Source organism: Hyphomicrobiales bacterium (genome assembly GCA_016125495.1).
Lineage (GTDB): Bacteria > Pseudomonadota > Alphaproteobacteria > Rhizobiales > RI-29 > RI-29.
The window spans coordinates 173,014-228,864 of the sequence record WGLQ01000008.1; the positions used below are offsets into that span (position 1 = coordinate 173,014).

The 55,851-nt window shown below is 66.7% G+C and carries 57 protein-coding genes (2 of these 57 cut by a window edge); 17 read left to right on the plus strand and 40 right to left on the minus strand.

All coding sequences use genetic code 11. The features are described from left to right. From GC150_08440 to GC150_08460, 5 genes are all read right to left on the minus strand, one after another. Window positions 1-630: the 5' portion of a PhzF family phenazine biosynthesis isomerase gene (locus GC150_08440; protein ID MBI1384921.1), read on the minus strand. It extends 285 nt beyond the left edge of the window; only the first 630 of its 915 coding nucleotides appear in the window; the start codon lies at window positions 628-630; the stop codon falls past the left edge of the window. Between the two features lie 652 nt (window positions 631-1,282). Beyond that, window positions 1,283-1,954 (minus strand): N-acetylmuramoyl-L-alanine amidase, encoded by a 672-nt coding sequence (locus tag GC150_08445; protein MBI1384922.1) that lies wholly within the window; start codon window positions 1,952-1,954, stop codon window positions 1,283-1,285. Between the two features lie 61 nt (window positions 1,955-2,015). Next, window positions 2,016-3,365, minus strand: a complete 1,350-nt coding sequence (locus GC150_08450; GenBank protein ID MBI1384923.1) for a hypothetical protein — start codon at window positions 3,363-3,365, stop codon at window positions 2,016-2,018. 126 nt (window positions 3,366-3,491) lie between these two features. Further along, window positions 3,492-3,797 carry a membrane protein insertion efficiency factor YidD gene (gene yidD / locus GC150_08455; GenBank protein ID MBI1384924.1) on the minus strand — a complete coding sequence of 102 codons (306 nt, stop codon included), beginning with the start codon at window positions 3,795-3,797 and terminating at the stop codon, window positions 3,492-3,494. A gap of 10 nt (window positions 3,798-3,807) precedes the next feature. Next, complete coding sequence (locus GC150_08460; GenBank protein ID MBI1384925.1) at window positions 3,808-4,470, minus strand: MBL fold metallo-hydrolase; 663 nt, start codon at window positions 4,468-4,470, stop codon at window positions 3,808-3,810. A gap of 277 nt (window positions 4,471-4,747) precedes the next feature. Between GC150_08460 and GC150_08465 the strand changes: the two genes are divergently transcribed. The 6 genes from GC150_08465 to GC150_08490 all read left to right on the plus strand — a co-directional run bounded on the left by GC150_08465 (window position 4,748) and on the right by GC150_08490 (window position 7,787). Beyond that, window positions 4,748-5,023 (plus strand): hypothetical protein, encoded by a 276-nt coding sequence (locus GC150_08465; GenBank protein ID MBI1384926.1) that lies wholly within the window; start codon window positions 4,748-4,750, stop codon window positions 5,021-5,023. A gap of 2 nt (window positions 5,024-5,025) precedes the next feature. After that, window positions 5,026-5,271 carry a hypothetical protein gene (locus GC150_08470; GenBank protein MBI1384927.1) on the plus strand — a complete coding sequence of 82 codons (246 nt, stop codon included), beginning with the start codon at window positions 5,026-5,028 and terminating at the stop codon, window positions 5,269-5,271. Window positions 5,272-5,620: 349 nt separating this feature from the next. Further along, complete coding sequence (locus GC150_08475) at window positions 5,621-5,836, plus strand: cold-shock protein (GenBank protein MBI1384928.1); 216 nt, start codon at window positions 5,621-5,623, stop codon at window positions 5,834-5,836. 276 nt (window positions 5,837-6,112) lie between these two features. After that, complete coding sequence (gene cysE / locus GC150_08480) at window positions 6,113-6,946, plus strand: serine O-acetyltransferase (protein ID MBI1384929.1); 834 nt, start codon at window positions 6,113-6,115, stop codon at window positions 6,944-6,946. Between the two features lie 247 nt (window positions 6,947-7,193). Beyond that, window positions 7,194-7,415: a DUF3126 family protein gene (locus tag GC150_08485; protein MBI1384930.1), complete on the plus strand. Its 222-nt coding sequence runs from the start codon at window positions 7,194-7,196 to the stop codon at window positions 7,413-7,415. A gap of 84 nt (window positions 7,416-7,499) precedes the next feature. Further along, entirely contained in the window at window positions 7,500-7,787 is a 288-nt protein-coding gene (locus tag GC150_08490) for a hypothetical protein (protein MBI1384931.1), read from the plus strand. Window positions 7,788-7,960: 173 nt separating this feature from the next. Here GC150_08490 and GC150_08495 read toward each other — a convergent pair whose 3' ends face one another. Together GC150_08495 and GC150_08500 are read right to left on the minus strand one after the other, a co-directional pair. Beyond that, window positions 7,961-8,572, minus strand: a complete 612-nt coding sequence (locus GC150_08495; protein ID MBI1384932.1) for a transglutaminase — start codon at window positions 8,570-8,572, stop codon at window positions 7,961-7,963. 148 nt (window positions 8,573-8,720) lie between these two features. Next, on the minus strand, window positions 8,721-10,064 hold the full coding sequence (locus tag GC150_08500) for a M24 family metallopeptidase (GenBank protein ID MBI1384933.1): 1,344 nt from the start codon (window positions 10,062-10,064) through the stop codon (window positions 8,721-8,723). Window positions 10,065-10,221: 157 nt separating this feature from the next. Between GC150_08500 and GC150_08505 the strand changes: the two genes are divergently transcribed. From GC150_08505 to GC150_08525, 5 genes are all read left to right on the plus strand, one after another. Next, window positions 10,222-10,680 carry a sensory protein TspO gene (locus GC150_08505; GenBank protein ID MBI1384934.1) on the plus strand — a complete coding sequence of 153 codons (459 nt, stop codon included), beginning with the start codon at window positions 10,222-10,224 and terminating at the stop codon, window positions 10,678-10,680. A gap of 195 nt (window positions 10,681-10,875) precedes the next feature. Next, window positions 10,876-11,598 carry a hypothetical protein gene (locus GC150_08510; protein MBI1384935.1) on the plus strand — a complete coding sequence of 241 codons (723 nt, stop codon included), beginning with the start codon at window positions 10,876-10,878 and terminating at the stop codon, window positions 11,596-11,598. A 239-nt stretch (window positions 11,599-11,837) separates the two neighbouring features. Continuing rightward, window positions 11,838-12,293, plus strand: a complete 456-nt coding sequence (locus tag GC150_08515) for a hypothetical protein (protein MBI1384936.1) — start codon at window positions 11,838-11,840, stop codon at window positions 12,291-12,293. 741 nt (window positions 12,294-13,034) lie between these two features. Beyond that, window positions 13,035-15,038, plus strand: a complete 2,004-nt coding sequence (thrS, locus tag GC150_08520) for a threonine--tRNA ligase (GenBank protein MBI1384937.1) — start codon at window positions 13,035-13,037, stop codon at window positions 15,036-15,038. Between the two features lie 76 nt (window positions 15,039-15,114). Further along, the gene (locus GC150_08525; GenBank protein MBI1384938.1) at window positions 15,115-15,750 is read left to right on the plus strand and encodes a hypothetical protein; all 636 of its coding nucleotides are present in this window, start codon (window positions 15,115-15,117) and stop codon (window positions 15,748-15,750) included. On the opposite strand, the gene GC150_08530 is transcribed toward GC150_08525, so the two are convergent. The 12 genes from GC150_08530 to GC150_08585 form a co-directional block, all read right to left on the minus strand. Then, window positions 15,747-16,169: a hypothetical protein gene (locus GC150_08530; GenBank protein ID MBI1384939.1), complete on the minus strand. Its 423-nt coding sequence runs from the start codon at window positions 16,167-16,169 to the stop codon at window positions 15,747-15,749. The genes GC150_08525 and GC150_08530 overlap by 4 nt on opposite strands. 39 nt (window positions 16,170-16,208) lie before the next feature. Next, on the minus strand, window positions 16,209-16,631 hold the full coding sequence (locus tag GC150_08535; GenBank protein ID MBI1384940.1) for a GNAT family N-acetyltransferase: 423 nt from the start codon (window positions 16,629-16,631) through the stop codon (window positions 16,209-16,211). 87 nt (window positions 16,632-16,718) lie between these two features. Then, entirely contained in the window at window positions 16,719-17,120 is a 402-nt protein-coding gene (locus GC150_08540; protein ID MBI1384941.1) for an iron-sulfur cluster assembly accessory protein, read from the minus strand. Between the two features lie 117 nt (window positions 17,121-17,237). After that, complete coding sequence (locus tag GC150_08545; protein ID MBI1384942.1) at window positions 17,238-17,678, minus strand: SUF system Fe-S cluster assembly protein; 441 nt, start codon at window positions 17,676-17,678, stop codon at window positions 17,238-17,240. Between the two features lie 80 nt (window positions 17,679-17,758). Continuing rightward, window positions 17,759-18,994, minus strand: a complete 1,236-nt coding sequence (sufS, locus tag GC150_08550) for a SufS family cysteine desulfurase (GenBank protein MBI1384943.1) — start codon at window positions 18,992-18,994, stop codon at window positions 17,759-17,761. A 70-nt stretch (window positions 18,995-19,064) separates the two neighbouring features. After that, window positions 19,065-20,408, minus strand: a complete 1,344-nt coding sequence (gene sufD, locus GC150_08555) for a Fe-S cluster assembly protein SufD (GenBank protein MBI1384944.1) — start codon at window positions 20,406-20,408, stop codon at window positions 19,065-19,067. 19 nt (window positions 20,409-20,427) lie between these two features. After that, window positions 20,428-21,183, minus strand: coding sequence for a Fe-S cluster assembly ATPase SufC (sufC, locus tag GC150_08560; protein ID MBI1384945.1), 756 nt, complete (start codon window positions 21,181-21,183; stop codon window positions 20,428-20,430). A 136-nt stretch (window positions 21,184-21,319) separates the two neighbouring features. After that, on the minus strand, window positions 21,320-21,559 hold the full coding sequence (locus tag GC150_08565; GenBank protein MBI1384946.1) for a hypothetical protein: 240 nt from the start codon (window positions 21,557-21,559) through the stop codon (window positions 21,320-21,322). 5 nt (window positions 21,560-21,564) lie between these two features. Then, the gene (locus GC150_08570; GenBank protein ID MBI1384947.1) at window positions 21,565-21,843 is read right to left on the minus strand and encodes a hypothetical protein; all 279 of its coding nucleotides are present in this window, start codon (window positions 21,841-21,843) and stop codon (window positions 21,565-21,567) included. Next, window positions 21,840-23,309 carry a Fe-S cluster assembly protein SufB gene (gene sufB / locus GC150_08575; protein MBI1384948.1) on the minus strand — a complete coding sequence of 490 codons (1,470 nt, stop codon included), beginning with the start codon at window positions 23,307-23,309 and terminating at the stop codon, window positions 21,840-21,842. Before sufB ends, GC150_08570 begins: the two co-directional genes overlap by 4 nt. 57 nt (window positions 23,310-23,366) lie before the next feature. Next, window positions 23,367-24,539, minus strand: a complete 1,173-nt coding sequence (locus GC150_08580) for an aminotransferase class V-fold PLP-dependent enzyme (protein MBI1384949.1) — start codon at window positions 24,537-24,539, stop codon at window positions 23,367-23,369. After that, window positions 24,536-25,048: an Rrf2 family transcriptional regulator gene (locus tag GC150_08585; GenBank protein ID MBI1384950.1), complete on the minus strand. Its 513-nt coding sequence runs from the start codon at window positions 25,046-25,048 to the stop codon at window positions 24,536-24,538. The genes GC150_08580 and GC150_08585 overlap by 4 nt, the downstream gene beginning before the upstream one ends. Before the next feature lie 382 nt (window positions 25,049-25,430). On the opposite strand from GC150_08585, the gene GC150_08590 reads away from it, so the two are divergent. Continuing rightward, window positions 25,431-26,162 (plus strand): alpha/beta hydrolase, encoded by a 732-nt coding sequence (locus GC150_08590; protein ID MBI1384951.1) that lies wholly within the window; start codon window positions 25,431-25,433, stop codon window positions 26,160-26,162. On the opposite strand, the gene GC150_08595 is transcribed toward GC150_08590, so the two are convergent. Beyond that, window positions 26,137-27,330, minus strand: a complete 1,194-nt coding sequence (locus GC150_08595) for an anhydro-N-acetylmuramic acid kinase (GenBank protein ID MBI1384952.1) — start codon at window positions 27,328-27,330, stop codon at window positions 26,137-26,139. The two genes, GC150_08590 and GC150_08595, sit on opposite strands and share 26 nt — an antisense overlap. 119 nt (window positions 27,331-27,449) lie before the next feature. Here GC150_08595 and GC150_08600 point away from each other — a divergent pair, with 119 nt between their 5' ends. Beyond that, window positions 27,450-28,706 (plus strand): tyrosine--tRNA ligase, encoded by a 1,257-nt coding sequence (locus GC150_08600; protein ID MBI1384953.1) that lies wholly within the window; start codon window positions 27,450-27,452, stop codon window positions 28,704-28,706. A 70-nt stretch (window positions 28,707-28,776) separates the two neighbouring features. On the opposite strand, the gene lpdA is transcribed toward GC150_08600, so the two are convergent. The 7 genes from lpdA to GC150_08635 all read right to left on the minus strand — a co-directional run bounded on the left by lpdA (window position 28,777) and on the right by GC150_08635 (window position 38,429). Then, window positions 28,777-30,222, minus strand: a complete 1,446-nt coding sequence (lpdA, locus tag GC150_08605) for a dihydrolipoyl dehydrogenase (protein ID MBI1384954.1) — start codon at window positions 30,220-30,222, stop codon at window positions 28,777-28,779. Window positions 30,223-30,276: 54 nt separating this feature from the next. After that, window positions 30,277-31,665, minus strand: coding sequence for a pyruvate dehydrogenase complex dihydrolipoamide acetyltransferase (locus GC150_08610; protein MBI1384955.1), 1,389 nt, complete (start codon window positions 31,663-31,665; stop codon window positions 30,277-30,279). A gap of 195 nt (window positions 31,666-31,860) precedes the next feature. Beyond that, window positions 31,861-33,294 (minus strand): pyruvate dehydrogenase complex E1 component subunit beta, encoded by a 1,434-nt coding sequence (locus tag GC150_08615; protein MBI1384956.1) that lies wholly within the window; start codon window positions 33,292-33,294, stop codon window positions 31,861-31,863. Window positions 33,295-33,360: 66 nt separating this feature from the next. After that, entirely contained in the window at window positions 33,361-34,419 is a 1,059-nt protein-coding gene (pdhA, locus tag GC150_08620) for a pyruvate dehydrogenase (acetyl-transferring) E1 component subunit alpha (GenBank protein ID MBI1384957.1), read from the minus strand. Window positions 34,420-34,496: 77 nt separating this feature from the next. Next, window positions 34,497-34,841 (minus strand): septum formation initiator family protein, encoded by a 345-nt coding sequence (locus tag GC150_08625; protein MBI1384958.1) that lies wholly within the window; start codon window positions 34,839-34,841, stop codon window positions 34,497-34,499. 182 nt (window positions 34,842-35,023) lie between these two features. Continuing rightward, a complete protein-coding gene (locus GC150_08630) occupies window positions 35,024-36,349 on the minus strand; it encodes an aminotransferase class I/II-fold pyridoxal phosphate-dependent enzyme (protein ID MBI1384959.1) in 1,326 nt (441 codons plus the stop codon). A gap of 244 nt (window positions 36,350-36,593) precedes the next feature. After that, a complete protein-coding gene (locus GC150_08635) occupies window positions 36,594-38,429 on the minus strand; it encodes an SLC13 family permease (protein MBI1384960.1) in 1,836 nt (611 codons plus the stop codon). Window positions 38,430-38,644: 215 nt separating this feature from the next. Between GC150_08635 and GC150_08640 the strand changes: the two genes are divergently transcribed. Next, entirely contained in the window at window positions 38,645-39,277 is a 633-nt protein-coding gene (locus GC150_08640; GenBank protein MBI1384961.1) for a copper chaperone PCu(A)C, read from the plus strand. Between the two features lie 74 nt (window positions 39,278-39,351). On the opposite strand, the gene GC150_08645 is transcribed toward GC150_08640, so the two are convergent. After that, window positions 39,352-40,632, minus strand: a complete 1,281-nt coding sequence (locus GC150_08645; protein MBI1384962.1) for a phosphopyruvate hydratase — start codon at window positions 40,630-40,632, stop codon at window positions 39,352-39,354. A gap of 182 nt (window positions 40,633-40,814) precedes the next feature. On the opposite strand from GC150_08645, the gene eutB reads away from it, so the two are divergent. Then, the gene (eutB, locus tag GC150_08650; GenBank protein ID MBI1384963.1) at window positions 40,815-41,840 is read left to right on the plus strand and encodes a hydroxyectoine utilization dehydratase EutB; all 1,026 of its coding nucleotides are present in this window, start codon (window positions 40,815-40,817) and stop codon (window positions 41,838-41,840) included. A 21-nt stretch (window positions 41,841-41,861) separates the two neighbouring features. On the opposite strand, the gene GC150_08655 is transcribed toward eutB, so the two are convergent. From GC150_08655 to GC150_08665, 3 genes are all read right to left on the minus strand, one after another. Then, window positions 41,862-42,566, minus strand: coding sequence for a queuosine precursor transporter (locus GC150_08655; GenBank protein MBI1384964.1), 705 nt, complete (start codon window positions 42,564-42,566; stop codon window positions 41,862-41,864). After that, window positions 42,563-43,138, minus strand: a complete 576-nt coding sequence (locus GC150_08660; protein ID MBI1384965.1) for an isochorismatase family protein — start codon at window positions 43,136-43,138, stop codon at window positions 42,563-42,565. Before GC150_08660 ends, GC150_08655 begins: the two co-directional genes overlap by 4 nt. A 101-nt stretch (window positions 43,139-43,239) precedes the next feature. Continuing rightward, a complete protein-coding gene (locus tag GC150_08665; protein ID MBI1384966.1) occupies window positions 43,240-44,841 on the minus strand; it encodes a hypothetical protein in 1,602 nt (533 codons plus the stop codon). Between the two features lie 156 nt (window positions 44,842-44,997). Here GC150_08665 and GC150_08670 point away from each other — a divergent pair, with 156 nt between their 5' ends. After that, window positions 44,998-45,591 carry a hypothetical protein gene (locus GC150_08670; GenBank protein MBI1384967.1) on the plus strand — a complete coding sequence of 198 codons (594 nt, stop codon included), beginning with the start codon at window positions 44,998-45,000 and terminating at the stop codon, window positions 45,589-45,591. Between the two features lie 13 nt (window positions 45,592-45,604). Here the strand turns inward: GC150_08670 and GC150_08675 are convergent, their stop codons facing one another. The 9 genes from GC150_08675 to GC150_08715 all read right to left on the minus strand — a co-directional run bounded on the left by GC150_08675 (window position 45,605) and on the right by GC150_08715 (window position 55,669). Further along, complete coding sequence (locus GC150_08675; GenBank protein MBI1384968.1) at window positions 45,605-46,414, minus strand: MBL fold metallo-hydrolase; 810 nt, start codon at window positions 46,412-46,414, stop codon at window positions 45,605-45,607. Continuing rightward, a complete protein-coding gene (locus tag GC150_08680) occupies window positions 46,411-47,214 on the minus strand; it encodes a YchF/TatD family DNA exonuclease (protein ID MBI1384969.1) in 804 nt (267 codons plus the stop codon). Before GC150_08680 ends, GC150_08675 begins: the two co-directional genes overlap by 4 nt. Window positions 47,215-47,219: 5 nt before the next feature. Next, entirely contained in the window at window positions 47,220-48,785 is a 1,566-nt protein-coding gene (locus tag GC150_08685; protein ID MBI1384970.1) for a methionine--tRNA ligase, read from the minus strand. Window positions 48,786-48,852: 67 nt separating this feature from the next. After that, on the minus strand, window positions 48,853-50,022 hold the full coding sequence (locus tag GC150_08690; GenBank protein MBI1384971.1) for a DNA polymerase III subunit delta': 1,170 nt from the start codon (window positions 50,020-50,022) through the stop codon (window positions 48,853-48,855). Continuing rightward, entirely contained in the window at window positions 50,019-50,699 is a 681-nt protein-coding gene (locus GC150_08695) for a dTMP kinase (GenBank protein ID MBI1384972.1), read from the minus strand. The genes GC150_08690 and GC150_08695 overlap by 4 nt, the downstream gene beginning before the upstream one ends. Window positions 50,700-50,791: 92 nt before the next feature. Beyond that, on the minus strand, window positions 50,792-51,955 hold the full coding sequence (locus tag GC150_08700; protein MBI1384973.1) for a D-alanyl-D-alanine carboxypeptidase: 1,164 nt from the start codon (window positions 51,953-51,955) through the stop codon (window positions 50,792-50,794). 135 nt (window positions 51,956-52,090) lie between these two features. Next, the gene (locus tag GC150_08705; protein ID MBI1384974.1) at window positions 52,091-52,477 is read right to left on the minus strand and encodes a hypothetical protein; all 387 of its coding nucleotides are present in this window, start codon (window positions 52,475-52,477) and stop codon (window positions 52,091-52,093) included. A 769-nt stretch (window positions 52,478-53,246) separates the two neighbouring features. Continuing rightward, entirely contained in the window at window positions 53,247-53,639 is a 393-nt protein-coding gene (locus GC150_08710; GenBank protein ID MBI1384975.1) for an H-NS histone family protein, read from the minus strand. 593 nt (window positions 53,640-54,232) lie between these two features. After that, complete coding sequence (locus GC150_08715; protein ID MBI1384976.1) at window positions 54,233-55,669, minus strand: thiol oxidoreductase; 1,437 nt, start codon at window positions 55,667-55,669, stop codon at window positions 54,233-54,235. On the opposite strand from GC150_08715, the gene GC150_08720 reads away from it, so the two are divergent. After that, window positions 55,668-55,851 carry the 5' portion of a hypothetical protein gene (locus tag GC150_08720; GenBank protein MBI1384977.1) on the plus strand. 8 nt of this gene lie beyond the right edge of the window, so 184 of the gene's 192 nt are visible here — the first part of the coding sequence; its start codon is at window positions 55,668-55,670; the stop codon falls past the right edge of the window. The genes GC150_08715 and GC150_08720 overlap by 2 nt on opposite strands.

Sequence of the window (55,851 nt, forward strand, 5' to 3'; positions counted from 1 at the left end):
CAGGCAAAAGAGGTAGGCTCCGATCGGACGGTCCGTGCCGACGAGTTCCGGCAACGCTCCAGGCGCGAGACGCGCCTCGCGCAGGGCCTGGCGCCCGGCCAGCGGCACGAAGAGAAAAGGCACACCCGCGCTCCAGGCCGCAACCCGATGCCCGGCATAACCGATCGCATCGGGCGGCAGCCCCAGCGCCGCCGCCAGCCGGTTGGTCGAAACGTCGAGGTCGAGCCGCTCCGGCAGTCTTGGTGCGTCGAACTCGGCGAAAAGGGCGCCCTCTTCCTCGCGCCGCACCGCCGCGCGCACCGGCCCGATCGTCTCCTCCAACGTCACGATCGATACACCCGACCCACCGGGCGCGCTCTCCTCCGCAAGGGCCGCCAGATGGCAGGCCGTGCCAATCGTCGGGTGCCCGGCGAATGGCAGTTCGACCTTCGGAGTGAAGATTCGCACGCGCGCGGTGTGCCTCGGATCGACAGGCTTTTGGAGAAAAACGGTCTCCGAGAGATTGAACTCGCGCGCGAGGGCCTGCATCCGGCTCTGGTCGAGATCGTCGGCATCGCTGACCACGGCGAGCGGATTGCCGGCGTAGCGAATGCTCGTGAAGACGTCGTAGGTATGGAATCGCAGGCGCAAGGCGCTCCTCCTCGGTGGTCGGCCAGCCGGCTTGTTCGCGATCGGATCGCGCGGTCGGGCTCTGCGACCCGCGATGGGCCGGGCCGTCTCTGGTCGGAGCATGCCACCACCGTGCCGAAAGTGCCACGGGCGTCGCATTGAAGTTGCATATGCGCCTCACTCAAGCGGCATCGCTAATCTCACTTGAAGTTTATTTCGGTTCGTTTGTTTAATGTGATGTCTTCGCCACATTCACCGACACGTAGCCCCATTCAGACCCACTTGATGCCGCGGTTCGACGGCTAAATCTCCTCCAACAGCGCAGCACACCTGGGGAGGTGAACAAGCGCTGGTCGACTGGGTGGGGTCATTCGTTGGGGGACATTGCGATGCGCGTAGCGCTTCCGAGCGGCATGAGGGCCATGGTTGCACAGCCAAGCCCGATTTCGTGCGGGAGCGCTGCGGGCATTGCCGCTGTTTCAGAGAAATCGCCACTCACGGGTCCATCCGGGACCCGCCTCGTGCCGGCAAACGCCGGCAGCGAGTGGCACGCTGCGGCCCGATCGTCCCGGGCCGAGGCGAACGGGATAGGGAGAGAGTAAACGCAGCCGGCTCTTTCCCTTGAGGAGCGGCGGGGTTTCCCCGCTTCCCCGCCGCTCCGCTCTCCTTCTCGTCAGTGCTTGGGGGCTTGGCCCGTCACGGCCGCGACCGCCGCACGCAGTTGCCCGAACGCCTGCTTCAAGTGCTTGCCCGGACAGTCCGTCGGCGCATGGTCGTTGTGCCCCGAGATCGCGCTGGCCGGTATCGCGTGCTCGACCGCGAGCCACTGCAGGAGGGCGATCAGCGACGTCACCTGGCCGGGCGAAGGAACCTCGCTGTCGAAATGCCCTTCGAGCACGATCTGGATGCGTTCGCGCACATCGTAGCGCGTGTTGGTGTCCCCAGCGAAGGCGGTGCTGCGCCCCTCGCCAATCCTGCCGGAGACGGCGATGTAATAGTGGTAAGGGACATCGCCCCAGGCCGGCTTGTTGGTGCTCCCGACCTTGCCGGGGCGCATCGAAAAGCTCTGGAGCCCGCGCAATTTCTTCTCAAGCGAGAGATTGGGCTGCTGGCGTATGCCGGTGTGGTGGATGATGATCTCGCGCGGCGTCTGGCGTTTCATCAGCGCCTCGTTCGCCGCCACCCCGCCCCAGTCGGACCGCTCGACCATGGCCGGGCGGGCTGGCGGCTCACCGGCGGTCGCACCGCCCGAGCAGAAGGCAGCGCTCAATACGCCGGCGAGCGTTGCCATGACCGATCGAGCACAGGCCCGAGGGCGCGGACCGCGAGCGCGTTCGTGCATCATGCGTCCTTTCGCGTTTCGGATGGGACGACGGGTCCGACCGCTTGCGACCCGGTCGACCCGCTCAGCAATTCTTCTTCACGTAGGCCGTCGGCGCGGCGCCCCGTTTGGCGTTGACCCGCGCCTGGGCGCTCGACTTGTTCCTGAACGGGCCTTCGGCGACGCAATACCAACCATTTCGGAAGTTGGGGTGTTCATTGGTGTTCACGACGATGCCGCCGAGGCGGCGTTGTGAGCCGGCCGCTTCGCCAGGGCCCGCGTGACACGTGAAGATCGCGAACCAGCCGCAGCCGATCACGCTCGATGCCGTCGAGCCGCCACCGCCCGAACCGCCACCGCCCGAGCCGCCCGAGCCGCCGGACGAAGACTGGTCGCGCGCTGCCTGCTCTGCCGCAAGGCGCGCGGCCGCGTCACGCGCCGCCGCTTCCGCCTCGGCACGCATCGCCGCGATCCTTCGCGCTTCGTCCTCCAGTCGTCGGGCCTCTGCCTCGAGCGCGGAGCGCTCGGCCAACTCGCGCGCGGCAGCCTCGCGCGCCGTCTTGTCCGCCGCCTCGCGCTCGGCGGCTTCCTGCTCCTGGCTGCGCAAGGCATTGGCGAGGATTTCCGCGGCGCGCGCCTCGTTGCAATGCGCGTTCTCGCGGGCGAAGCGCTCGAACTCGCTCGCCTTGTTGACGGCGGCGACCCGGCCCCACGTCTCCGAACACGCCCGCTCGCGCACCCTGGCGAGCCGTTGGCGCGCCCGGGGCGCCTGCGGGCAGTGCTCGAAGAAGCGCAGGAACGCCTCCCAGTCGGCCTGACTGTCGCTCTGGTCCGCGCGCTCGAAACCGCGACCGCAAGCTGGATCGCTCGCCTGCTCGAAGGGCACCGTGAGGGCAAGCTGCTTCGAGCACGTGATACGCCCCTCGCGGGCTTTGTCGGTGGTCCAGACCAGAAGCTCGAAATTGCCGTTGGCGCCCTCGAGCGCGATCGGGCGAATGACGACCGTGACGTCGGCGACATCTCCCGAGCGCAGCAATTCCTGCAGACGCTCCACATTGTCGGTGCTGATCGATGTCGAGTGCGCGATCGACTGGAAGGCCGAGGCCGAAGTCAGGCGCGCCTGTGGTAGCTTGCCGAGGGTCTCGTTGATCTTGCCGATCACGAACGATCGCTGGTCATCGCTGAGGCTCGTGGCCTCGGTCTGCACGCCGAGGATGTGGACATGACGCACGATGCCGGGCGTCGAGAGACACGCGGCGTCGAACTGCACCCCGATCACGGTCTCGAAGAGCTTCTGCTGCCAGACCGTCTGAGCCGCCGCCCCGCCCGCGACGAAATGGCTGGCGACCAGCAACAGCAAGCCACCGACGAGCCCGCCCCTCTGCAACCGCCGATGAACCGCGCGACGCCACGACCACCCCTGCATGCTCAGCATACTCCGCCTTCCCGCTCGATCACCGCGCCCCTCGATCCGCCCGTGCCCGCGCCGAAATGGGTCGCCTCACCAGACTAACGCAACTGCCGCGAACCGCCAGATGCCGTGCCGCTCAAGACGTCGCTTCTAATGATCTTTCTCGCCCTTGTCCGGCCCCCGCCAATCGCCATAGCGCCAGGGGGTGAACCTATGACGTCCTGGCTCGAGTCCCACCACCGGATCGTGACCCGACGAGCCCCATGGATGGCAGCGAGAGAGCCGCGCCAGGAGCTGCCAGCCACCGCGCCAGGCGCCGTTGCGCTCGATCGCCTCGAGGCCGTACTCCGAGCAGGTCGGAAGATACCGGCACTGGTGGCCGACGAACGGCTTCAGCGTCCAGCGATAGAGCCGGATCGGCGCCTTCGCGATGCTGCGTGCCACGGCGGACAGCATCGATGCACCGTCAGCGCCCGGGCGGGCGGGCGCCGTCGCCGACGTAGGGATTGCTCTGGCGCTCCCGACCGAAACTCGAGGTCGGACCGTGTCCGCAGATGAAGACGATGTCGTCGCCGAGCGGCCAGAGCTTCTCGCGGATCGAGCCGATGAGCGCGGAGGTATCGCCATAGGGGAAATCGGTGCGCCCGATCGAGCCCTGGAACAACACATCGCCGACCAAGGCGAAGCGAGCCGACTTCTCGACGAAGACGACGTGGCCGGGCGTATGGCCTGGACAGTGCAAGACATCGAACGTCATGCCGGCCGTCTCGATGCTCTCGCCCTCGACGAGGAAGCGATCCGGAACGACGTTGCGCGCGCCCGCGATCCCATAGCCGGCGGCCGTTCCGGCAAGCCCTTCGAGCAGGAAGCGATCGCGCTCGTCGGGTCCGAGGATCGGGGCGCCGGTGCGCTCGCGCAGCTCGTCCGCGCCGCTCGCATGATCGACGTGGCCATGGGTCAACAAAATGTGATCGATGGTCATCCCCGCCTCCTTCACGGCCTCGAGGATGCGATCGACGTCTCCGCCAGGATCCACCACTATGCCTCGCCCGCTCGTGCCGTCCCAGATGAGGCTGCAGTTCTGCTGGAACGGTGTCACCGGGACGATGGCGGCCTTGAAAGTCGACATGGCAGATCTCCTGGCGGACCGGGCAAACCTCGATCCCGGTGGGTGACGCGCCGGAGGTCGGCGCATGTGGGCTCGGTAACCTGTGCGCTCGCGCGCTGCAACGCCGGTTCGCTCGCGCGCGCCTTGGCGCGGGCCATACTTGCGCCACGCTGGCGCGTTCTCCTCCTGTGGAGCCTGCGGCGCCGGCATTCTCCTCGATGCAGCGGAACCGGCCGCCGGCACCGATCCGCCCGGGCCGTGACACTCATCACGCCGGCATGAGGAAAGCCCGACAGGGATGCGAAACATAATCGCTCTTTTCGCCGCGCTCATCACCTTTACGGCCGCGGTCGCGGTGACGAATGCGCAAGGCGCACAGCCGGATAGCGCATTCAATTTCGACATCCGCGACGCCGTCGAAAACCTCGCTGCGATGCTGGCTCCCGCGATCGGCGATTCCCTCTCGGCGACCGGTTTTTCGATTCCCTATGCCGGCATCATGGCGATCGCGGGCATCGCTCTGAGCCTTCCATCCCTTTTCGTGTTCGTCCTTCTGGCGAGATCGGGAAGATAGCCATGGCAAAGCGTTTCGGTCAGATCAAGACATTGGATCTGGTTCTCGGCTACGCCACCATCGAGCCCGCCGACCACACCGACGACCTCCTCGTCGCGATCGGCGAACTGCGCCCGCCGGTCGGCGCGCCCTTGCCCGTCGGCACGCACGTTTGCTTTCGCGAGCGCTTCCATGTCCGCCATCGGCTCGCCTGGTCGGTCGAGGCCCGTCCCGCCAGATCGAGTGATCCGGCACTGCTGCGCAACTGACACCGTGCATGCCGGCTGGCGCACTCTACCAGCACCGGTGTCGGCTGATCTTGGCAAACCAGTAGTGTGCAGGCCATCGAACGGGCTTGTTGCAGTCGAAACGTCCGTAAAACTTCACTTGACCTTCGTCTGATCATTGACTGACAATGCGCACCGGTCGGGCGGGAATGCTGTGTGCCCGGCGGTTGAAAACAGGCTAAGGCGCCTTGCGCACAAATCGGTTGTTCCCCGCTTCGCCAATCCTCCGACCACCTTTGGGCAGCCCGGAAGGAGCTGCACGGCCTGCCCGTTCGCCAGCCAGGCACAGATCGCCAGACAGGCAGTGAGTGCACTTGAAAGGGACTACCGCATGCGCCAGCAAGGCACCGTCAAGTTCTTCAACACCCAGAAGGGCTTCGGCTTCATTACTCCGGACGAGGGCGGCAAGGATGTGTTCGTTCACATCTCCGCCGTTGAAAGATCGGGCATTCCTGTTCTCGACGAAGGCATGAGGCTCGCCTTCGACACCGAGCCGGATCGACGCGGCAAGGGCCCCAAGGCCATCAATCTCGAATTGCTCGGCTGACCGACGCGCTCCGCCGCGTCTCCCGCCGAAGGCCGGTCCTGGACCGTCGGTAGCGCTTCTACCTGCGGTCAATTTTGTTTTGATCGGCGACGGGTCGCACCGGAACCCGTGCATGCGTCGGGCATACGACAACCGCTGACCACGTACCGAACGCGGCACGGAGTCGGTTCCGATTTGCGCGCATTCGCTATCGCCCCTATCTAGGAGAAGTCGCGCGCTCGCGCAGAGCATCTTTTGCCGAGCGAGCCCGCGCCGGAGCAGGAAAGGGAAACCGTCATGCCCTTCTCGAAGTCGTTTGCGACCGGCCCCGAACTCGCCCGGGTCGACCCGGTCTGGGATCAGGTGCGGCGAGAAGCCGAAGCGATCGTCGCCAGCGAACCCTCGATGGCGACCTTCGTCTTTTCGACGGTCCTCAACCAGCAGTCGCTCGAGCTGGCGGTCGCAGGGCGCGTCGCCCAGCGCCTCGGAAGCGGCGAAATGCCCAAAGACCTCTTGATGGATACCTTCGCACAGCTCGCCCAGAGCATCGAAGGCTATGCCGAAATGCTGCGTGCCGACCTGGTCGCCGTTTACGATCGCGATCCGGCCTGTCACCGACTGATCGAGCCCATCCTCTATTTCAAGGGCTTCCATGCCATCCAGGCACACCGCTTCGCGCACGCGCTCTACGTCGATGGCCGGCGCGACCTCGCGTTCCTGCTCCAGAGCCAGGTGTCGTGCGCCTATTCGATCGACATCCATCCTGCGGTGCGCATGGGCAAGGGTCTCTTCTTCGACCATGCCAACGGCCTCGTCATCGGCGAGACGGCGGTGCTGGGCGACGACGTCTCGATCCTCCAGGGCGTGACGCTCGGGGGCACCGGCAAGGAATCCGGTGACCGCCATCCCAAGATCGACAGCGGCGTGCTCATAGGGGCAGGCGCCAAGGTGCTGGGTAACATCCGCATCGGACACTGCTCGCGGATCGCGGCCGGCAGTGTCGTCCTCAAGGACGTGCCACCCAAGACAACGGTGGCCGGCGTGCCGGCGCGCGTCGTGGGCGAGGCCGGTTGTGCCGAGCCCTCACGCGCGATGGACCAAATCCTCGCCGATCCCGGGCCGGGCAATTAGCGGCACAGAATAGTTCGACCGGTCGGCGGCGGCATAGTGCGCCGGGCGGCCATGCCGAGCTTGGTGGTTCCCTTGCCGGGGGACAGCTGCTAGGCCAGGGTTGCAGATGCCGCCCCGCCATGCGAGGCCACGCCCCCGGGGCCGGCTCGCCGAGTGCGCCGGCCACGTTCGAACCGGCGCCGTACGCGCCGCAGGACCATGACCATCATCCAGACGTCGCGAGACGCCACCGACCCGGAGTACGGCCTTGAAGCGTGAGGAAACCGCCCGACTGCAGCGCTATCTGCAGAAAACGTTCCGCCTCGACACGATCGAGCTGCGGCCGATGATGCGCAAGGACGACATGCTGGAGGTCTTCATTGCAGGCGAGTCGGCGGGCCTGATCTATCGGGACGTCGACGAGGATGATGGAGAGGTCTCCTACAGCTTCCGAATGGTTATGCTGGAGATCGATCTCGCCGACGTCTGAATTGCCCTCGAGGGGTGAGGACGCCCCGCGTGCGCGGCACGCTCCTTGCTGAGAACCTGCATCCCGACCCCCATGCGAGGCGCGATGCAGGACCTGCTTCTATTCGCTTACGCCGGCCTGACGGGCTTCACGCTCGCCGGCCTGACGGTAACGCTTTTCGAGATCGTCTCGGGGCGGTCGCTGGTGTTCGCTTTGCGCCCCGATGTCGAGGCCTTCGTCATGCCGGTTTCGTTCCTGGTGCGTCTGCTCGGCGGCCCGCTGCTGCTTGCGCGCATGACATTGCGTGAGGACGTGGGGCCCGGTCAGCGCATGGCACTCGGCTGTGGCGCGATCGTCTGGAGCCTGTGCACCGGTATCACGGTGCTCGCCTGAGACCAACGGCTGGTCGAAAAAAAATGGCCGGCCCCCAGGGAGGGAGCCGACCAGTCTGGAGCCCGGCGTCACAGTCAGGGAGTGCAGGGTGAGGACGACCGGGCCCGGTCCGACGCACTCCGTCGCGCTCGTTCGAAGGCCGTCCCTGCGACGTGCCGTCCGGCGCTTGTCGATTATTCCGGTTGCAGCGCCACCCACTCGCGCGGATTGCGGTACGACTGGCGCTTGATGAACTGGTAGACCGTTTGGCTCCACGGAAGGATCGCGGCGTTGCGGTTGTCGAGAACGAAATCCCCCTCCGCGCCACGCGCCACCAGAACGGCATGCCCCTCGCCCGCTTCGTCGATGACCACGGCGATGAGCAAAGCGCTCGCCGGCCAGCCGCGGTCCATCAGCAACCGCCGCTTGAGCAACACATAGTCCTCGCAGTCGCCGAACGTGCGCGGCAGAGCCCAACGCTCGCGGATCCCGTAGACCGCCCTGTCGGATGCCGGCCAGACGGTGCGGTTGACGACGTCATTGACCTCCTCGAGATCCTTCCAGCGGGCGTTGTCGAGCGAAAAGCGCCGATGGCTGACCGCCGCGCCGATGCATTCGCCCGGTTGCTCGCGGCAGAAGGCGACGAAGCCGAACGGCGCCGTTGTCGGCCCGAAGCTGCGCTGGAACGCCTCGGCCGCGGGCACGTTCCGCAAGCCATGCGGCTCGCTGGCAAGCCCTTCGGCGAACGCCGCCGAAAGCGCGAGCCAGAGCACGCACGCGCCCGCCATTTGCCACTGGAACTTCATCGCCCCCCGCACAACGCCCTTTGCTTTGCAAGGAAGCTAGCATGGGGCAGTTTCCAGGCCACAAAGACGATCGATGCCCTTTGATGGAAATTCGATCCGATCGCAAGGACAGGCGCAGCCGGCCAGCACCCGCCGCCCGTCCCGGGCCTCAGCGCAGGAACGCCTCCTCGAACGGGAACGTGGTGAGGTTCTCATAACCCGTCTCCGTGATGACGACCTGGTCCTCGAGCTTGATGCCACAGGGACCGCCCACCTCGCCGAAATAAACCTCCACGCAGAGCGCCTGCCCCACCTCGAGCACGCCGTCGTAACCGGAAGACTGGATATCCTCCGGATAGCGGATGGCGGGATACTCGTCGCAGAGCCCGACCCCGTGGAAGACGACGCCGTAGCGCTGATGGCGATATTTCTCCTGCAAGGGTTGCGCCTTGCGGCTGAGTTCGAGAAAGCCGACGCCCGGCCTCAGGAGTTCCATGTTGGTCCGGATGTGATCGAGCGCCTCGCGGTAGAGCTGCTTTTCGTAGGGGGTCGGCTCCTGGTCGCCGACCTTCCACGTCCGGCTGATGTCGGAGCAATAACCGTAGGGGCCGATGAGGTCGGTATCGAAGGCGAGGATGTCGCCGTCCTGGAGGATGCGCGGTCCCGCCTCCTGGAACCAGGGGTTGGTGCGCGGGCCGGACGCCAGGATGCGTGTTTCGATCCACTCGCCGCCGCGAATGTGGTTGCCGCGCTGCAGCTCGGCCCACATGTCGACCTCGGTGACGCCAGGCCTTATGACCGCCTTCATCTCCCACATGGCCGCCTCGCAGGCCGCCACCGCGCAGCGCAGCGCGTTGATCTCGTTGGCGTCCTTCACCGAGCGCGCATGTTCGGTCACCTCCTGACCATCCTTGATCTCGATGCCGAGCGCCTCGAGCGACTTTTCGCCCTGGTATTCCATCTTGTCCACGGCGAGCCGCCGGTTGCTGCCCCCGTGCGCACGCATCAGCGCATCGATCTCCTCGGCAAAGCGCATGGCATGCTCGACCACCCGGTCGCCGCTCTCGAAGTAGAAGAAGCTCGCCCCGTGCCTGATCTCGCGCACCAGCGGCAAATGGGCCGAAAGATGGTCGCAGTTGTGGAAATCCCAGAGCACGACATAGCCGTCGGCCGAGATGAAGGCCGCCCGGCACGGGTTGTGCGCGATCCAGAGCTGCATGTTGGTGGTGTCGGTGGCGTAGCGGATGTTCAAGGGATCGAAAAGCAGCAGACCCGCATAGTCGCGCCTGCGCAATTCGCCGACGAGCCGCGAGAGCCGGTAGCTGCGAAGCGCCTCGAGATTTGGCGGCGTTATGCCTCGGGCGGCCCATTCCGCGAAGGCAAGGTCGGTCGGCCCGATCTCGACCCGGTCGTTGTCGTTCGGCGAGCCATCCGGCAGCACGGCAGCGGCCGTGACGCGCCGTCGTGTCGGATCGATCTTGCGGTTGCTGATGGAAAAAGTGGAGTGAACCATGGCTCGGGCCCTCGCGAATAGCGTACGATGATGCTAGTCGCCGGTCGCGTGCCGTGCGTGTCCTTCTGCGACACGATGCGGTCCAGGGCGACGGTCGCCCGCCGTTGCCTCCGGATGCGGGTAGCGCGCCGGCCGGGCGAGCATGGAGATCTGGGTCATGGATGCCAGCCTGATCGTTTTCCTCGCCCTGGTCGCGCTGGTCGCGCTCTCCGGCGTCTTCTTTGCGCCCGGCGCCTGGTACGACAGCCTCTCCAAGCCGTCATGGACACCGCCCGGTTGGCTCTTCGGGCCCGCCTGGACGATCCTCTACATCATGATCGCCATCGCCGGCTGGCTGGTCTGGGCGGTCGCGCCCGTCTCCTCGGCCATGGCCTTCTGGGTGGCGCAGCTCATTTTCAATGCCGCCTGGTCGTGGCTCTTCTTCGGCCTCAAGCGCATGGACCTCGCGCTCGGCGACATCGCGTTCATGGTCGCGGCCATCGTCGGCTTCATCGGCACGGCATGGCCGGTCTCCGAGACCGCGGCATTGCTGTTCGTGCCGTATCTCCTTTGGGTGCTCTTTGCCGGCAGCCTCAACGCCAGCATCTGGATGCGCAACGCCCCCCGACGTCGCTGACGGACCACGGACCTCCCGATCATCACCCGTTCGCCGGTCGCCGCCCAGCGCAGCGCCCGCCCGATGCCGCGCGCCACCTGCAACCGCCGCGGAAACTCCATCGCACCACCATAAAATCATCGCGAAGCTACGGTGGGTTAATCGGGGGCTGATAGCGATGTTGGCGGTTGTCCGCCGAAAGCTCGGGTTCTTGTCATGCGTAGCCCCCTTGCAGCGCTCCTCGGTCCGTCGCGTGCCCGATCGGCCGCGCTTGCACTGCTGATCGCGGCTCCATTGAGCAGTGTGTCCGACGTGGCCATCGCCGAAATAGGCGACGTCAGTTCGCTGCCGCCGAGTGCCCGCTTCCGCGATGCCGTGAGCTTCGAGAAGGACGGCTGGGTCCCGCTCCTTTCGAACAACACCGTCTACCACTGCTCGGGATATGGCTGCCGGACGCGGCGCACCTTCACGTTCACCGCCAGTGACATCATCGAACTTGCGATCATCATGGCCGCCGCGCTCGATGAACCGAGCGCCGAGGCGGAACGCCAAGCCATCGCAACGGCCGTCGCCTGGATGGAGGCCCGCGTCGGCAGGTCCCTCGGCACCGACCGCGACATCGCGAGCATCGGCCTCATGACGGCCGGTGACCCCGGCCAACACGATTGTGTCGACGAGGCGCGCAACACCGCCGCCTATCTTGCCGTGCTTGGCTCGAACGGCCTCATCCGTCATCACGGACCGGGACAGATCGTCAACCGGGGTGGCCTGCTCTCGGGCGCCTTTCCGCATTACGGGGTGGTGATGCGGGAGGAGGGCTCACGGCGCTACTGGGCTGTCGACTCGGGCGTCGGCGGCAACGGCGCCAAGCCGCGCATCGAGCCGGCACGCCAGTGGTTCGCGCGCGGCAACACCAGCCTGCCGGCCCGTTTTCAATAGTCCCCTCGACACTCGACATATGCATTTTCCGCCTGAGTGGGGCGGTGAGGCATGCCATCGGCCGCCTTGCTGGCGCGCCCGAGGAGGCTCATCTGCTTTCCCACCCGGCTCTGGTCTCGGAATGCTGGTTCCGACGTTGCCGGCGAAAGTGCTGCTGACCGAGCGCGACGGTCGTTCGCGCGATCGCCAGGTGCGGCCCAGGCGGCCGCTCCCAGTTGGCGCAGTCGGACACAACGCATATGTTCGAGGCCCATGGTCTTGAAGTTTCGATCGCGGCCGCCTTCGCGACCGCCGCGATCTACGCCCTTGCCCGCCGAGCACTTCACCGTTCGGATTTGCCCGCGCTCCTCGGATCGGATGCCACCGCCATGGCGCTGGCGTTCCTGACCGTGGCCGCCATATCGGCGAACATGTCGTGGCTGACTTGGTCGATCGGTGACCTCATCGGTGACGGTTTCACGAGCTTCGTATTGGCATTCGCCGTTCACCTGGGGGCATTTGCCGTTGCACTCGCCACGATCAGGGCGACGCGAAGTGGTGGGCCGGAGTTGACCCGCGCGCGGCACGGCGACGGCGCCGTAGCGGCGGCAGGTGGCCCGGGATCGGCCCCGTCCAGAGAGGGCCTCTCGGCCGGCACGCCAACCGATCGAACAACCGACGGTGGCGGCCAGCCGCCGCGCCGCAAGGCGGCGTGAGGCAACACCGGCCTGCCACTCGGTGAGGCGATCGAACGTTCTTCGTGGGCCCGACTTACCGCGACGCCAATTGATCCGACGTCGCGTATGGGCGTTCGGCACGCCCAACACGAGCCCTCACGCTACAGCCATTTGCAGACGCGTTGGCGACCGGCCGCCGAGCCACCTGTGCAGCGAAGTCGGCGACCGCACGGGTGGCGCCCTGTGACGGTTTGGCCCGTCGAGATCGCACCGCGGGGCCAGATCGTCAAACTGGCCTCGAGCGGATCGGCGGGGCAGCTGGCGCCATGCGCGCCGCCAGGTCCCATCGTCAATCCAAGCAATGTGCCGAAGAGAGCGGCGGCAATCAAATTCCGGTTCAAATTCCTGCGGATGTCGACAACCATCGATTGGCACCTTTGAAAACAAGGTTGGCACGACACCGACAACCGAGACCCAATAATACCCTATCGCCAATGCGATCCAGCCTTCGGATGATCGGCATCGCGATTTTTCATCTTGGACCCTGTCACAATCAAGAGGGCAGGCTCGCCGCTCCCGTGTCCACGCGCTGGTCCGCCGCGGGCGTTCAGCCATTGCCCGATACTTGCGGTCGCTTGCAGTGCGTGGCAGAACGACACCCGCCCAGCCGGTCCGCATTTCAGCATGCCGACCCGGGGCCTGCCGAAACCCCTTACCCGCTTCGTAGGCGGGAGTGAGAGAGGAGGGCGCCGCGAAACCATAAGCGGCCGCCGATCACCCATGCCAGATATCACCATCACCTTCCCCGACGGCAACTCCCGCAGCGTGCCGGCCGGTACGACCGGTGCCGCGCTCGCGGCCATGATCTCGAAATCGCTCGCCAAGAAGGCGGTCGCCATGACCGTCGACGGCGTCCTCGCCGATCTCGCCGATCCGATCGAAGCCAACGCAGCGATCAAGATCGTCACGCGCACCGACCCCGAGGCCCTCGAACTCATCCGCCACGACTGCGCGCACGTGCTCGCCGAAGCGGTACAGGAACTCTGGCCCGGCACCCAAGTGACCATCGGCCCGGTGATCGAGAACGGCTTTTATTACGACTTCGCGCGCGATGAACCATTCTCGCCGGCGGACTTCGTGGTGATCGAGGCGAAAATGCGCGAAATCATCAAGCGCAACGCGCCTTTCGCCAAGGAGGTCTGGTCACGCGCGAAAGCACGCAAGGTGTTCGCCGAAAAGGGGGAGGCCTACAAGGTCGAGCTGGTCGATGCGATCCCCGAGGACCAGGACCTCAAGATCTACAGCCAGGGCAGCTGGTTCGACCTCTGCCGGGGCCCGCACATGACCTCGACCGGTCAGATCGGCGATGCCTTCAAGCTGCAGCGCGTCGCGGGCGCCTATTGGCGCGGCGATGCCGCGAACGCCATGCTCCAGCGCATCTACGGCACCGCGTTCGCTTCCAAGGAGGACCTCGCGGCCCATCTCCACATGCTGGAGGAGGCTGAAAAGCGGGACCATCGCCGCCTCGGGCGCGAAATGGACCTCTACCACTTCCAGGACGAAGGCCCCGGCACCGTCTTCTGGCACGCCAAGGGCTGGACGCTCTTTCAGGCCCTCGTCGGCTACATGCGCCGGCGCCTCGCCGGCGACTACCAGGAAGTGAATGCCCCCCAGGTGCTCGACAAGTCGCTCTGGGAGACTTCGGGCCACTGGGGTTGGTATCAGGACAACATGTTCGCGGTGAAGTCGGCCTCCGCCTTCGAGAACCCGCGCGACGAGGAGCGCGACCAGCGCGTGTTCGCCCTCAAACCGATGAACTGCCCCGGCCACGTGCAGCTCTTCAAGTTCGGCCTCAAGAGCTACCGCGACCTGCCGGTGCGGCTCGCCGAGTTCGGCGTCGTGCACCGCTACGAAGCCTCCGGCGCCCTGCACGGCCTCATGCGCGTTCGTGCCTTCACCCAGGACGATGCCCACGTCTTCTGCACCGAGGCCCAGCTCGAGGCCGAGGTGCTGAAGATCAACGACCTCATGATGTCGGTCTATGAGGATTTCGGCTTCGGCGAGGTGGTGGTCAAGCTCGCGACGCGGCCGGAAAAGCGTGTCGGCACGGACGCCATGTGGGACCACGCCGAGGCGATCCTGCGCAAGGTGCTCGCGCGCATGGCCGAGGCCTCCGGAGGGCGCATCAAGACAGGCATCAACGAGGGCGAAGGCACCTTCTACGGGCCGAAATTCGAGTATACGCTCCGCGATGCCATCGGCCGCGAGTGGCAGTGCGGAACGACGCAGGTCGATTTCAATCTCCCCGAACGCTTCGGCATCTTCTACGTCGATGCGAACGGGGAAAAGAAACAGCCGGTGATGATCCACCGCGCGATCTGCGGCTCCCTCGAGCGCTTCCTCGGCATCCTGATCGAGAGCACCGGCGGCAGCCTGCCGCTCTGGCTCGCGCCCGTGCAGGCGGTCGTTGCGACCATCGTATCGGACGCGGATGATTATGCGCGTGAGGTCGCAGGCGAATTGCGTGCCGCCGGCCTCAGGGTCGAGACGGACCTCAGGAACGAAAAGATCAACTACAAGGTGCGCGAGCACTCCCTCGCCAAAGTGCCGGTGCTGCTCGTTGCCGGCAAGCGCGAGGCTGAAGAGCGCACGCTCTCGATCCGTCGGCTCGGCTCGCGCGACCAGGAAAGCGCTTCGCTCGAAGATGTCGTCGCCATGCTGACGGGCGAGGCAACGCCTCCCGACGTCGCGCGCACCCGGGCCGCACGCAAGGCCGCGGAGTGACACCCCGGCAGGGCGGTCGCGCCGGCTGAACCGACCGGCAGCGACCGTCCTTCGGCATGCACGGAGGGATCGCCGGATGCTCGTCCTGCTGTTCGAGGTGGTGCCGCATCCCGGCCACGAGGAGCATTACCTCGAGCGGGCGGCGCAGCTTCGCCCCCGTCTCGCCGCGCACCCTGGCCTGCTCTTCCTCGAGCGCTATCGCTCGCTCCGCGAGTCGGCGCGCATCCTCTCCCACCAACTCTGGGCAACCGAGCAGGACCTCGCGGCCTGGCGAGCCGACGGCCCCCACCGGAGAGCCCAGAGCGACGGCCGGAACGTGCACTTCGCGGACTACCGCATCCGTGTCGCAACCGTTCTGGCGCGCCAGTCCGTTTCGCCGCTCCCCGGCACCGGTGAGGCAAGCGGTGGCTCGGCGGATGTCGGTGAAAACGGCGGGCCCGCGCCGGCGCGCCTCCTCCTCGTGCTCGCCAGCGAGCACGGCACTCCCGACGCGGACGCCGAGGGCGATCACTACCGCAGCATCTATGAAACGCGACGCCACGTCACGATCCGTTCAGTGGCAGGTTTCAGGGATGGAAACGAAGGGCTGGTGCGGCACATGCGGTCCGAGGGGGCCACTGCCGCCATGCTCTGCCGCGTCGAGCGCGACTATGGCCTCCACGAGCGCCGCGAGGCGCCCCAGACTTTCCCGCCGCCGGTTGGCGCCGGCTAGTCAGCCGATCCCGGCGTCTTGCGAGGCCCGCGCTTTGCCGCCCGCTTCGAGGACTGGCCCGCGGCCTCGGTCTTGGCCTTTTTGGCAGGCTTGCGGGCGGCGAGCGCGAGCGACAGAGACCGCCCGGCCCAAAGCCGCATCTCGTCGGCGTCCTCGAACAGCCGCTCGGGGCACCGCCAATAGCTCATTTGCGTCGTGCGCCCGCCGCCTTCGTAAGTGAACGGCTCCGACCCTTCGGCCGCGAAGTTCGGCGCCAGTGTTTCGTCCGCCTTGAGGTAGAGCGTGTCGTAGGCGATCAGCGCGAACATCACATCGCCCGAGAAGATTCCCGCCCCCCCGAACATCGCACGCGCGCGGACCGGGCCGACGACAGCGAGCTGCTCGAGCACGAACTCGCGAAATCCAGGATCGACCGCCATTTCCTTCTCCATGCCGACAGGCGCCGCAGCAGGTCGGCACTACGCCCCTTTCGTGAGCCGGCGTTCGAGGAGCGGCAACATGCGCCCCGGAATCGAGCCCGAAGGCGTCATTCCGACCTGCACGCATCCCATGCGCCGGTAGAAGCCGACAGCGTTGGGATCCGCCTCGACGTCGATGACCTCGAGGCCCCGTGCTGCCACCTGCTCCTCCAGTCTGGTCCAGAGCGCGCGACCAATACCGCGACCACTGGCCGCAGGATCGACGAACATCGCAGTGACATTGGCGCGACCGTGCACAATCTCAAAGCCGGCGAAGCCCGCGATCATCGCGCCCTCGCCAACTCCTCCCACCTCCGCGACCCACGTGTCGCTGGAGGCCAGCACGCGGGCATCGACCGTCAGCTCGACTCTGCATGCCTCCATGAAGGCAGCATCGTAGCCGTGCGACGCCTTCGAGGCCATGGCGAGCCTCGTCAGGACCTCGCAATCGGCGACGCAGGCACGTCGCAATCGCAGACCAGGATCGGTGCGGGCGACGACCACCTGCGTTCAGCTCCTGGCAGGCGCCTCGTAGCCGCCGAGCGCCGCGCCATCCGCCGGCCTGATCTCGACCGAGATGCCGCAGCCGCAAGCGCTGGTCTGGTTCGGATTGTTGAACACGAAACCGGAGGAGAGCATGTCCTCCTTGAAATCCATCTCGGTGCCGAGGAGGAAGAGAATGGCCTTCGGATCGATCAGGAGGCGCACCCCCTGGTCTTCCACGATCTCGTCGCCGGGTGCCGGCGCGCCGGCATACTCCATGGTATATTCCATCCCGGCGCAACCGCCCTTGACGACGCCGATCCGAACGCCGAAGACCTCGTTCTCGGACTGCTCCATGATCTCGCGCATCCGCTCGGCGGCGGCCGCGGTCAGCGTCATGACTTTCGGGCGGGGGCGTTTCGTGCTCATGCTGGCTCCACTTGGTATCGAACAGCGCGACAAGCAACACCGGCGCTCATGTTACACCGCTTCGCGGCCGCAAGCACGTAAAGCGATCCTGCGGCCTCCCGGGAGCCCGCGGCAACCTCAGAAGTAGTTGAGCGCAAGACGTGCCTCGTCCGACATCCGGCTCGGGTCCCATGGCGGATCGAACGTCAATTTGACATCGACGCCCTGCACTCCGGGGATCGGAGAGACCGCATTTTCCACCCAGACCGGCATCTCGCCCGCCACCGGGCAACCCGGCGCCGTCAGCGTCATGTCGATGGCGACGCGTCGCTCGTCGCTGACGTCCACACGATAGATGAGGCCGAGTTCGTAGATGTCGACGGGGATCTCCGGATCGTAGACCGTCTTCAGCGCCGTGACGATGTCGGCCGTGAGTTGATCGAGTTCCTCCCTCGAAAGGGCGCTTCCCGGCACCGGCGTTCCGCCTTCCCCGACAGTCGGGGGATGCGCGCGATCGCCTTGCGCGTCCGTCCCGCCACTCGCGACGGGCGTCTCGTGCCGCGGGCCTTCCTCGACCATCTCGTCGTTGTGCGTTGTCATAGCCTCGGTCTTCTCCATGGCCCCTCTCCCGGCGCCAAGCCCATCCCCGCCATCGCGGCTCAGGCGAAAAATCCATGTGCCTTCTTCAAGGCATCGGCAAGCATATCGACTTCGTCCCGCGTGTTGTACATCGCGAACGAGGCGCGGCAGGTCGCGCTGACGCCAAGCCGCTCCATCAATGGCTGCGCGCAGTGGTGACCGGCGCGGATCGCCACCCCGGAGCGGTCGATGATCGTGCTGACGTCGTGCGGATGCAGGCCGGCCATGCTGAACGAAACGATGCTCCCCTTGCCGGGGGCCGTGCCGTGGATCGTGACGAAGTCGAGTTCCTCGAGCCGCGCGTGCGCGTGGGCGACGAGGTCCGCCTCGTGCGCTGCCACCGCCTCGCGGCCGCTGGCGAGGACGAAATCCACGGCTGCCCCGAGCCCGATGGCCTGCACGATCGGTGGCGTGCCGGCCTCGAAGCGGTGCGGCAGGCCGGCATAAGTGACCCGGTCGGTGCCGACGTGCTCGATCATTTCCCCGCCCCCGAGGAAGGGCGGCATCACCTCCATCAGCTCCGCCCGCCCCCAGAGCACGCCGATCCCCGTCGGGCCGTAGAGCTTGTGACCCGTCATGACGTAGAAGTCGCAGCCGAGATCCTGGACATCGACGTCGAGATGCACCGCACCCTGGCTGCCGTCGACGAGCACCGGGATGCCGCGCGCATGGGCGATGCGACAGATCTCCTTGATCGGGGTCACGGTGCCGAGCACGTTGGACATGTGCGTGATCGCAACGAGCTTCGTCCTGTCGCAGAGCAGGCGCTCGAAATCCTCCATGAGGAACGAACCGTCGTCGGCGATCTGCGCCCACTTGAGGCGTGCGCCCTGACGCTCCCTGAGAAAGTGCCAGGGGACGATATTGGAATGGTGCTCCATGATCGAGAGGACGACGACGTCATCCGCGCCGACGTTGGCGCGTCCATAGCTCTGGGCGACGAGATTGATCGCCTCCGTCGCGCTCTTGGTGAAGATCACCTCCTCGTTGCGCCGCGCGTTGGTGAAGCCCGCCACCTTCTCGCGTGCGTCCTCATATTGCTGGGTTGCCAGGTTGGAGAGGAAATGGAGACCCCGATGAACGTTGGCATAGGCGGCGACGTGCACCTGCTCCATGGCATCGAGCACGACCCGCGGCTTCTGCGCGGAGGCGCCATTGTCGAGGTAGACGAGCGGTTTGCCGTGCACCTGGCGGCTCAGGATCGGAAATTGCGCGCGCACCAGCTCGACGTCGTAGCCGGCTTGCACGCTCGCCATTCTCTTTGCCTCGGCGCCTGCCATGATCCGCTCCTTGCCCCTGCGATCCCGTATTCCTCGAGCCCGGCGTCTAGGCCGATCGGCCTCGGGTCTGTCCCTCCGCGAGCCATCCGCGGGTAATGTCCGCCATCACCTCGCGCAGCTCCGGCTCCTCGACCTCGTCGAGCGCTTCGCCCGCGAACGCCTCGATCAACAGCGCCTTGGCCGCGACCTCCGGAACGCCACGCGCACGCAGATAGAAAAGCATGTTCTCGTCGAGTTGCCCCGACGTCGCCCCGTGGCCGCAAGCGACATCGTCCGCGAAAATCTCCAGCTCCGGCTTGGCGTCGAACTCCGCTGTCTCCGAGAGCAGCAGCGCCTGACTCATCTGCCTGCCGTCGGTCTTCTGGGCCTCCGGCCGCACGGTGATCTTGCCCTGGAACACAGCGCGTGCCTCGTCATCGAGCACAGCCTTGAAAAGCTCCCGGCTCTCGCAAGCGGGTGCCACATGATCGACGACCAGTGTCGAATCGCAGTGCTGGCTGGCACGCTGCATCATGACGCCGTTGAGGTGCGCCAGCGCAAGTTCGCCGGAGAATTTCAGGTAGACCTGGTTGCGTGTCAGTTTACCGCCGCGCGTCAGTTGCGTTGCGACATAACGGGACATGCGGGCGAGTTCCACGGACCACGTCGAGAGGTGTGTCGTCGCCTCCCCCTTGCTCAGCAGTTTGACGTGATCCAGCCGGCCGCCCTCCGCGACCGTCACCACGCTCGCGCAGTTCACCTGCCGGGCGCCACCGCTCATTGCGAAATGGCTCTCGACGACGAGAGCGCTAGCGCCGGCCGCGACGCGGATGACGTTGCGCGTCGTCACAGCGCCCGGGGCCGCGGCCTCGTGCAGGTGCACGATGTGCACGATCCGTCGCTCCGTCCCATCGATCTCCACGACGACGCCATCGCTTGCGAACGCCTCGTTCAGCGCCGCCACGACGTCACTCTCCGGCACCCCCGGAATGCGCCCGAAGTCGGCGGCTCCCGCGCCGGCGAGGACCTCGGCGAGCGGGCGGACCGAAACGCCATCCCCCTCCTGCGCGGCGCTCGAGAGGTTCGGTTCGAAGCGCCCGTCGACCACGACCAGGCGTGCGGCCGCGAGGCCGGCCAAGGGGCCGAGTGCCTCCTCGAGTGCTCCCATCCCGATGGCCGTTCCGCCGATGCCGGCAACAAGAGGTTCGTACGCCTCCGTCACATGCGCACGAAGATCGGTATATTTCCATTCCTCGTTCCGCCTGCCGGGCAATCCGTGCGCCTGGAAACGGGCTATTCCGTTCGCACGCGCCTTCGCCACGTCGCGATTGCCGGCGAGCCTTTCGGCCGCCGCCGCGAAGTGGTCACCGAGCGCCGTCTCGGCCCGCGTTCTGATCACGTCCACTCTCATTGCCGTCCCCACTTGCGCATCAGGCCGCCGGCTGCACGTAGTCGGCGTAGCCCTGCGCCTCGAGCTCGAGCGCGAGTTCGCGCCCCCCGCTCTTGACGATCCGCCCGCCCGAGAGCACGTGCACCCGGTCAGGAACGATATAGTTGAGGAGCCGCTGGTAGTGCGTGATCACCAGCACCGAGCGCTCCGGACCGCGCAGCGCGTTGACGCCCTCCGAGACGATCCTGACAGCGTCGATGTCGAGCCCAGAGTCGGTCTCGTCCAGAATGCAGCAGGTCGGCTCCAGAACGGCCATCTGCAGGATCTCGAGGCGCTTCTTTTCTCCGCCCGAGAAGCCGACATTGAGCGGCCGCTTCAGCATCTCCTGAGTGACGTTGAGCTTTTCGGCCTTCGCGCGCACCAGCCGCATGAAATCGGCAACGGACACCTCGTCCTCTCCACGCGCCTTGCGCACAGCGTTGAGCGCGGTGCGCAGGAACGTCAGCGTCGCGACGCCCGGGATTTCGACCGGATACTGGAAGGCAAGGAAGAGCCCGGCCGCGGCGCGCTCGTCCGGCCCCATCTCGAGGACGCTCTCGCCGTTCCAGAGAATATCACCTCCGGTGACCTCGTAATCCTCCTTTCCGGCGATGACGTAGCCCAGCGTCGACTTGCCCGAGCCGTTCGGCCCCATGATGGCGTGGACCTCTCCGGTCGGCACGACGAGGTCGAGCCCCTTGAGGATCGGCTTATCCTCTTCAGCGAGCCTGACGTGTAAATTCCTGATTTCCAGCATATTCCACCCTGCCAACTTGACTCTCACCGTCGCCCGCCGGACGCCGACCGCACCACACACTGGCGGTGCCATTGATTCCCATCGAAGTCGCCGGGTCGCATTTGCTCTCCGGGCGACTTCCATCCTCCGTTGCAGTCTACTCCTTGCCTTGCATGAGCACGGCGATGCCGGTCAGCAGCGCCACGTCGACCACCGCCACGCCCCAGACGACGAGCGCAACCGTTGTTGCCCAATCCGGCAATTCGATCCCGAGCGGCTCGGCCATGAAGACGCCTGCGAGCGCCAGCGTCGCAAGGATCGCAAAGGCCCGCACGAAGGGTAGGAATTTGACCATCCTGCCCGCCGCCACCTCGGCTTTCTCGACCGTCTCCGGCATGTCGGTCACTCCGTCACTTCGCTCGGCGCCGCCCCATGCGCACGCCAGGGGCCGTCCGTCCTCCTCCGAACGAATGCAATGAAGCCAAGCGTTGCCCCCGTCATGAAGATGGCGAACAGTACGAATCCCAGCAGCGGCGGCAAGGTTGCGAACAACACCAACGTCACCACAGCGCATATGGCAGGAAACGCGATGATCGCCACCCAGCCTTGCCAGGTCTTCGGCGCGGCGCCGTAGCCATTGCGCCGCGGCTTGAACCAATACACTGCGCTCTTCGTCGTCATCCAACGCTCCCCTCGAGCGAGATGCCGATGAGGCGCTGCGTCTCGGCCATGAACTCCATCGGCAACTGCTGGATCACCTCGCGGGCAAAGCCGTTGACGATGAGGGCGATCGCCTCCTCCTCGCCGAGCCCGCGCGAGAGACAGTAAAAGAGTTGCTCGTCGGAAATCTTCGAGGTCGTCGCCTCGTGCTCGAAATGCGCGGTCGCGTTCTTGGCCTCGATGTAGGGGACGGTGTGGGCGCCGCAGCGGTTCCCGATGAGGAGGGAATCGCACTGCGTGAAGTTGCGCGCGTTCGACGCCTTCCTGTGGGCCGAGACGAGGCCCCGGTAGGTGTTGGACGAGCGTCCCGCCGAAATGCCCTTCGAGATGATACGGCTCGAGGTGTCGCGGCCGAGATGGATCATCTTGGTGCCGCTGTCGACCTGCTGGCGCCCGTTCGAGATGGCGATGGAATAGAATTCCCCGCGCGAGCCGTCGCCGCGCAGGATGCAGCTCGGATACTTCCAGGTGATCGCCGAGCCGGTTTCGACCTGGGTCCAGGAGATCTTGGAATTCCGGCCCCGGCAGTCGCCGCGCTTCGTGACGAAGTTGTAGACGCCGCCCTTGCCTTCCGCGTCCCCCGGATACCAGTTCTGCACCGTCGAGTATTTGATCTCCGCATCATCCAGCGCGATGAGTTCGACGACCGCTGCATGCAGCTGGTTCTCGTCGCGCATCGGCGCCGTGCAGCCTTCGAGGTAGGAAACGTAGGAGCCCTTGTCGGCGATGATGAGGGTGCGCTCGAACTGGCCGGTCTTGGTCTCGTTGATGCGGAAGTAGGTCGACAATTCCATCGGGCAGCGCACGCCCTCGGGGATGTAGACGAAAGAGCCGTCGGAAAAGACCGCCGAGTTGAGCGCGGCAAAGAAGTTGTCCGACTTCGGCACCACGGAGCCGAGGTACTTCCTGACGAGTTCGGGATGCTCTCGCACCGCCTCCGAGATCGGGCAGAAGATGACGCCTGCCTTGCGCAACTCCTCCTTGAACGTGGTGACCACGGAGACGCTGTCGAAGACGGCATCGACGGCGACCCGCGCGCCCTCGACGCCCGCCAGAACCTCCTGCTCACGCAGCGGAATGCCGAGCTTTTCATAGGTGCGCAGCAGTTCGGGATCGACCTCTTCGAGACTCTTCGGTCCCTCGGTCGACTTCGGCGCCGAATAATAGTGCAGGTCCTGATAGTCGATCGGCGGATAGTCGACGCGGGCCCACTGGGGCTCGGTCATGGTCTTCCAGCGCTCGAAGGCATCGAGCCGCCAGGCCAGCATCCACTCCGGCTCGTCCTTCTTGGCGGAGATGTAGCGAACGATCTCCTCGTCGAGGCCCTTGGGGGCCTTGACCGACTCGATGTCCGTCGAGAAGCCGTACTTGTACTTGTCGACGTCGATTTCCTTGACGTGCTCGATCGTCTCGCGAACAGCTGGCATTACGTTTCACTCCGCTCATTCCGTCGCCGTCCGACCATGCGGCCGGCACCCGGACCGTCAGGCAAGACTTTTCGCCCGCACCGACATCCTGACCATCACCTTCTCGAGCGCTTCGGCAAACCGCTCCAGTTCCTGCGTCTCCGTTGCCGGACCGCTGGAGACACGAATGGCTCCCCGCGCGGCATCGCCGCCCAATCCCATCGCCTCGAGCACGTGCGAGCCACCGACCTTGCCCGAGGAACACGCCGCCCCCGCGCCGATGGAAACGCCCGCAAGGTCGAGCGCGATCACCACCGTCTCGGCCCGTGCGCCGGCCAGAATCATGCAACTCGTGTTGCAGAGCCTTTCAGCTCCCTGGCCCGCGATGCCGAGGCCGCCGATGGTGCCCGCGAGCCGGCGCTCGAGGGCATCGCGCATCGTCGTCGCCCGCGCCGTCCAGCCCGTCCCGAGGCGCCGCCGCGCCAACTCGGCCGCCGCCGCGAAACCTGCGATCGCCGGCACATTTTCCGTCCCGCCCCGTCGCCCCCGCTCCTGACCACCGCCCGGAACGAGCGCATCGATTTCATCGCCCCGCGCCTGCCTGACGACCAGAGCTCCAGTCCCCATCGGCCCGCCGAGCTTGTGGCCAGAGATCACCACGGCATCGACGTCGAGCGCGGCCATATCGACGGCCATCCGCCCGCAGGCTTGCGTGGCGTCGCACAGCACGAACGCCTCGGGCGCAATCCGCCGCACCTCGCGAACGGCCGGACCGACCGGCTGGATCACACCCGTCTCGTTGTTCGCCGCCATGAGCGCAACCAGAGGCGGACCCGCATTCTCCTCCATCGCCCGTTCGACGGCCCGCGACAGCGACACGCCAGCGACGACGCCTTGCCTGTCGCAGGCGGCAACTTGCACACCGCGCCCCCGCCGGGTGGCCGCCGCATGCACCGCCGGATGCTCGATCGCCGAAACGACCGCGGCCCCTTCGCCCCGCCAGCCGAGCACGGCCGCCGCGATCGCCTCGCTCGCCCCGCTCGTGAAGGTGAGGCCCCCGGCCGGTGCGCCGACCAGTTGCGCGACCACGTCCCGTGCCTCCTCGACGAGCGCCCGGCCACGCCGACCTTCGGCATGGACCGACGACGGATTGCCCGCCGTCCCGAGTGCCTCGATCATCGCCACCCGCGCTTCCTCTTCGAGGGGCGCACTGGCGTTGTGGTCGAGGTATGTCCGCGCACGACCACTCATTCTGCCGCCAAGCCCCCGGTGATTTCCGGCGCCCGGCCCGGTAGGTCCAAGGCGGATTGGCTGTCCGAGCGGACATGCGACCGGTCGGCCCGCAGATGCTCGGGGATCCCTTTGATCACGTCCTCGAGCGTCACCTTGGCGAGGAACGAATTGATGTGCTCACCGAGCACGTGCCAAAGCTCGTGCGTCAGGCAACGCTCGCCCATCACGCACCCCGCCGCCTCCTGGCTGGCACAGCGCGTCATCTCGAACGGCTCGCCCGCGGCCGCCATGATCTCGCCGATGGTGATCGCACCCGCCGGGCGCGCGAGCCGATAGCCGCCGAGCCGTCCGCGGGCGCTTTCCACGAGACCTGCCCGCCGAAGGGCACCGAAGAGCTGCTCGAGATAAGCTGTCGAGATCTTCTGGCGCTCGGCCACGGCCGATATCGCGAGGGCCGCGCCTCCGCCATGCGCCGCGAGATCCGCCAGCGCCATGACGGCATAGCGTCCGCGTGTGTTCAACTCCATCGGGTCGAGCCTTCCCGTAACGATCACACCGCTCAAAAGTTTGGATTTCGGATGCGCCCACGTGCTAGAGGACTGTCACGCCGGACACCCGTACTTTGAAGTCGATCCAAACAAGACTGATATAGAAATCCCGACTTGGGCAGTCAACTATTTCTGGTGCCGAATTTGCAGGCCCCGGGGTCGAGTTCGGTATGTGGTCGGCGATAGGGGCAGCGACCGGGTGCATCGGTGCCCCGACGCGCGCCGTACCGCAGCCGCGCACGATCGCGGCGGCGGCATCCGGTGCGGTTCACCAATGTGATCGACGAGAGCGGCGACCGACCCGCCACCAGCGCCCGACCGCGACGGCCAAGTCCTTGGTCCGAAAACAGATAGTGAGACAATGCCCGAAGTCATCATCAACGGACCGGCCGGACGCATCGAGGCCCGCTACCACCACAACCCGAACAGTGATTCCCCGATCGCGGTGATCCTGCACCCACACCCGCAGTTCGGCGGGACGATGAACAACCCCATCGTCTACCAGCTCTACTACACCTTCGTGAACCGCGGATTCTCGGTGCTTCGCTTCAATTTCCGGGGCGTCGGTCGCAGCCAGGGCCTGTTCGACAACGGCCCGGGAGAGCTGTCCGACGCCGCCGCCGCGCTCGATTGGGTGCAGGGCTTCAACCCCGAGGCGCCGTTCTGCTGGATCGCTGGCGTTTCGTTCGGCTCCTGGATCGCCATGCAGCTCTTGATGCGGCGGCCAGAGATCCACGGCTTCGTCACCGTCGCCGCCCAGCCCGACCTCTACGACTTCACATTCCTCGCTCCGTGTCCCGCCTCGGGCCTGATGATCTCGGGCGAGTACGACCGCGTCGCGCCGACGTCGGCCATCAACGACATGCTCGCCAAGGTCAAGACGCAGAAGGGCATCAAGATCGAGCACACCGTCATTCCCTCGGCGAACCACTTCTTCGAGGAGCAGATGACGGAGCTGATGCGCATCGCCAATACCTATCTCGACATGCGCCTGACGACGCCGCCCCGTCCGGCACGAATCGCCGCGCCGATCGAGGATGCGGTCGACGAAGAGCCGCTCGAAGAGGTCATGGACGACGGCGAGGACGACTGAGACGACCGCCGGACGTGGGCGCGGCGACGCCGGTCGTCCCAGGAAAGGAGAGCGGCAGGCCCCTGAGGCTCCGCACCGCGAGGTAGGCGAAGGCCTCCGCCTCCATGTGCTCGCCGGACCAGCCCAATCGCTCGACCGGTTCCACGGGAACGGCAAGACGATCGGCAAGCCAGCGCATGAGGGTCGGATTCGAGGCACCACCGCCGCAGACCAGCCAGCGCGCCGGGGCCGTCGGAAAGTGATCGCGCGCGGCCGCGACCGCCTCGACGGTGAAAGCCGTCAAGAGCGCGGCGTCGTCTTCGAGCGCATGGGCCCGGTCGGCGCCGCCCGCCCGCCCGCGCGTTTCGAGCACCTGCTCGACCCAGCCGTGGAACGCTTGACGATCCAGCGATTTGGGTGCCGGCGAAGCAAAATAGGGGTGCGACATCAGCGCGGCGAGCTGACCACGGGCCAATTGCCCGCGCGCTGCGGCTTGGCCGTCCCGGTCACACGGCTCGCCCGCCACCCGCCGCATGTGATCATCGATCAGCGCATTGCCCGGGCCGGTATCGAAGGCGATCAACTCGTCGCCGGGGCCAATCCATGTCACGTTGGCGACACCGCCGATGTTGAGGATCGCGACCGGCGCCTCGAGGCCGGCGCTCGCGGTCAGCGCCCGGTGGTAGACGGGCACCAGCGGTGCGCCCTGTCCCCCATTTGCCATGTCATTCGAGCGAAAGTCGTCGATCACGGGCACCCCGATGAGATCGGCGAGCATGGCGCCGTCCCCGATCTGTAGCGTGAAGCCGCGATCCGGCCGGTGCAGAATGGTTTGGCCGTGGAAGCCGACGACCTCGATGCCGAGCCGCGCGAGGCCGCATTCATGGGACTGCGGCGGCGTGGCCGAAGCCGCGAGCAGCGCGCTTTCAGCCACCCAATGGGCTCGTGTCACCGCCCGTGCGGCCTCCTCGACCACGGTGAGCGTGCGTACCTGCGGTCCTTCGGCCCCGGCCACCTCGGCCATCGCACGCCTGATGAGAGCACGCGCCGGCTCGTCGAGCGGAATGGAGGCCGCCAGCTCCGGCATCCGCCGAACGACGGCCTCGCCGTCGGTCTCGATCACCGCCACGTCGACGGCATCCATCGAGGTTCCGCACATGAGCCCGGCCGCTTTCAGCAATTCGCCCATGCATCCTCCCGTTCGCGCCCGCGTGCCGTGCCGTCCCGGCTCGCAACGGTTGTCCATCGCTGCTAGAGGTGTGGCGCGCCCTCGTCGCGCGATCAGACAACAGCGGCAGGCTTAGGACAATGGCGAGCTTCAAATCGGAGTTCCTCCGGGTCGTCTCGGAACGCGGCTTCATTCACCAGATATCCAATCCCGAAGGACTAGATGCGGCCCTCGCCGAGGGACCCGTCACCGCCTACATCGGCTTCGATTGTACCGCACCGAGCCTGCACGCCGGCTCGCTGCTGCCGATCATGATGCTGCACTGGTTCCAGCAGACCGGGCATCGCCCGATCGCCCTGATGGGCGGCGGCACGACGCGGGTCGGCGACCCGTCCGGCAAGGACCAGAGCCGGCAACTCCTCACCCCCGAGCAGATCGACGACAACAAGGGCGGCATCCGCAAGGTCTTCGATAAATTCCTTTCCTTCGGCAACGGCCCGCGCGACGCCCTGATGATGGACAACGCCGACTGGCTGCTCACACTCAACTACATCGATTTCCTGCGCGAGGTCGGCGCCCACATCTCGGTCAACGAGATGATCAAGCGCGACAGCATCGCCCAGCGTCTCGAGCGCGAGCACCATCTCTCGTTCCTCGAGTTCAACTACATGGTGCTGCAGGCCTACGACTTCGTGGAGCTTTTCAGGCGCACCGGCTGCCGTCTGCAGATGGGCGGCTCGGACCAGTGGGGCAACATCGTCGCCGGCACCGACCTCGGCAGGCGCATCGCGGGCGCCGACCTCTTTGCCCTGACGACGCCGCTGCTGACCACCTCATCGGGCGCAAAAATGGGCAAGACGGCCGCTGGCGCCGTCTGGCTCGATGCCGCGCTGCTCTCGCCCTACGACTACTGGCAGTACTGGCGCAACACCGAGGACGCCGACGTCGCCCGCTTCCTCAAGCTCTTCACGACATTGCCGATGGACGAGATCGCCCGCCTCGGCGCCCTCGAGGGAGCGGAAATCAACGAGGCCAAGAAGGTGCTCGCGAACGAGGCGACCGGCCTCCTGCACGGCAAGGCCGCGGCAACCGACGCCGCCGAAACGGCGCGCCAGACCTTCGTGGAGGGCGCGCTGGCCGCAGGACTGCCGACGGTCACGCTTTCCCGCGCCGAGCTTGCCGGCGGGATCGGTGTGCTCGCGGCGTTCGTGAAATCGGGCCTTGCCGCTTCCAATGGAGAAGCCCGTCGCCACGTCCAGGGCGGCGGCGCCCGCCTCAACGATGCCCCCGTGACCGACGAGCGCGCGACGGTCACGCTCGCCGATCTCGGACCGGAAGGCGCGATCAAGCTGTCGATCGGCAAGAAGAAGCACGTGCTCCTGAAGCCGGCGGACTGAGCGCCGGGTTCGCGGGCAACGGGCGGCCCGCCGGCTGTTCGGCGGCTGCCCGTCGCATTCGACGCCCCCGTCAGGTGTGGATCACCCGGCCGTAGGCATCGAGCACGCTCTCGTGCATCATCTCCGAGAGCGTCGGGTGCGGGAAGACCGTGTGCATCAGGTCCTCTTCCGTCGTCTCGAGATTCATGGCGACGACGAAGCCCTGAATGAGTTCCGTGACTTCCGCGCCGACCATGTGCGCGCCGAGGAGTTCGCCAGTGGCGGCATCGAACACCGTCTTGACGAGGCCGTCCGGCTCGCCGAGCGCGATCGCTTTGCCGTTACCAACGAACGGAAAGCGCCCGACCTTGACCTCGCGCCCCGCCGCCTTGGCTTTCGCCTCCGTCAAGCCGACGGACGCGATCTGCGGATGGCAGTAGGTGCAGCCCGGGATTTTATTCTTGTCCATCGGATGGGCATGGAGCCCGGCGATCGCCTCGACGCAGATGACGCCCTCGTGCTCGGCCTTGTGCGCCAGCATCGGCGGACCCGCGACATCGCCGATCGCATGGATCCCGGGAACATTCGTGCGCCCGAGACCGTCGGTCACGATCGTGCCACGCTCCATCGCAACGCCGAGCGCTTCGAGGCCGAGCCACTCGACATTGCCGACGACACCGACCGCCGAGATCAGCCGCTCGGCGGTGATCGTCTCGCTCTTGCCACCGCCGAGATCGACGCTGGCGACAATGCCCCCCGCGCCCTTGGAAACACCCGTCACTTTCGCTCCCGACAGGATGCGCATGCCTTGCTTTTCGAAGCGCTTCCTGGCGAGCGCGGCGATCTCGGCATCCTCGACGGGCAGGATCTGCTCCATGAGTTCGATCACCGTCACTTCGGCACCCATGGTGCGATAAAAGGAGGCGAATTCGATGCCGATCGCGCCCGAACCCATGACGATGAGCGACTTCGGCATCGCCTTCGGCACCATTGCCTCGAAATAGGTCCAGATGCGATCGCCGTCGGGCTCGATGCCGGGGATGATGCGCGGGCGTGCGCCGGTCGCAACGATGATGTTCTTGGCCTGGTAGGTGCCGTGCCCGAGCGTTCCCTTGGGCGCCGGGTTCTGCGGCTCCATCGCCTTCTTGGTGGGCGCGTCAACGACGACCTCGCCCGGTTTCGTGATCCGCGCCTCGCCCCAGATGACGGCGACCTTGTTCTTCTTGAGGAGGAAGCCGACGCCGCCGTTGAGCTGCTTGGAGACACCGCGCGAGCGGGCGACGACCTTGTCCGCCTCGAACGTCATGCGCCCTTCGAGCTTGAGGCCGTAGGCCTCGGCGTGCTGGGCATAGTGGTAGATTTCCGCCGTCCGCAACAGCGCCTTGGTCGGGATGCAGCCCCAGTTGAGGCAGATGCCGCCGAGGTGCTCGCGCTCGACGACGGCCGTCTTGAGGCCGAGCTGGGCCGCGCGGATCGCCGCGACATAGCCTCCCGGCCCCCCGCCGATGATGATGACGTCGAATGCGTTGTCGGTCATTGCAATTCCATCAGGTTGGGGTGGGCTCGCGAGGCGTAAATGGCGGGCGCGGTCCTACGCCAGCATCCGCACCGGATCCTCGATGTAGGCCTTGAAGGCACCGAGCAGTTCGGCACCGAGCGCGCCATCGACCACACGGTGATCGCACGAGAGCGTGCAGCTCATCATGGTTGCAACCTTGGGCTGGCCACCGACCGCGATGATCCGCTCCTCGCCCGCCCCGACCGCGAGGATCGTCGCATGCGGCGGGTTGATGACGGCATCGAAGCGCTTGATGCCGAACATGCCGAGGTTCGAGATCGAGGTCGTTCCGCCCTGGTACTCGTGCGGCTTCAGCTTGCGGTCGCGGGCGCGGCCCGCGAGGTCCTTCATCTCGTTGGAAATCTCCGAAAGGGACTTCAAATCGGCGTGACGGATGAGCGGCGTGAAGAGCCCGCCCTCGACCGCAACCGCCACCCCGACGTCGGCGCGCGTGTGCCGCAGCATGCCTTTTTCCGTCCACGTCGCGTTGGCATCCGGCACCGCCTTGAGCGCGAGCCCCATCGCCTTGATGATGAAATCGTTGACCGAGAGCTTGAAGCGCCCGTTCGCCCCGTCGTTCATGCGCTTGCGCGCAGCCAACAACTCGTCCAGCCGGCATTCGATCGAGAGATAGAAATGCGGGATGGTGAGCTTGGCCTCGGTGAGGCGCCGGGCGATCGTCTTCCTCATGTTGTCGTGCGGCACGACCTCGAAGCTGCCGGCCTCATAGAGCGCCATCACCTTGTCGTCGGCCATCGGCGCGATGGTGGCAAGGAGACCCGAGGCGGTGGCTCCACTGGCGACCGCCGGGGCGGGAGCGGAAGCCGCGGCCGTCGCGCCACCCGGAACGGTCGCTACCGCAGACGCCGTCGCGGCGGGGCTCCTTGCCGCTCCCGATGCGAGCGCTGCCTCGACGTCCCGCTTGACGATGCGCCCGTGCGGTCCGCTGCCCATGACGGCCGAGATCGCGATGCCGCCCGCCTCGGCGAGCCGCCTCGCGAGGGGAGATGAAAAAACGCGCGAGCCGTTTCCGGTGGCGGCTGCGCGCCCGCTCCGGGGCTCGGCCGGTGCTGGTGCCGAAGGCGCCGCCGGTGCTTTCGCTGGCGCGGGGCTGGCAGCTTGCGAAGGCGCTCCAGCCTTGGCGGTGGATGCGGATGCGGGTTTGGCTCCGGCCTCCTCGTCCTCGCCGAGCAGGAGGGCGATCTCGGTATTCACTTTCACCCCCTCGGTGCCCGCCGCAACCAGGATGCGCGCGACGGTCCCTTCGTCGACCGCCTCGACCTCCATGGTCGCCTTGTCGGTCTCGATCTCGGCGATGACGTCGCCCGAGCGCACCTTGTCGCCTTCCTTGACCAGCCACTTGGCGAGCGTTCCCTCCTCCATGGTAGGCGAGAGCGCGGGCATGAGTATCGGTGTCGGCATGGCCTTGGTCCTCAATCGGTGCGGCCCGGCCCGGCCGGCGCGCCCTCGGGCGCGGCCTGCGGATCGGGAAGGGAAACGAACTCGTCGGGCGGAGAGGAAGAGACTGCGCGGGTCGACGCCGGGACGTCGGGACTGCCTTCTAATTTTCTCTCCTGATCAGCCATCTGCCGGGGTCCTCAGCACTCGTGCCGCGCCTCAAACGTAAAGCACCGCCTTGGCGGCCGCGACCACCTTGGCCGCGCTCGGCAACGCCAGCTTCTCGAGGTTGGCGGCATAGGGCATCGGCACGTCGGCACCGGTCACGCGGGTCGGCGGCGCATCGAGGTGGTCGAACGCCAGCTCCGTCACCCGTTGGCAGACCTCCGTGCCGACCGAGCAGACCGGCCAGCCTTCATCGACCGTCACCAAGCGGTTGGTGCGCCGAACACTTTCGATCACCGTCGCGATGTCCAGCGGGCGCAGCGTCCTCAGATCGATGACCTCGGCCTCGATCCCCTCGCCGGCCAGCGTCTCGGCCGCTTCGAGCGCATAGACCATGCCACGCGAATAGGCGACGATGGTCACCGCATCGCCCGCCCGCGCGATCCGCGCCTTGCCGATCGGCACCAGCCAGTCGTCGACCTGCGGCACCTCGAAGGACTGGCCATAGAGCAACTCGTTCTCGAGGAACACGATCGGGTTGGGATCGCGGATCGACGACTTCAAGAGCCCTTTGGCGTCGGCGGCCGTATAGGGTGCGACGACTTTGAGCCCCGGCACGCTGGCATACCAGGATGAATAGTCCTGGCTGTGCTGGGCGGCCACCCGACTTGCCGCCCCGTTCGGCCCGCGAAACACGATCGGGCAACCCATCTGACCGCCAGACATGTAGAGTGTCTTGGCGGCCGAGTTGATGATGTGGTCGATCGCCTGCATGGCGAAGTTGAAGGTCATGAACTCGACGATGGGCTTCAGGCCGGCGAAGGCCGCGCCGGTACCGACGCCGGCAAAGCCGTACTCCGTGATCGGCGTATCGATCACGCGGCGCGCGCCGAATTCCTCGAGCAGACCCTGTGTCACCTTGTAGGCGCCCTGATACTCCGCCACCTCCTCGCCCATCACGAACACATCACCGTCGCGACGCATCTCCTCTGCCATGGCATCGCGCAGGGCCTCGCGAACGGTCATGGTGCGCATCACCGTGCCGCTGGCGAGGGCCGGCTCGGCGGCGGCCGGCACGACAGGTTCCGGCGCGTGCGCGATCCGTACTTCGGCTTCCTTGCCCATCGACGACACGGTCGCTGCGATCTCGAGCGTCTTGTCGGTTGCGGCAGGGGGCGCTTTGGCGGCGACCGCGGCCGGCGCACTACCCGGCACCGGAGAACGGACCCCGCCACCCATCACCTCGCCGTCCCCGAGAATGATCGCGATCGGCGTGTTGACTTTGACGCCCTCAGTGCCCGCTGCAACGAGCAATTTGCCGACACGCCCCTCGTCGACCGCCTCGACCTCCATGGTCGCCTTGTCAGTTTCGATCTCGGCGATCACGTCGCCCGCGCGGATGCTATCGCCCTCGCGCACCAGCCACTTGGAAAGCGTTCCCTCCTCCATGGTCGGAGAGAGCGCGGGCATCAGAATCTCTGTCGCCATGTTGGTCGTGTCCTCCGGACTCCGCACGGGCGGAGACGAATGGGCTGAAGGGTTCGGGGCGGCCGCTCAGGCCTCGATCAGTACGTCCGTCCAAAGCTCGCTCGGATCCGGCTCGGGGTCGGCCTGTGCGAAATCGGCCGAGGCGTTCACGATGACGCGGATCTCCTTGTCGATCTCCTTGAGTTCGTCCTCCGACACGCCGTGCTTGCCGATGAGTCGGTTGCGCACGCGCTCGATCGGATCCTGCTCCTCGCGCACCTTGTTGACCTCGTCGCGCGTACGGTATTTTGCCGGATCGGACATCGAGTGGCCGCGATAGCGGTAGGTCATCATCTCGAGCACGTAGGGCCCCTTGCCTTCGCGCGCGTGCCGCACGGCAATCTCACCCGCGGCCTTGACGGCGCGCACATCCATGCCGTCGACCTGCATGCCCTGGATGCCGAAGGCGGCGCCACGCGCCACCAGCTGCTCGGACTTGGCGGCCGCCCGTTTGACGGCCGTGCCCATCGCATAGCGGTTGTTCTCGATGACGAAGATCACCGGCAGGCTCCAGAGCGAGGCCATGTTGAAGCTCTCGTAGACCTGGCCCTGGTTGGCGGCGCCGTCGCCGAAGTAGGTGACGGCCACCTTGCCGTTGCCGCGATAGCGGTTGGCGAAGGCGAGGCCGGCCCCGAGCGGCACCTGGGCGGCGACGATTCCGTGACCGCCGTAGAAGGCCTTCTCCTTGGAGAACATGTGCATGGAGCCACCCTTGCCCTTGGAGTAGCCGCCGCGCCGCCCTGTCAACTCGGCCATGACGCCGTTGGCACTCATGCCGGTTGCCAGCATGTGCCCGTGATCGCGGTAGCCGGTGATCACCTGATCGCCTTCCTCGAGCGCCATCTGCATGCCGACGACGACCGCCTCCTGGCCGATGTAGAGGTGGCAGAAGCCGCCGATGAAGCCCATGCCGTAGAGCTGGCCGGCCTTTTCCTCGAAGCGTCGGATGAGCAGAATGTCGCGGTAGGCCGCCAGTTCCTCGGCGCGCGTCAGCTCGGCGAGCGGCCCGCCAGTGGCGGGGAGTTCACCGGCGCCATGGGTTGCGACTGCGGTGCGGGGGGCTTCGTCTGGGGACGACGCGGGCATGACCACTCCTGAGCAAACGAAAGGGGGTGGCCCAGAAAATGCACGCTTCTGGAAGGCTGGCAAGCCCGACCGACCGCTCAATTGCTCGTGTTGGTTGCCTCGGGTAGCAACGGGCCTTCGCCGGGCGCCGGACGGATGACCAACCCGTTCGCCGGAGCCAGCCGGAGGATGCGGCGGGCCTGCTCGCCGAGCATGTCGGGGTCGATGCCTTCCGGGCGCAGCAGGGCCACATCGCGGCTCAACGTCCGGCGCACGGCCTCGAGCTCATCCAGCTCGCGCTCGAGACGCCTGGCCTCGTGCTGGAGCTGGATGCGACGCTCGAAACCGTGCCTGCCGTGAACGGCATGGTAGGCGAAATAGCCGATCAGCCCGATACAGCAAAGCGAGACCAGGAAATGCCAGGACTGATGTCTTTCGCCCATGATGATGTGACGCGCGACTATCCGATTGCTTCGCCGGGCGTTGCGCCCGACCCCCTCTCGATAGCACCGGTCCGGTTAAGCCGAGGTAAAGCGCTGGCCCGCTACGGCGCATAATTTGCCGCTGCGGTGAGATTGCACAGTGTTCGCAAGACGATCTCGGTCCGCGGACCCAACCGCACCCCTCACGTGCAGACGAATCTCAGGTCGTGGAACCGCGCGCGGAACACCGCGACGTCCTTTGCGACGGCGCCCGGATCGTTGTCCCTGAGACCGCGCGCGACGAGCCTCGCGAGTGCCGGCATCTCGGCTGGCCCCATGCCCCAGCGCACGATCTCGGGCGTCCCCAGCCTCAGCCCATTGAGGTCGCCCGCGACCGGCGCGATCGGCAGCCCTATACCGCAGGCGAGCAGACCCGCCTCCCGCAGCCTGCGCGAGGCCGCCTGGCCGCCGCCGAAGGCCGCCGCCTCGATGGCCAGCTGGTGCGAGGTCGTCGCCGCACTGCCGCCCGGCCGATGGACAGGGAGCCCCTCGGCCTCGAGCGCCTCGGCGAGCGCCGCCGCCGTCGCCACCATCGTCCGCGCATAGTCCGCCCCGTGCACGCGCCAGTCGATCAGCGCCATCGCGAGCGCCGCGACCCGGCCGGCATCGAAATTGGCGGTCAGCCCCGGATAGGCGATGGCATCGAGTCGCTCGGCGAGCGCGGCGTCATTGGTGACTATCAGTCCGCCCGCCGGCCCGCCGACGCTCTTGTAGGTGCTCATCGTCATGAGGTGGGCGCCAGCCGCAAGCGGATCGGGCCAGGCGCGACCGGCGATCATGCCGCAGAGGTGGGCCGCATCGAAGAGGAGGTGGGCACCGACCCGATCCGCGATGGCCCGGATCTCGGAAACAGGGTGCGGCGCGAGATTGAGGCTGCCGCCGATCGTGATGAGGCGCGGGCGCACCTTGCCGGCGAGCGCCGCAAGAGCGGGAACGTCGACCGTATAACCATCCGCGCGCACGGGGGCGGCATGGATGGTGAGCCCATAGAGCCCGGCAGCGCCCGCGCCATGGTGCGTCACGTGCCCGCCGATCTCGGCAGGCGGGGCGATGATGACGTCGCCCGGCTTCGTCGTCGCCATGAAGGCATAGAGGTTGGCGAGTGCGCCCGAGGCGACCCGGACCTCGGCGAAACGGGCGGAAAAGACCTCGGCCGCGAGCGCCGCCGCGATCACCTCGATCTCTTCGATCGCCTCGAGGCCCATTTCGTATTTGGCGCCCGCATGGCCGAGCGAGGGGCGCGAGCCGAGCCCGGCCGAGAGCAGCGCCTCGGCGCGCGGGTTCATGACGTTGGTTGCGGGATTGAGGTTGATACAGTCGGCCTCGTGGATGGTCCGGTTGCGGCGGGCGAGCGCTTCGATGTGTCCGGCGAGGCTGGCGGACGGTGCGGCGGCGGTCGCCTCGGCAATGCGCGCCTCCAGCGCCTGGGAAACGTCAGGGATCCAGGGGCGGCGGTCGAGGTGGGTCATGGGGGATGCCTTGTGCCGGGAGCGCGTCCGAGGCGGGAAGGTGCGCGGTTGCAGCGCGCCCGCAACGGCAACCTAACCCGCCCGGGCGCCGGGGGCTAGGCGGGGTGGGGCGGGACTACGGCGGATGGAAAAGAGCGGTTGGTCGATGACGACCATCCACCGCTCGGGGGCTGGCGAGCGGTTTGCTCGAAGGGTGCGTGATGTCCCCAACGGCGGGCAATTCCGTCTCACCGGAGGGGCATTCCTATGTCGGCCAGACGAGCAGGATCATGGGCACGCCGACCAGCAAGACGATCACCTCCAGCGGCAGACCCAGCTGCCAATAGTCTCCGAATCGGAAACCACCCGGACCGAGGATCAGCGTATTGTTCTGGTGCCCGATCGGGGTGAGGAAGGCACACGAAGCGCCGACCGCCACGGCCATCAGGAACGAGTCCGCATTCACGCCGAGCTGCGCCGCGGCGCCGAGCGCGATCGGACACATCACCGCCGCTGTCGCGGCATTGTTCATGAAGTCCGACAGGATCATGGTCACGACGAGGATCAGCACCAGCGCAACGATGGCCGACTCGCCGGCAATGCCGCTGAGCAGCGCTTTCGCCATGACGTCGGCGGCGCCGGTCGATGCCATGGCTCCGGCAACCGGGATGAGCGCCGCCAGCAAGACGATCACCGACCAGTCGATGGCATCATAGAGGCGGCGCGCGGGCAGCACGCCGACCACCACGGTGGCCAGCACACCGGCTGCGAACGCGATGGCAGCCGGCACGAGTCCGAAGGCCGCTCCGCCAACGGTGGCGACCATGATGGTCGCGGCCCACAGGGCCTTCCTGCGATCAGGAATTCTCAGTGGTCTCTGGGCCAGCGGCACGCAGCCGAAGCGATTGGCGAATTCGATGATGGCGTCCGGCGTCCCTTGCATCAGGAGAACATCCCCATCCGCGATCGGAACGGAGCGCAACCGTGCCCCCGCGCGATGCCCCTCGCGGGCGATGGCCAGGAGGTTGATGCCGAAGCGCGTGCGCAAACGAACGTCGCTCGCCGAACGGCCGACGAGGTCGCTGCGCGGGCGGACCGCCAACTCCATCAAGACGACGTCGTCGGACTGGAGCGCCGCCAGCGGATTTGCGGCTCCCACCTTGCCAGCGGCTTTCTGGTCGCCCGCCGCCCCACTTGCCTCATCTCGATCGCGCACATCCGCCTCGAGCTTCAATTCCATGCTCGAAAGCGCCTTTGTCAGCGCCTCCGGCTCGGCCTCGATGATCAAGATGTCGCCGGCCCTCACCTCACGAAAGGGGCTCGGTGCCGGAATGCGCCGCTCGTTGCGGATCAGGCCGACGACCTGTGCGTCGGCATCGTTCAGCGTTATCTCGATCTCTCGCAGTGTCCTGCCGGCGGCCTTGGACGTCTCGGGTACCCGGGCTTCCGTCAGATAGGCTCCGGTCTCGAAACTATCGGCCCCTTTGCGCCGCCGGGTCGGAACGATCCGCCAGCCGATCAGCGCCAGGAAGAGGAGGCCGATGACGAGCACGGGTACCCCGACAGGCGCGAAATCGAACATGGAGAAGCTCTGGCCGGTGCTTTGCGCGCGAAATCCGGACACGATGAGATTGGGTGGCGTCCCGATCAGCGTCGTCATGCCGCCGAGGATGGAGCCGAACGCAAGGGGCATCAAAGTCTTGCCCGGCGGCAGGTCGAGCCGATCCGCGACCTGCAAGGCGACCGGCATCAACAGCGCCAGCGCACCGACGTTGTTCATGAAGCCGGAGAGGACAGCGGCAAAACCGGTGAGAGCCGCGATCGAGACAGTGGGCCCCGCCGCACTCGGCAGAATGGCCCGCGTCAGGCCGTCGACCACGCCCGTCGCCAGCAAGACGCCGCTCAGAACGAGCACACAGGCAACCGTGATGACAGCAGGATGACCAAAGCCCGAAAATGCGGCCCCGCTCGGTACGACGCCCGTCGCCACACACGCGAGCAGGGCCGCCAGGGCCACGACGTCGTGTCGCAACCGCCCCCAAACGAACATGGCGACCGCCGCCGCGAGCACGGCGACAATGGTCATCTGATCTTGGGTCATGAGTGCGTGGCCTTCCCGGTCATTCACAATCCAAGAGGTCAGGCAAACGGTTGGGCGTCAAGATTCTCGCCCTGTGGGATCGCCTGGTCGATCGAGCCGACACGCCCTCGCACACGTGCGTCACGATCGCGTGTGCGCGGCCGGCCGGGCAACGCGTCGCCCTCTTCGTGTTCCATTCGTCATGTCGAGCGACGAAAGCGAGAGGGAGCCCCGCCATGCGAGCCGGATCACATTGGACTGGACGATCGGACTTCGGCCGCTTGCGCTTGGCGCTGGCCGGCGGCTTGACCGCCATGTGTCTCGTTGCGACCGCGATCGCGGCCGAGGTCGGCGTCTCGGCGAGCAATGCCCGCCTCGAGACGACCCCCGGCAATGCCGGCGAGGCCCGCATCTTCCTCACCATTACCAACGCGACCGGGGCCGCCGACCGCCTCGTCGGTGCGGAATTGGACGCCAAACTGGGCGAGGGCGCGGCAGTCGCGATCGCCCCCGCCGTGGCGGCCGACGGAGCCGCCGAGGCCACCGCGACCGCCCCTGACGGGATCGACATTCCCGCCGGCACGAGCCTCGAACTCAGGCCCGCGACGGCCCATCTCATCGCAACCGGCTTCAGCACCCCGACCGAGGCGAGCGGCGAAATCGCACTCACCTTGCGCTTCGAGCAGGCGGGTGAAATCGTGGTGACGGCACTCGTAACGCAGGCATCGACGACGGCCTCGGCCGCGCCGACCGCCGCGACCGTGGCGACGCCCTCCACCCCGCCACGCAAGACGACGCGCGCCCGCCGCGCCGAGAAGGCCGAGGCCCCGGCCCGCCGGAAGAAGCGCGCCAATCGGGGCAGCCACTGAGCCGCCAGGGCACGCCCGGCCGATAGGCTACTAGCCCGGCCGGGCTCCGCCATCCCCGCGCCCAATGGCCCCCCTCAAACCCCCGCCTTGATCGCCGCGCGGCCGGGGTAGGCGGCCATCTCGCCGAGGTCCTCCTCGATGCGGATAAGCTGGTTGTACTTGGCGAGCCGGTCCGAGCGCGAGAGCGAGCCGGTCTTGATCTGGCCAGCGTTGGTCGCCACCGCGAGGTCGGCGATCGTGGCATCCTCGGTTTCGCCCGAGCGGTGCGAGATCACCGAACGCATGCCCGCCCGGTGCGCCATCTCGATCGTCTCGAGGGTCTCGGTCAGCGAGCCGATCTGATTGACCTTGACGAGGATGGCGTTGCCGGCCTTGCGCTCGAGGCCGATGGCGAGGCGCTCGGTGTTGGTGACGAAGAGGTCGTCGCCGACGAGCTGGCAGCGCCCGCCGATCGCCGCCGTCAGCTTCGTCCAGCCGTCCCAGTCGTCCTCGCTCATGCCGTCCTCGATCGAGACGATCGGATAGCGCGAAACGAGGTCGGCCCAGTAGGCGACCATTTCGTCGGGCGTCAGCACCTTGCCCTCGCCGGCAAGGTTGTATTTGCCATTCGAATAGAACTCCGTTGCCGCCGCATCGAGCGCCAGCACGATGTCTTCGCCGGGCCGATAGCCGGCCGCCTCGATCGCCCCCATGATGAAACCGAGCGCCTCGCTGGTGGAGGCGAGATTCGGCGCAAAGCCGCCTTCGTCGCCGACGTTGGTGTTGTGGCCAGCCGCCTTCAGCGCCTTCTTGAGGTGCTGGAAGACCTCCGCGCCCATGCGGATCGCCTCGCGGCAGTTCGCCGCGCCGACCGGCATCACCATGAACTCTTGCACATCGATGGGGTTGTCGGCATGGGCGCCGCCGTTGACGATGTTCATCATCGGTACCGGCAGCACGTGCGCGCCAGCTCCGCCGAGATATCGATAGAGCGGAAGACCCGCCGCGTCCGCCGCCGCCTTGGCCGTCGCGAGCGAGACGCCGAGGATCGCATTGGCCCCGAGCCGGGCCTTGTTCGGTGTGCCGTCGAGCGCGATCATGGCATGGTCGATGCGCCGCTGGTCCTCGGCATCGAAGCCGGAGATGGTCTCGGCGATTTCGGTGTTGACGGCCTCGACGGCCTTCTCGACGCCCTTGCCGCCGTAGCGCGACCCGCCGTCGCGCAATTCGTGCGCCTCGTGCGCCCCGGTGGAGGCACCGGATGGCACCGCCGCGCGACCGAGTGAGCCATCCTCGAGGATGACATCGACCTCGACGGTCGGATTGCCCCGACTGTCGAGGATTTCCCGGGCGAGAATGTCGACGATGGCGGTCATGGCGGTCTCCTGGCTGGGTGGGCTCGCTGTTCGGGCATCGCCTAGCGCGAGTTGACCGCCATGGCCAGCCGGGTGAACGGGCGGTCCCCGCGACGTACCAGCCGTCGGACCGTGGCGCAGAGCCGACACCCCCTTCCACCCTGCGACATTCAGCGGCATGGTCGAGGCCAGCCGCAGACCGCATGGAGTCAAGATTCGTGACCCTCTGCCTCGCCGACGTCCTTGCCGCCCGTGTCCGCATTGCGGGAACCGCCTTGCGCACACCGCTCATTCCCTCGCCCGCGCTGTCGCGGAGGGCTGGCGCCGAGGTGCTCTTGAAGCTGGAGACGACGCAGCCGACCGGCGCCTTCAAGTTACGCGGCGCGGCCAATGCGCTCGCCGCGCTCGGGCCGGACGTGGCGGGCGTCGCCTGCTCCTCCACCGGCAACCACGGCCGCGCTGTCGCTTACGCCGCCCGCGCGAAGGGATTGCGGGCCGCCGTTTTCATGTCGCGCCTCGTGCCGGCGACCAAAGTGGAGGGGATCCGCGCGCTCGGCGCCGAGGTCCACATCGTCGGCGAAAGCCAGGACGAGGCGCAAGTCGACTGCGAGCGCTTCTGCGCCAGCGAGGGCTTCATCGACGTCTCGCCGTTCGACGATGCCGACGTCATCGCCGGTCAGGGCACCATCGGCCTGGAGTTGCTCGAGGACCGCCCCGACCTCGAAACATTGGTCATCCCGCTCTCGGGGGGCGGCCTTGCCGGCGGCATCGCGCTCGCGGCCAAGGCGATCAAGCCGTCCATCCGCATCGTCGGCGTCACCATGGACAACGGTCCGGCCATGTACCACTCGATCCGCGCCGGTCATCCGGTCGAAGTGGTCGAGATGGCGAGCCTCGCCGACAGTCTCGGGGGCGGCATCGGCGCGGTCAATCAGCTGACGCTCGCGCTCTGCCGTGACCTCATCGACGAGACGGTTCTGGTCTCGGAGGAAGAAATTTACCGCGCCATGCAGGCGCTCTATTACGAGGATCGCCAGGTGGCCGAAGGCGGGGCCGCGGTCGGGGTCGCCGCGCTCCTTGCTGGGCGCGTCACACTCGGACCGGGGCCCGTCGGCGTCGTCGTTTCGGGTCGCAACGTCGACATGGCGCGCTTTACCCGCATCGTCACGGGCGCCGACGTCGTGCTCGGCGACCACATCATCGCGGGGCGTGCCTACGCGCCAGTCTGAGCGCCAAGGCGCATCGCCGCCTCAGGCGGTCGGCAGAGGCGAAAAATCCGTGTCCGTGTCGTAGTGGTCGATCCCCTCGGCCGACTTCAATGCCCCGACGACGACATAGGTGACGGGCGTCAGTGCCGCTTCGATGCCGACCTTGATGCAGTATTCGACCAGCATGATCGCCGGGATCAGCTCGTCCGGGATGAGGCCGGAGCCGAGAAAGGCGACGGGAAAGAAAATTAGCGTGTCGAAGCCCTGGCCGACCATGCTCGAGCCGATCGTCCGGGCATAGAGATGGCGGCCGGCCGTCGCGACTTTCATGCGCGCGAGCACGTAGGAATTGACGAGTTCGCCAACCGCATAGGCGAGCATCGAGGCGAGCACGATCCGCCAGGTGGTGCCGAAGACCTTCTCATAGGCGCCCTGGTCACCCCACTCGCCCGCCGGCGGAAGGGCGACGACCAGCCACGCCATGGCGAGTGCGAAGCCGAGCGCCGCGAACCCGAGCCAAATGACGCGGCGCGCCCTGGCAAAGCCGTAGACTTCCGTCAGCACGTCGCCGATCACGTAGGCGAGGGGGAAATAGAGGACGGCTGCCGAAAATGTGATGGTGCCGACCAGCGGAAGGCTCGCCTCGGTGATCTTGGCCGGACCGACGAGGTTGGAGGCGAGCAGCACGGCAACGAAGGCGACCGCGAGGACGTCGAGGTAGCGGGGCGCCTTGGCAGAACCGCTCATCGCGCGCCACCATCGCGGGCGATCGCGGCAAGCAGCGATCCCGTCGAGGCCAGTGCCGCAAATTCCTTGTCGAGGCTCGCGAGCGCCACGACGTGCACCGTATCGGCCGGAATGCGCTCGCCATTGAGGCCCTCGCGATCGAAGGCATAGCAGGCGTCGTGGGCGATGGTGACGGCAAAACCGAGATTGGCCGCCATCCTCGCCGTCGTGTTGACGCAGTGGTCACTCGATACGCCCGTCAAGACGAGGTCCATCTGTCCGGCGGTCCGCAGACGCTCCTCGAGCGTGGTGCCGATGAACGCCGAATTGACCGATTTCGTGATGACCGCCTCGCCAGCCCTCGGCTCCGCGAACGGCTCCAGCGCGAAACCGGGCTTGTGCGGCTCGAGCGGCGAGCCGGGCGTGACGCTGGCGTGGCGCACGTGCACCACGGGCCATCCTCGCTCGCGCCACGCCGAGAGCAAACAGGCCGCATTCTCCTCGGCGAGTGGGTTGTTGCGCCGGCCGTAATAGGAGGTTTCCCTGAGGCCCGTCTGCCAATCGACCAGCAACAGAGTGCTCGGCTTGGTCATCGCTCGCTCCACGACAATGGCCGGCGCCACGGTTCGCCGCGTGGTTTGCACCGATCATGGCGGCCAGACAAGCAGCTTCCTTGGCCCCGCCGGTCCGGTCATCAGTCCCGGTCGCCGGGCAGCTTGCGCAGCACCGTCACCGCCGCCGACCGGCGGGCGCCCCGCTTGGCCGGGCGCAGGACGCGTGCGCTGGCGGCACGCGGCGCGTGCGACACCGCCACACCGCGCCCCGCCGCGATCGCGCCATCGTTGACGCGAGTCATGGCGCGGACTTGCCGCGCAGTGCTTGCGGCAACCGGTTGCGACATCACGCGCCCGGCCTCGATCGCGCCGGACCTGGTGGACGGAGCACCCGAGGCGGACACCGAAACGTCCCCGCCAGCGCCGGACGCCATGAGGGCAACGCCAGTCGTTGCGGCGCCCGCCGGACAGTTTCGCGGGAGATCGCGGATCGTGGTCGCCCCGACCCGGTTGCCGGCGGGATAGAAACGTGCCGCGTGGCTCGAGGCGAAGGACTTGGCCGGTGCCTCCGTCGGGCGGATGCCACGCCCGTCGATGACGACCCAGGTCGGCACGTAGCCGGCCGCGCCGACCCGAGCTTTTCCATCCCCTTGCCGCGTCAATTCGAGGATGCCAACGGCGCCGACGCGCTGCGCCTGCTGGCGCTGGTTGGAGAGAAAATTACCGAGTGAGTGGATGACCAACCCCTCGCGCCCGTCCGCCGTGACGTGCTTTTCCCAAGGCTGCAGCACGTGCGGATGCGCGCCGACGACGGCTGCCGCACCCGCCTCGATCGCCGCCCGCCCGAGCGCGCGCTGCTGAGCGATCGGATAGTGGCTGTCCTCGGCGCCCCAGTGCGGCGTCAGGATCACAGCATCGACGTCGCTGCGAGTAGCCAGTGAGCGGATCTCATCGAGTAGTTTCTCCTGCTCCGAAAAACAGAGCCGGATCTGACGCTTGGGATCGGGGATGCCGTTCGTCGAATAGGTGCAGGCAAGCCAGGCGACAGTCATTGCGCCGGCCTTCGTCAGGACGTGCCACGGCCGCTCGGCCTCGCTCTCCTCCTGCCGGCGAGAGCCGGTGAAGGCGAGCCCGACGCGCTCGAGATGGTCGACGGTGCGATCGGCGCCGCGCGAACCGCGATCCATGGCGTGGTTGTTGGCGGTCGAGACGACATCGAAGCCCGTCGCCACCAGATCGTCGGCGATGGATGGATGAAAATTGAAGGAGACGTTCGGGAGTTGATAGCCGTAGACCCGCTCGTCCAGCCGCCAGCCGGGGTCGGGCGCCGCGCGCCCTCCAGCGGCAATCCCATCGGCGATCGGCGCCTCGAGGTTCGCATAGGCGAGATCGGCCGCCCCGATCAACGCGGACAAGGGCTCGAACATCGGGCGAAAACCGGATTTGCGATGAAAGGCGTGGCGGAGGATCTGCTTGTGCGGGATGATGTCGCCCATCACAGCGAGAGTGATCCGCTCACCCTCTTGGCAGCCAGCCGCGAATGTCAACGTGCGTTCGCCAGCCGCATGCGCGGGAACCGCCCCGCCCGAGAGCGCCAAGGAAACCGTCAGCGCCACGCTCCAGCGTGCCAGCCACGACCGCTCCATATCCCGCTCCCGCTGTCGATCTCGGCCGTCAGCGTGCAATCTGTTCGCGCGTGCGCAAACACCGAACGGCTCGCGGCCAATGATGCCGCACTCCATGTGTCCCGTTTGCAACGTTCAGCGGGCGGAGCGAGCCACCGGCCTGCGTTCACGGTGAACTGGCCCGCGTCGCCCGGGGCCTGTAGGTTGATGCCAACGTTGCCGGGGGGTGGTTCGGCGCCCGGCGATCGGCATGGCAGCGCGGGAGTTCACCGGATGGACGAGGCAATCTGCAGGACCTGCGGCGCGGACTGGGCCACCGGGGCATTCACTGCCAACTGCCGCGCCTGCGGCGGTGGTGCGATGACGTTGCCGTGCCCGGTGTGCGGTGGCGCATGCGGGGCCCGCTGGCGGCGTGCGGTGCTCGACACCAGCGACACCGGCATCGCCCACTGGCTCGGCGCCTGCGCGAAGCACCAGGTCGAGGCGCCCGCGCCAGGCACGGCCCCCGCCCGCACCCTCGCTACCTTTCTTTTCCGTTTCGGCTATTTCACCCCGACCCAGGTGCGCAACATGCGCCGCCACCCCGAATGGGACGACGAGGACAGCGCCGCCGTTTTCATCCTCGCCGAGGACGAGCCCGCCGCGATGGCTCTGGGGTTCGAATTCGCCGATGCGTTCGTTGCAAGACTCTATGAACTGGAGGCCATTCCCGATCCCGACGGCGCCTACACCTGGTCGCTCGCCACTTTCGCCCACTGGATCGAGACCGATCCCGCCGAGATCGCCGACGCGCGCGCATGGAGCGTCCCGACCATCGCCGGGACGACGGATATTCCTTCCGCCATCGCGCAATTCGCCGTGGACTGAATCAGAACCACGTTCACGGCACGTCCTCGGACACCTCCAGGACCATCCCGTCGTGCGCCGGAACGACCCCCTCGGGCAGCTCGCGGCAGAGCGTTCCATAATCGAGGTCGATGTGCATGTGCGTGATCACGGCCTTGGCCGGTTGCACCCGTGCGATCCAGGCAAGCGCCTCCTCGAGCGAGAAATGCGAGGGGTGCGGCGTGTAGCGCAGCGCATCGACCACCCAGAGATCGAGCCCCTCCAGCGCCTCGAGCGACCCCTGCGGCAGATCGCTGACATCACTCGAATAGGCGGCTCGACCGAACCGGAAGCCGAGGGAACGGATATCGCCATGCTGCTGTTCGAAGGCGAGGACCTCGATTTTTCCGCCGTTTCCCTCGATCACGATCGGCGTGCCCGCTTCGATCCGCCGCTCCGTCAGGATCGGCGGATAAGCGCTTCCCTTGGGGGCGGCAAAGCAATAGCCGAACCGGGTCGTCAGGCTTTCGCTCGTTCCGGCATCCATGTAGACGGGAACGCGGGCCTTGGCGTTGTAGGCGAGGGCTCTCAGATCATCGAGGCCGTGGGTGTGATCGGCATGGTCGTGAGTGATGAGAACGCCATCCACCGTCGCCACGTCGGCCGTCAGAAGCTGCTGGCGCAGGTCGGGCGTCGCATCGACCAGCACGGTGGTGACGCCACGTTCGCCGTAGCGCTGGACGAGGAGCGCACAGCGCAATCGCCGGTTGCGCGGTTCGGCCGGATCGCACGCCCCCCAGATATTTCCGATCCGCGGCACGCCTCCCGAGGACCCGCAGCCGAGGATGGTCAGCTTCAGTGTCATCGTCCGCTGGCCTCCACGAGGCTCTCCGGCCCGACCTTGGAATAGAGAGAAAGGAAGTTCGCGGTGGTGATCCGCTCGATCTCCCCGACCGCGACGCCGCGGACCTCGGCAAGGCAGGCGGCCGTGTGGACGACGAACGCAGGCTCGTTGCGCTTGCCCCTCAACGGATGCGGCGCAAGGTAGGGGGCGTCGGTCTCGACCAGTACGCGGTCGGCCGGCAGTTCGGCGGCGATGGCCCGCAGCGCCTCGCTGGTCTTGAACGTCAGAACCCCGGAAAAGGAGACATAGAGGCCGATCGCCACGGCACGCATCGCCAGATCCCGGCCGCCGGTGAAACAGTGCAGGACCGCCTTGAAGGCCCCGCGCGCCATTTCCTCCTCGAGGATGCGAGCCATGTCGTCGTCGGCGTCACGCGAATGGATGACGAGCGGCAGGCCAGTGCGCCGCGCCGCCTCGATGTGCCGGCGAAAACCCTCCTCCTGGGCCACCCGCGGCGCCTTGTCGTAATAGTAGTCCAGCCCCGCCTCGCCGATCGCGACCACCTTGGGATGCACGGCGCGCGCGACGATTTCCTCGACCGCGATGTCGAGTTCCTGATCGGCGTTGTGCGGATGCGTGCCGACGCTGCAATAAACCCCATCGAGGGGAGCGACCATCGCCAGCAACCGATCGTGCTCTCGAATGCGCGTCGAGATGCTCACCATCGCCGCGACACCCGCCGCCCTCGCACGGTCGATCACCGCGGCGCGATCCTCGTCGAACTGACCAAAGTCGAGATGGCAGTGGTGGTCGACCAGCATCAGCCTCAACTCTCCCCGCCGGCGGCCTCGTCCTCCACATAGCGGGGGAAAACGGGCACGGGCTTTTCGATCGGGGTTCCCGGAGCCAGTCGCCGGGAAGGATGGAGCGCCTCGAAGGAGCGGGCCTCGGCCGGTTGCGCCAGAAGATCGAGCAGCCGCCCGGCGCTCGCCGGCACCACCGGTTGCGCGAGAACGGCGATCTGGCGAACGACCTCCGCCGTGACGTAGAGCACGCTGGCCATGCGCGCTGGATCGCTCTTGCGCAGCGCCCACGGCTCCTGGCCCGCGAAATAGCGGTTCGCCTCGCCCACCACGTTCCACACCGTCTCGAGGTAGACGTGGATCGCCTGGCGATCGAGGGCCTCGCGCGCCGCCGGCAGCATTCCATCCGCCATCGCCAGCAGCGCCTCGTCGGCGGCCTGGAATGGTCCCGGCTCCGGCACCCGACCGCCGCAGTTCTTGGCGATCATCGAGAGCGAGCGCTGCGCGAGGTTGCCGAGGTCGTTGGCGAGATCGGCGTTGATGCGGTTGACCAGAACCTCCTTGGTATAGCTCCCGTCCTGACCGAACTTGACCTCGCGCATCGCGAAATAGCGCATCTGGTCGACACCGAACTCTTTCGCCATGGCGAAGGGATCGAGGACGTTGCCGACCGACTTGGACATTTTTTCCCCACGACTGAGGAGAAGTCCGTGCGCGAACACCCGGCGCGGCGGCTCGATGCCGGCCGACATCAGGAACGCCGGCCAGTAGACCGCGTGGAACCGCACGATGTCCTTGCCGATGACGTGCACGTCCGCCGGCCAGAAAGTTCGCCAGGTTTCGCTCGTCTCGTCCGGAAATCCGACCCCGGTGATATAGTTGGTGAGTGCGTCGATCCATACGTACATCACGTGCTCGGGATCGCCCGGGACCGGCACGCCCCAGTCGAGCGAGGCACGCGAGATCGAAAGATCCTCGAGCCCGCTCTTGACGAAACTCACCACCTCGTTGCGCCGCTCGGGCGGGAGAATGAAATCCGGATGGGCGTCGTAGTATGCGAGCAGCCGGTCCTGGTAGCGCGACAGCCGGAAGCGGTACGTTTTTTCTTCCGCCCACTCCACCGGCGAGCCGAGCGGTTCGCGCCTGACGCCGTCGTCGCCGACCGTCGTCTCGCTCTCCTTGAAGAATGCCTCCTGGCGCACCGAGTACCAGCCGCCGTAACTGTCGAGGTAGATGTCGCCGGCCGCCGCCATGCGCCGCCAGAGTTCCTGCACCGAGGCATGGTGACGCGGCTCGCTGGTGCGCAGAAAATCATCGTTGGAAATGTCGAAGGCCGCGAGCAGATCGGCAAAGCGCCGCGACACGCGGTCGACGAGCTGTTGTGGTGTGATGCCTTCCTTTTCGGCGCTCTGCTTGATCTTGAGGCCGTGCTCGTCGGTACCGGTCAGGTAGAACACCTTGCGACCGTCGAGCCTTTGAAAGCGGGCCAGCACGTCGCAGGCGATCGACGTATAGGCGTGGCCGAAATGCGGCTCGGCGTTCGGATAGTAGATCGGCGTAGAAATGTAGAATGGATCGCGCCCGCCCATCGCCCGACACCCTCTTGCGCTGACCTGGTTGGCCCGCCACCCGCGCGCGCACCTCGCGGCGCAATGATCAGCCGCGCGTTGCCGCCTCGATGCGCAGGAACGCCTCCAGGATGAAGGAACGACGGTCGAGATTGAGGAGATCGACCTCGGCCCGTTCGCGCTGGAGTGTTTCCCACAGCGATGCCCACTGCGCAACCTTTTGCGGCGATCCGAGGTGTCGCGAGAGGGCGAGGGCGAGGCGATTGTCGCCAGCCGACGTGCCGGCGGCGGCGCCCCGCACCGCGACGGCCACCGCCCCCGCCAGAAGATCGAGCGCCATGTTGTAGCTCGCCTCGTTCTGGCTGCCGGCGAGGCGCTCGGAAAGGCGCGCAAGCCCGCTTCGATCGAGCCGGGGCAACCCTTCGAGGAGGCCGCTGATCTCGCGATAAAGGGCCATGCCGTCGACCGCGACGAGTTGCAGCACGCGCCTCGGCGCACCGTTCGCCAGTTCCGCGATCTCCTGGAGCGCCGCCCCGTCCGGTACGTCGATCGCGCCGCCCGCTGCCCCGGCGGCTCTTGCCGAGGATACCGCCGCCGCAACCGCCTGGTGCAACGGCTCGGGAGCGAGCGGTTGGAGCCGCAAGGTCCTGCAGCGCGAATGGATCGTCGCCAGCAGCTTGCCGGGTGCCGATGTGACGATGAGGAAGAGCGAGCGCGCCGGCGGCTCCTCGAGGGTCTTCAGGAGGGCGTTGGCGGCGCTGACGGTCATTTCCTCGGCCGCATCCACCACCACGACGCGCCAACACCCGGCGGCGGCGGTCTGCGTCATGAAGCCGCGCAGCCGGCGAACTTCATCGACCCCGATCTGTGATGGCGTGCGCTTTTTTTGTGGATCGTAGGCCCGTCGCAGGATCATCAGCCCCGGATGGGACATCGCCCGCACCTGACGGGTCGTTCGCCCATCGGGGTCGACGGCAAGGCCGCCACCGCTACCACCCGCCGAGCGCTCGCCCGGCTCGGCCAGAACGAAACGGGCCATCCGGTAGGCGAGAGTTGCCTTGCCGATTCCGCGCGGTCCGGCGATCAGGAAGGCATGGTGGAGATGGCCGGCGATGAAGCCTTCGGCGAGCAGCGCTTCCTGGGGCTCGTGTCCGTGCAGCACCAGCGTTTCCCGGGGGTGCGGGAACCCTTCGAGCCGGTCGACCTCGGCCACCGTATCGACCTCGGTATCGGCCTCCTTGCGCCGCCGGGCGCTCATGGCGCGAGCCGCGCCTCGACCACGGCCCAGACCGCCGCCGCGACGTCCGCCACTTCGCCCTCGGCCGCGACCACGACACAGCGCTCCGGCTCATTTGCCGCGATCGTGCGGAATGCCTCGCGCAATCGCGCATGATAGGCGAGGTCCCGTGCCTCGTAGCGATCGGGGTGCTCGCCCTCGCCGCGCCGGCGGGCACGCCCGAGCCCCACTTCGGGCGCGAGATCGAGGATGATGGTGAGATCGGGCAGGAGGCCGCCGGTCGAAATGCGCTCGAGGTCGGCGATGACGCCCGGAGCGAGCCCGCCCGCCGCGCCCTGATAAGCGCGGGTCGAATCGATGAAGCGATCGCAGATCACCCAGCGGCCCGCCGCCAGCGCCGGCTCGATGACGCGCGCGACGTGATCGGCCCGCGCCGCCGAAAAAACGAGGGCATCGGCGAGCGCCACCCGCTCGGGCGCGTCCGCACCGAGAAGCAGGCCGCGCGCGACATCGGCAAAGGGCGTTCCGCCCGGCTCGCGGGTCGACGTCACGGCGTGCCCAAGGGCCTCGAGGCGTTTTGTCAGCAGGCCCTGCTGGGTCGATTTGCCGGCCCCTTCGCCGCCCTCGAGCGATATGAAGCGACCGCGCACCGGTGCCGGTGCGCCCGCCGCCAGCCGCGCCTCGGAGGGTTGATCCATGGCCGGGCCTTGCCGCACCGGCCAGTCACTGTCAAGCATACCCGGCCAGCCCGGTGCGCTTCTCCCTGCGACCCTTGCCTGGCCCGGCGGAGCTACAGAATCCAGCCAAAGGCCAGATGCAGCAGCGAGTCGAAACCGCGCCGGAAGATGCTGCCTTGCTCGACGTCCTCGGCGGCATAGAGCGGAACCTCGCTCTCGGCATCCTTGCTGGCGGAAACCCGCAGCACGGCGATCTGATCGCCTCGTCGCACCGGCGGCTTGATCGGCCCGGTGTAGACCACCCGGGCGCGTAGCTTGCTGCGGCTGTTCGAAAAACGTGGCAGCAGCACCCTGACCCCGCCGTTGCCGATGAGCGGCACATAGAAGCGATCGCCGCCCCAGACCCGCGCCTCGCTCACCACCTCACCCTGCTCGAAGAGGCGGAATTCCTTGAAGCCCTTGATGCCCCATTCATAGAGCCGCTGGGCCTCCTCCTTGCGCTCCTGCATGGTCTTGAGGCCATTGACGACGAGGATCAGGCGGCGCCCGTCCTGAACACCGGACGCCACGAGCCCGTAACCCGACTCCTTGATGAAGCCGGTCTTCAGTCCGTCGACGCCAATATCGAGATAGAGCAGCGGATTGCGATTGACGAACTTGTATCTCTTGTAGTCGTAGCGGCGCTGCGAGAAGTATCGGTAGTAATCCGGATATTCCTGAATGACGTGCGCGGCCAGCAGCGCGAGTTCACGCGCTGTCATGAGCTGATCGGGATGCGGAAGTCCGGTCGGATTGCCGAACGTCGATTTGGTGAGCCCGATGCGGCGGGCATAGGCGATCATGAGCTGGGCAAAGGCCTGCTCGCTGCCGGCCATGCCTTCGGCAATGGCGATCGCGGCATCGTTGCCCGACTGAACGATCAGCCCCTGGAGCAATTCCGACAGCTTTTCGCGCGAGTTGAGCGTGACGAACATCGCCGCGGCCCCCGATGGCGCGCCACCGGTCCGCCAGGCATGCTCGCTCATGAGGAATTCGTCGTCCGGCCGCAGCTGGCCGTCCTTCAGAGCCTTGAAGACGACCGCGATGGTCATCAGCTTGCTCATGCTGGCGGGCGACATGAGCTCGTCGGCGTTCTTTTGAAAGAGCACCGCGCCGGTATCGAGATCCATGAGGAATGCGAATTTGGCGCGGGTCTGGAACTGAGCCTCGGCCGGCAGGACGCCAATGATCAAGGCCAGCGCGCAAACCAGCAGCACGCCCGCCGACCGCAACCGCATCGCGATGGCCATCACGCCATCCCCCGTTCGCCGCATGTCGAAGGTACTAGCCATGGCTCACCCCGAGCCGCATCGAGCGCGCGCAGTATTCGCCGGACGCCCGCGAACCGCCCATCGCGCAACCGGCACGGCGCCTCAGTTGACGATGTGGGCGGTACCGCTGCGTCCGTCGCTCCGCCGCCAATGAACGGTATTGCCTTCCTTGCGGAACGAGAAGCAGTAAGCCTGCCCGTCCTCCCACTTCGACCAACGCTGGCAGAGCTGATCGCCGGAGACCCACCAGCTTCCGCGATCCTTCCTCGAACCCGTGTAGCTGACCAGAACAGTCGTTGCCTCGCCCACCATCGTCCCATTGGCTCGATAGCGGATCGGCATGGTTCCGAGCGGGGTGCTAAGTCTCAGCGTCTTTCCACTTAGTGCGCGCTTGAGGGCGGCACCATCCAGCCCGCCAGAGTCCGCCCATGCCGGCGCCACCGCGAACATCGACAGAAACCAAACCAGAACGAACCCGACCCGAACCATACCTTGCCCTCTTTGCATCCCCTTGCACCGATCGCGAGCGCGATCGGAACTGCCTTAAACCAACAATGAAGTCCGAAATAGGACGCGGTGCACGCCCGCGCCGCTCGCTTGTTTAATCCGCCCTTCCCGAGAGGCGACACAGCCACGCGTGACGTTAGCCGCACTACCTCACGGGCCTTCCGCGTTACGGCTGGACGCCAGCTCGCCAGTCCTTGGACCGGAGCCTGCGGGTCACCGATACCGACCGCACTAGCCGTCCGTCGACCCGCTCTCCTTCATGCAGCAGTGCGACTTTCAGGGCCATGAAGCACAACCAATCAAAACGCGAATAATAACCCTGAAATGCAACCACAGATTGCGCTCGATATCGACACGATCCCCCCGACGCCCGACCTCTCGTACGCCTCGGTCGCGTTCCGTTGTTGCGCGGCGCGGCCCGGCACCGCCGCCAGCGACGCCAACCATCCGATGAACCGAGGATCGGTGGTCGACGGCCACCTACGCCGTTTTCCATACGATGCGTCGGACAGCGTCAGGCAGCATGACGCTTCAGGCAGTATGACAAAGAGCACGCCACAAACGGCAACGGCGACGGAAGGCCCGTCGCCGTTGCAGTCGCACTTCCGATCGACGCTATCGCGCCCCGAATTACATCGGAGCTTCGATGCGCTTATCGCGACCCATTATCACTCCTTTCCGCCCCAGCGAACTGTTCGACGTCGGACTGAAACAGATGAGGCCGCAAAAAAACTGCGTCGCGGGCAAAAAACTATTTGATCGCGAATGCCGCCCGCTTCTTGCCCTTCGCCTCGAGCGCCGCCAGCCAACGCGGCGTACGGCCACGCCCTGACCACGTCTCGCTCGGATTCTCGGGGTTCCGGTACTTCGGCGCGACCGGCTTGGACTGCCTGTAAGCCCCTGACTTGGTGGGGATAATGGAGCCGAGATCAATGCCGCGCTGCGCCGCTTCCTTTTCCATTTCCCGAATGAACTGGGAGCGCTCCTCGCTTTCCTTGGAAGCGATTGCCCGCGGCAACTCCGCCATCAGCGCCTTCATTTCCGCCAGAGAGAGGGAATCTATGCTCACCTTTGCCATTGTTTCTCCACCTTGCCCTTGTCGGGGCTTCTCCTGATCACATGCCCGGTCACTGCTGAATAGCATTGACGAGCGCCCTTTTCCGTCATTTTCGGAAAACCCATCGAATGATTACCACGATTCGTCGCGGCCAGATCAAATTGTGCGCGCCGTCCTAAATCATCCGTAAATCGATGCATCGAGTCGACGACAGTGGACCACTGCCCGTTCCAGACATGCGGATTACAGAATATCATCTGAGCGATATCTGACGTCATGACTTCTTCGACACGATCCCGCGATCAGTTCCTGCCGCCAGAGCCGGGGGTTTCAGGGAATGGAGCATCCGACGCGCGGCACGCGGCGGGCGCATCGGCAGGGAAAGGTGCCTATGCACCCGCCAGTCATTCCAATTAGCGCACCGAGCGCTCGTTGCAAAGACCCCAAATCGAATTATCGTCAGCCCCCCCTGCGGGACGGCCTGAACCGGGGGTGACCGGATAACGCCGGACACAAGGCTCGTCATCAGTGCCTTACCGGCGTCCTTAACGTCCGGCTCAAATAAGCTCCGTGGCATCCTGGCAATAGCCCAAGCTCGTTCGGCGATTGCGGCACCCGCTTGGCCGACCACTCTCGACTTCAACGTTGGAGCAAAACGGATTTCACTGCCGTGCGTGTTATCACAGACCCGAGAGATACTCGATCAGTTCGGCACGCCTGCTTGATGACAATTCCATGTAGCGGGACCGGCTTTGTGCTCCCTCGCCACCATGCCAGAGAACGGCCTCCTCGATCGAGCGCGCCCGACCATCGTGCAGCAGCCGGGCGTCCCGATCGCCCGCCACCCGACGCGAGAGGCCGGCGAGCGGCGCGGTCCGCCACTCACCCGGGCGAGGCGCGTCATCTGTCGGCCCGCCGGTGCCGTTGGCCGGCGCCAATTCCGCGAGTCCCTCACCCATGTCGTGAAGCAGGAGGTCGGAATAGATCACGATTTCCGGCATGTCGAGAACCTCCGCGTCGCCATCGGACTCGAGTTTGGGTACGTGGCAACGCGCGCATCCGATTTCCGCGAAGGTTTTTGCGCCCGCTTCGTTTACCGGAGGCTCCGCCGCGCTTCTCACAGGCTCCAAGCGCGCCAGCGCCCGCAGATAGTCGGCGATCAGGACTACCAGCCCGTCACTGACTTCGTGACCACCGGTTTCGGGACGCCCGTCGCGCACTGCTCGGCATGCCAACTGCAAATGCGTGCAATCGCCCGCCGGATCGGGTCTGTAGCTGCTGGACAAACCCATGTCGAGGCTGAGCGCGTCGGCGGTCTGATGCTCGAGGCTGGCCATGTCGGATTTCCATCCGAAGCGTCCGGCAACCCGCTCACCGTCGTCGCCGTTCACCCAGCGGACGCGCCCTGAAATCCCGTCCCCGTCCGCATCCCCTGGATCGGCGAGCCGGGCGATGGCCGTCTCGCTCACCAATTCGATCAAACCAATTCCGTCGAGTTCGCGGGGCATCCGCAGTGACGCCGGTGCCACGCCATCGACGGGCGGTTCAGCCGACGCGATCCGGGCGACCGGCCGTCGGAGCGTGACGCTCATGGTGGTTCCAATTGCGACGGGCACTGTTTCGTATGACAGCAGAAGGCGGCCCTCGGGTTCCAAGCCCGCGATCGCCCGGGTCTGGAACTGCCGGCCGAGAACCGGATGCGGCCCGCCACCGGGCGCACCCGAGGAGAGCCGCAGTGCGGGCTCGGCCTCGATCGAGGAATTGTGGCAAGCCGCGCAGGAGCCCTCGTTGTAGAGCGGCCCCAGGCCATCGGCGTTCGGATCACGTCCGGGCGCCGCCACCCATTCCTGCTCGAAAACGACACGGCCGAGCCGCGCGCGCTCGATCCGCACGGGATCGAGCCAGGGCCAGAAGGACGGCCCGTCACCACCCGAAACCTCTTCCGGAAGAGCAAGGCCGACAGCTGAAACAAGCGCGAGAATGACCGGGGCAAGCCGGCGGATCGATCCTGGACCCACCGGCGCACATCGCGGTCGCGCGCCAGCGGTGCCGCTTTGCTCGCTTTGGCGCGTCATTTGCAAAGACCTCGGCAACCAGTTTTTGCGGGGCCATGACATGAACGATCTCGTCTATGCGTACGGCATCATCCGCGAGGAATTCGCCTCGATCCCTCACGATCACTGGCTGCTTCTCGGCGTGATCACGGCGGTCGGAATGCTCATCGGGTCGGTGCAGCACGCTCGCCATGCGGCGAACCGGCGCAAGGTCGAGGATGGTGCGCGGTACAATCTGATCCTGC

Bases quoted from the DNA above. Each gene is read 5' to 3' on its own strand.
- GC150_08715 (MBI1384976.1), bottom strand. From the start codon at position 55,669: ATGTCATGGCCCCGCAAAAACTGGTTGCCGAGGTCTTTGCAAATGACG.
- GC150_08665 (MBI1384966.1), bottom strand. From the start codon at position 44,841: ATGGAGTGCGGCATCATTGGCCGCGAGCCGTTCGGTGTTTGCGCACGC.
- GC150_08460 (MBI1384925.1), bottom strand. From the start codon at position 4,470: ATGTCGACTTTCAAGGCCGCCATCGTCCCGGTGACACCGTTCCAGCAG.
- GC150_08690 (MBI1384971.1), bottom strand. From the start codon at position 50,022: ATGAGCGCCCGGCGGCGCAAGGAGGCCGATACCGAGGTCGATACGGTG.
- GC150_08695 (MBI1384972.1), bottom strand. From the start codon at position 50,699: ATGGATCAACCCTCCGAGGCGCGGCTGGCGGCGGGCGCACCGGCACCG.
- GC150_08580 (MBI1384949.1), bottom strand. From the start codon at position 24,539: ATGAGTGGTCGTGCGCGGACATACCTCGACCACAACGCCAGTGCGCCC.
- cysE (MBI1384929.1), top strand. From the start codon at position 6,113: ATGCCCTTCTCGAAGTCGTTTGCGACCGGCCCCGAACTCGCCCGGGTC.
- sufS (MBI1384943.1), bottom strand. From the start codon at position 18,994: ATGGCGAGCGTGCAAGCCGGCTACGACGTCGAGCTGGTGCGCGCGCAA.
- GC150_08510 (MBI1384935.1), top strand. From the start codon at position 10,876: ATGCGTAGCCCCCTTGCAGCGCTCCTCGGTCCGTCGCGTGCCCGATCG.
- GC150_08450 (MBI1384923.1), bottom strand. From the start codon at position 3,365: ATGCTGAGCATGCAGGGGTGGTCGTGGCGTCGCGCGGTTCATCGGCGG.
- GC150_08570 (MBI1384947.1), bottom strand. From the start codon at position 21,843: ATGACGACGAAGAGCGCAGTGTATTGGTTCAAGCCGCGGCGCAATGGC.
- GC150_08545 (MBI1384942.1), bottom strand. From the start codon at position 17,678: ATGGTCGAGGAAGGCCCGCGGCACGAGACGCCCGTCGCGAGTGGCGGG.
- GC150_08500 (MBI1384933.1), bottom strand. From the start codon at position 10,064: ATGGTTCACTCCACTTTTTCCATCAGCAACCGCAAGATCGATCCGACA.
- GC150_08655 (MBI1384964.1), bottom strand. From the start codon at position 42,566: ATGAGCGGTTCTGCCAAGGCGCCCCGCTACCTCGACGTCCTCGCGGTC.
- GC150_08625 (MBI1384958.1), bottom strand. From the start codon at position 34,841: ATGGGCGAAAGACATCAGTCCTGGCATTTCCTGGTCTCGCTTTGCTGT.
- GC150_08595 (MBI1384952.1), bottom strand. From the start codon at position 27,330: ATGGGCGAATTGCTGAAAGCGGCCGGGCTCATGTGCGGAACCTCGATG.
- sufB (MBI1384948.1), bottom strand. From the start codon at position 23,309: ATGCCAGCTGTTCGCGAGACGATCGAGCACGTCAAGGAAATCGACGTC.
- GC150_08565 (MBI1384946.1), bottom strand. From the start codon at position 21,559: ATGCCGGAGACGGTCGAGAAAGCCGAGGTGGCGGCGGGCAGGATGGTC.
- GC150_08645 (MBI1384962.1), bottom strand. From the start codon at position 40,632: ATGACCGCCATCGTCGACATTCTCGCCCGGGAAATCCTCGACAGTCGG.
- GC150_08630 (MBI1384959.1), bottom strand. From the start codon at position 36,349: ATGACCCACCTCGACCGCCGCCCCTGGATCCCTGACGTTTCCCAGGCG.
- GC150_08600 (MBI1384953.1), top strand. From the start codon at position 27,450: ATGGCGAGCTTCAAATCGGAGTTCCTCCGGGTCGTCTCGGAACGCGGC.
- GC150_08615 (MBI1384956.1), bottom strand. From the start codon at position 33,294: ATGGCGACAGAGATTCTGATGCCCGCGCTCTCTCCGACCATGGAGGAG.
- GC150_08685 (MBI1384970.1), bottom strand. From the start codon at position 48,785: ATGGGCGGGCGCGATCCATTCTACATTTCTACGCCGATCTACTATCCG.
- GC150_08525 (MBI1384938.1), top strand. From the start codon at position 15,115: ATGCTCGTCCTGCTGTTCGAGGTGGTGCCGCATCCCGGCCACGAGGAG.
- eutB (MBI1384963.1), top strand. From the start codon at position 40,815: ATGGAGTCAAGATTCGTGACCCTCTGCCTCGCCGACGTCCTTGCCGCC.
- GC150_08710 (MBI1384975.1), bottom strand. From the start codon at position 53,639: ATGCTATTCAGCAGTGACCGGGCATGTGATCAGGAGAAGCCCCGACAA.
- GC150_08495 (MBI1384932.1), bottom strand. From the start codon at position 8,572: ATGAAGTTCCAGTGGCAAATGGCGGGCGCGTGCGTGCTCTGGCTCGCG.
- GC150_08465 (MBI1384926.1), top strand. From the start codon at position 4,748: ATGCGAAACATAATCGCTCTTTTCGCCGCGCTCATCACCTTTACGGCC.
- sufD (MBI1384944.1), bottom strand. From the start codon at position 20,408: ATGAGAGTGGACGTGATCAGAACGCGGGCCGAGACGGCGCTCGGTGAC.
- GC150_08610 (MBI1384955.1), bottom strand. From the start codon at position 31,665: ATGCCGACACCGATACTCATGCCCGCGCTCTCGCCTACCATGGAGGAG.
- GC150_08505 (MBI1384934.1), top strand. From the start codon at position 10,222: ATGGATGCCAGCCTGATCGTTTTCCTCGCCCTGGTCGCGCTGGTCGCG.
- GC150_08680 (MBI1384969.1), bottom strand. From the start codon at position 47,214: ATGCTGGTCGACCACCACTGCCATCTCGACTTTGGTCAGTTCGACGAG.
- GC150_08705 (MBI1384974.1), bottom strand. From the start codon at position 52,477: ATGGTTCGGGTCGGGTTCGTTCTGGTTTGGTTTCTGTCGATGTTCGCG.
- GC150_08640 (MBI1384961.1), top strand. From the start codon at position 38,645: ATGCGAGCCGGATCACATTGGACTGGACGATCGGACTTCGGCCGCTTG.
- GC150_08590 (MBI1384951.1), top strand. From the start codon at position 25,431: ATGCCCGAAGTCATCATCAACGGACCGGCCGGACGCATCGAGGCCCGC.
- GC150_08535 (MBI1384940.1), bottom strand. From the start codon at position 16,631: ATGGCCTCGAAGGCGTCGCACGGCTACGATGCTGCCTTCATGGAGGCA.
- GC150_08700 (MBI1384973.1), bottom strand. From the start codon at position 51,955: ATGCGGTTGCGGTCGGCGGGCGTGCTGCTGGTTTGCGCGCTGGCCTTG.
- GC150_08585 (MBI1384950.1), bottom strand. From the start codon at position 25,048: ATGGAGTTGAACACACGCGGACGCTATGCCGTCATGGCGCTGGCGGAT.
- GC150_08515 (MBI1384936.1), top strand. From the start codon at position 11,838: ATGTTCGAGGCCCATGGTCTTGAAGTTTCGATCGCGGCCGCCTTCGCG.
- GC150_08635 (MBI1384960.1), bottom strand. From the start codon at position 38,429: ATGACCCAAGATCAGATGACCATTGTCGCCGTGCTCGCGGCGGCGGTC.
- pdhA (MBI1384957.1), bottom strand. From the start codon at position 34,419: ATGCCCGCGTCGTCCCCAGACGAAGCCCCCCGCACCGCAGTCGCAACC.
- GC150_08675 (MBI1384968.1), bottom strand. From the start codon at position 46,414: ATGACACTGAAGCTGACCATCCTCGGCTGCGGGTCCTCGGGAGGCGTG.
- yidD (MBI1384924.1), bottom strand. From the start codon at position 3,797: ATGCTGTCCGCCGTGGCACGCAGCATCGCGAAGGCGCCGATCCGGCTC.
- GC150_08475 (MBI1384928.1), top strand. From the start codon at position 5,621: ATGCGCCAGCAAGGCACCGTCAAGTTCTTCAACACCCAGAAGGGCTTC.
- GC150_08445 (MBI1384922.1), bottom strand. From the start codon at position 1,954: ATGATGCACGAACGCGCTCGCGGTCCGCGCCCTCGGGCCTGTGCTCGA.
- GC150_08540 (MBI1384941.1), bottom strand. From the start codon at position 17,120: ATGAGCACGAAACGCCCCCGCCCGAAAGTCATGACGCTGACCGCGGCC.
- thrS (MBI1384937.1), top strand. From the start codon at position 13,035: ATGCCAGATATCACCATCACCTTCCCCGACGGCAACTCCCGCAGCGTG.
- lpdA (MBI1384954.1), bottom strand. From the start codon at position 30,222: ATGACCGACAACGCATTCGACGTCATCATCATCGGCGGGGGGCCGGGA.
- GC150_08660 (MBI1384965.1), bottom strand. From the start codon at position 43,138: ATGACCAAGCCGAGCACTCTGTTGCTGGTCGATTGGCAGACGGGCCTC.
- sufC (MBI1384945.1), bottom strand. From the start codon at position 21,183: ATGCTGGAAATCAGGAATTTACACGTCAGGCTCGCTGAAGAGGATAAG.
- GC150_08530 (MBI1384939.1), bottom strand. From the start codon at position 16,169: ATGGCGGTCGATCCTGGATTTCGCGAGTTCGTGCTCGAGCAGCTCGCT.
- GC150_08670 (MBI1384967.1), top strand. From the start codon at position 44,998: ATGGACGAGGCAATCTGCAGGACCTGCGGCGCGGACTGGGCCACCGGG.
- GC150_08470 (MBI1384927.1), top strand. From the start codon at position 5,026: ATGGCAAAGCGTTTCGGTCAGATCAAGACATTGGATCTGGTTCTCGGC.
- GC150_08490 (MBI1384931.1), top strand. From the start codon at position 7,500: ATGCAGGACCTGCTTCTATTCGCTTACGCCGGCCTGACGGGCTTCACG.